This is a genomic window from Embleya sp. NPDC020886 (assembly GCF_044333915.1).
GTDB lineage: Bacteria > Actinomycetota > Actinomycetes > Streptomycetales > Streptomycetaceae > Embleya.
Genome location: NZ_JBIRRX010000004.1, coordinates 712,283 through 769,459, shown reverse-complemented (window position 1 = coordinate 769,459; position 57,177 = coordinate 712,283). Strand labels below are relative to the sequence as shown.

The following is a 57,177-nucleotide window of genomic DNA, read 5'->3' as shown; positions in this document are numbered from 1 at the left end:
CCTCGGCGAGGCCGACGGCTTCGAAGACCTGGGCGCCGCGGTAGGAGGCGACGGTGGAGATGCCCATCTTGGACATCACCTTGAGCACGCCCTTGCCCAGTGCCTTGATCAGGTTGCGGATGGCCTGTTCGGGCGCGATGTCGGTGAGGAAGACGCCGTCGCGGACGAGGTCCTCGACGGATTCCATCGCCAGGTAGGGGTTGACCGCGGCGGCGCCGTAGCCGATCAGGAGCGCGATGTGGTGCACTTCGCGCACGTCGCCGGCTTCGACGATCAATCCGACCTGGGTGCGGGTCTTGGTGCGGATCAGGTGGTGGTGGACGGCGGAGGTGAGCAGCAGCGAGGGGATCGGCGCGTGTTCGGCGTCCGAGTGGCGGTCGGACAGGACCACGATGCGGGCGCCGTCGGCGATCGCGCCGGTGGTCTCGGTGCGGATCTCCTCGAGTCGCTTGGCCAGTGCGGCGCCGCCGCCGTCGACGGGGTAGAGCCCGGAGATGGTGACGGCCTTGAGGCCGGGCTGGTCGCCGTCGAGGTTGATGTGGATGAGCTTGGCGAGCTCGTCGTTGTCGAGTACCGGGAAGGGCAGCACGACGTTGCGGCAGTCGGCGGGCTGGGCGTCGAGCAGGTTGCCCTCGGGGCCGACGAAGCTGCCGAGCGAGGTGACGAGTTCTTCCCGGATCGCGTCCAGCGGCGGGTTGGTGACCTGCGCGAAGAGCTGGACGAAGTAGTCGAAGAGCAGCCGGGGCTTGGCGGAGAGCGCGGCGATCGGGCTGTCGGTGCCCATCGAGCCGAGCGGTTCGCCGCCGGCGCGGGCCATCGGCGCCAGGATGACGCGCAGTTCTTCCTCGGTGTAGCCGAAGGTCTGCTGGCGGCGCGAGACGGAGGCGTGCGTGTGCACGACGTGTTCGCGCTCGGGCAGGTCCTCCAGGTTGATCAGGCCGCCGTGCAGCCATTCCTGGTAGGGGTGTTCGGCGGCGAGCGCGGTCTTGATCTCGTCGTCCTCGACGATCCGCCGGGCCTCGGTGTCGACCAGGAACATCCGGCCGGGCTGGAGCCGGCCCTTGCGCACGATCCGGGCGGGGTCGATGTCCAGGACGCCGACCTCGGAGGAGAGCACGACCAGGCCGTCGTCGGTGACCCAGTAGCGCGAGGGGCGCAGGCCGTTGCGGTCCAGGACCGCGCCGATCAGGGTGCCGTCGGTGAAGGTGACGCAGGCCGGTCCGTCCCACGGTTCCATCACGGTGGCGTGGAACTTGTAGAAGGCGCGCCGGGCGGCGTCCATCGTGGCGTGGTTCTCCCACGCCTCGGGGATCATCATCAGCACGGCGTGCGGTAGCGGCCGACCGCCCAGGTGGAGCAGTTCCAGGACCTCGTCGAAGGACGCCGAGTCGGACGCGTCGGGCGTGCAGATGGGGTACAGCCGGCTCAGGTCGCCGGGGATGAGGTCGGTGGCGAGCATCGACTCGCGTGCGGCCATCCAGTTGCGGTTGCCCTTGACGGTGTTGATCTCGCCGTTGTGCGCGATGAAGCGGTACGGGTGGGCGAGGGGCCAGGCCGGGAAGGTGTTGGTGGAGAACCGCGAGTGCACGAGGCCGATCGCGGATGCCAGGCGCCGGTCGGACAGGTCCGGGAAGAACGGCTCCAGTTGCCCGGTGGTGAGCATGCCCTTGTAGACGAGGGTGCGCGCGGACAGGGAGGCGAAGTAGACCTCGACCTCGCGTTCGGCGCGCTTGCGCAGCGCGAAGGCGAGCCGGTCCAGGGTGATCCCGGTGACGCTCTCGTCGACGCCGGCCACGAACAGTTGGGCGAAGCGCGGCATGGTCTCGGCGGCCATCGAGCCGACCAGGCCGGGCGTGGTGGGCACCTCGCGCCAGCCGAGCACGCGCAGGTTCTCTTCGGCGGCGATGCGCTCGATGGAGGACTTGGCGCGGCCCGCGTGTACGTCGTCGTCGGGCAGGAAGGCGATGCCGACCGCGTAGCCGCCCGCGGCGGGCAGCGCGAAGTCGACGCTTTCGCGCAGGAACGCGTCCGGGACCTGGATCAGGATGCCCGCGCCGTCGCCGGTGTCGGCTTCGGCACCGGTGGCGCCCCGGTGTTCCATGTTCCGCAGGACGGTCAGTGCCTGGTCGACGATGTCGTGGCTGGGCTCGCCGGTGAGCGTGGCCACGAATCCGACACCACAGGCGTCGTGTTCGTTACGGGGGTCGTACAACCCCTGTGCCGCGGGAAGCGCGGAGAAGAGGGGGCCCGGAGTTGCGGGCATGGCAGGAGGCATGGGCGCTCCCGTCGTCGTCGTGGCGTGTGGTGCGCAACAGGGACGACGTTGGCCCTCTGCGATTTCGTGCAGGTTACATGATCGGTACGTGCATCCGGAACCCGGGACAAACCCGTCTCACCATACGGTCGCCAAGTGAATCGAGCGGGCTTTCGAACGCTGCGCCGCGCCGGCCGCCCTGGCATGTCAGCGGGCTCATTCCCGACCATCTCGGTACCGAAACAGGCTGTCCGACCCGTGGGATTCGATCGTTTCCGGGTCGGGTCGCCGCGCTACGGTCGTGTTACGTATGCCTCACTCGTCACACCTGTTGCCCGATCAGCAGACCGAGCAGGTAGGTCAGCCCGCCCGCGGCGGCGCCGAGGAGCAACTGGCGGGTGCCGCTGAACCACCACGGTCGGGCGGTCACCCGCGAGACCGCGGCGCCGGCGCCGAACAGGCCGAGCGCGGTCAGCGCCAGGGCGGGCAGCAGCGTGCCGGCGCCGAGCAGGTAGGGCAGCAGCGGCAGCAGCGCGCCGAGCGCGAAGAAGGCGAACGAGGAGCCGGCGGCGACCCACGGCGAGGGCAGGTCGTGCGGGTCGACGCCCAGTTCCTCGCGGGCGTGGATCTCCAGGGCCAGTTCGGGGTCGCGGGAGAGTTGCCGGGCCACCTCGACGGCGAGGTCCTCGTCCAAGCCGCGGGCGATGTAGAGCTCGGCGAGTTCGCGTTGCTCGGCTTCGGGGCTGCGGCACAGTTCGCGGCGCTCCACCTCGACCTCGGCGCGGGCCAGCTCGGCCTGCGAGGCGACCGAGGTGTACTCCCCCGCCGCCATCGAGAAGGCGCCGCCGGCCAGTCCGGCCAGTCCGGTGACCACCACGGTCTTGGTCGTGGCGTCGCTGCCGACGACGCCGGCGATCAGCGCGAAGTTGGAGACCAGCCCGTCCATGGCGCCGAACACGGCCGGGCGCAGCCAGCCACCGCCGATGTCGCGGTGGGTGTGGTCGATACCGTCCTGGTGCCCGAGCGCCGGGGCCGTGTCGGGGGCCTCGGCGGCTGTCTGGGTGGTCTTCAAGGTCGTTCGGCCCTCTCGTCACGCTGGGACCTGGACGCTACCGGTCGCACCCGCGGTACCGCCGGCCAGGAAAGGCTGCCCGAACCCGAAGAGGCCGCCCCAAACCCGCGGGTGGCGGGTCGGGGGCGGCCTCCGGTCGACTCGGGGTCAGCCCTTGTCGGCGGGCTTGCGCGCGGCCGAGGGGGTGCGCTCGGCGTCGGCGTCGGCATCCGCGTCGGGCTCGTCCGCGGCACGGACCACGTCCGGGGCCGCATCCGCCGCCACGACCGCGTCGCTGTCGGTGTCGGCGTCCACCGGATCCGTCGCGCTCTCGGCGTCCTCCGGCTCCCGCGTGGCCTTCGCGTCCTTGGCGACCTTCGTGTCCGCGTCCTTGGCGACCTTCGTGTCCGTGTCCTTGGCGACCGCTTCCTTCGCGTCCGCGACCTCCGCGTCCGCCTCGTCGGCGTCGTACGGCTCGTCGGCGTCGTCCGGCTCCCGGTAGTGGCCCTGCAGCGTGGCCGGTTCCTCGCGGCCGGGGTGCGTGCGGGCCGAGATCCAGATGTAGGCGATCGCGCCGACGAAGACGAGGATCGCGGTCCAGTTGTTCAGCCGCATGCCCAGCACGTGCTCGGCGTCGTCGACGCGCATGTACTCGATCCAGAACCGGCCCACCGTGTAGCCCGCGACGTAGAGCGCGAAGGCCCGGCCGTGGCCCAGCTTGAATCGGCGGTCGGCCCAGATCACCAGGGCCGCGACGCCGATGCACCACAACGACTCGTACAGGAACGTCGGGTGGAAGGTGCCGGCCTGACCGGGGTCGATCACGTTGTGGTCGCCGTCGATCTTCACCGCCCACGGCACGTCGGTCTCGCGGCCGTAGAGCTCCTGGTTGAACCAGTTGCCCCAGCGGCCCACGGCCTGGGCGAGCACGATGCCCGGCGCGAGCGCGTCGGCCAGCGCGGGCAGCGGGATGCCCCGGCGCCGGCAGCCGATCCAGGCGCCCACCGCGCCGAGCGCGATCGCACCCCAGATGCCGAGCCCGCCCTTCCAGACGGCGAACGCCTGCATGGGGTCGCCGTCGTCGCCGAAGTACGGCCCCGGCGTGGTGATGACGTGGTAGATGCGGCCTCCGACGAGGCCGAAGGGCACCATCCACACGGCGATGTCGCCGACCGTGCCGGCACGACCGCCTCGGGCGACCCAGCGGCGCTCGCCGAGCCAGATCGCGAGGACGACACCGAGGATGATGCACAGCGCGTAGCCGCGCAGCGGGATCGGACCGAGGTCGATCTGGCCGCGGGAGGGGCTGGGAATGAATGCGAGGTCCATGGCGGGTACGACGCTACCGGGTGCGGGGGCGAACGTGTGCCGGCGGGCGGCGACGAACGGGCGCGGCACCGGGGAATCGGTGCCGCGCCCGGGTGCTCCGAAGCGGAGGGTGACTACTTGATCGCTGCCAGGATCTGGGCGCGCACCTCGTCGGGGGTGGCCAGGCCGCGGCCCTTGACGATCAGGTCGATGGTCTTGCCGTTGATGCCCGCGGTCGGTGTGCCGGTGACGGGGGTGTCGCCGATCTTGGCGTTCTGGAACGCGTCCTCGACCTTGTTGACCCACCCGGCCACGCTCAGGTCGTTGACGCAGGCGTCGAAGGTGGGCGAGCGCAGGCCGTCCACCTTGCCCGCGAGGTCGATCAGGTAGGAGCGGTTGCCGAACTTGTCGTCCAGCTCGTCGGGCTGGTTCGCGAAGAGCGTGTCGTGGTACGGCGCGAACTTGCCCGCGTTCTGCGCGCAGCCGGCGGCGTTGGCCGCGTACTTGGAGCCGTTGCCGCCGAGCTTGCCGTCCAGGAACGAGGCGATGTGGTAGTCGATCTTGATGGTGCCGGCGTCGGCCATCTGCCGCAGGGTGGGGCCGAGCGACTTCTCCACCTCGTGGCAGATCGGGCAGCGGAAGTCCTCGTACATGATCAACGAGGGGGCGTTCGGGTTGCTGCCGACGGAGATGCCCAGACCGTCCGCGGACAGGTTCACGGGGGCGCTGTACGGCTTGGCGAGCGCGTCCTTCCAGGGCCCCTTCTTCTTGTTGGTCTTGGACATGCCCACGACCACGCCGATGATGGCGACCACCGCGAGGACGGCCACCACCGCACCGGCGATGATCAGCACCCGCCGGCGCTTGTCGAGCGCCTGTTGGCGCGCGCGCTCCTGGGCCATGCGCTCGCGCGCGGTGCGCTTGCCTTCGGAATTCTTCGAGCTCACGTGATCTCAGGGCCTTTCAGTTCCCGGGTTCCGGGGTTCCGGTTCGCGTCCCCGCGGTACTCGTCCGCGTCGGTGTCCCGCTCGTCCTCGGCCGCCTCGGCCGCGTCGTCCTCGTCCGCGTCGTCCTCGTCCGCGTGGTCCTCGTCCGTGTCGTACGGCGGTTCCTCGGGGAACAGCCAGGCGTCCGCGGACAGGCGGGTGCGCGGGAAGACGATCAGCCAGATGGCGAGCAGCAGGAAGCCGCAGTCCCGCAGGATCTCCTCGAGGTAGGCGGTCTTGTCCGGCTCGACCGGACCGCCGCCGCCGAAGCAGCCGCAGTCGATCGCCAGGCCGCGCGCCCACGCCTGGGCGATGCCCGCGATGAACACGATCAGGAGCAGCGCGGACAAGGACGCGACCAGTCGGGTGCCGATCCCGACCACCAGGAGCAGGGCCAGGCCCAGTTCCAGGTAGGGCAGGGCGTAGCCGACCGGCTCGACCAGACCGTCGGGCAGTACGTCGTAGCCCCGGACCGCGTACGCGGCCTGGTCGGGGTCGAGCGCCTTCTCCCAGCCGGCGTAGGCCCAGACGAAGGCCAGGCCCAGTCGGGCGGCGAGGCCGATCCAGGGGGCGACTTTGCGCAGGCTCGCGAGCGGGCCGGCGGTCGCGGCGCCGTCGGGGGTGGCCGTCGCGGTCACCGTCGGCCCACCGGCTCGATCGTCTTGCCTTCCAAGGTCTGACCTCCGTCACGACGGGTGAGGTACGGGGACCCCGGTCCGTGGTCCCCCGCACCCCGGACCGGCACATGTGCTGTCTAACCGGCGGAAGGCACCTTAGGTTCCTGTCCGAGAGCCGCCTTACCACTCCCGGGGTTCTCCAGGCGTCGGTCGAGCAGTTCACGAAGGTTGTCGGGCGAACGCATGGCCGAGTTCCCGCTGTCCAGAATTTTTCCGTCCACCGCCACGGCGGGCGTGGCAAAGACGCCGGAGCTTTCGAACGCGCTCTCGGCGGCGGCCACCCACGCGGCGTTGGCGTCGGTGTTCACGCACGCGTCGAACGCCTCGCCGCGCAGGCCGGGGACCTGGCCGGCCAGGTCGAGCAACCGGGCGGCGGTGTAGCCGTCCTCGGATTCCTCGGGCTGGTTCTTGAACAACATCGCGTGGTAGCCGGCGTACTTGCCCGCGTCCACCGAGCAGCGGGCGGCGTTCGCGGCCTTGACCGAGCCGGTGCCGCCGAGCTTGCCGTCCAGGAAGGAGGCGATGTGGTAGTCGATGCTGATCTTTCCGGCCTCGGCGTAGTCGGCCAGGAGCGGGCCGAAGTCGGTCTCGAAGCGTTTGCAGAACGGGCAGCGGAAGTCCTCGAACACGGTGACGGTGACCGGTGCCGAGGAGCTGCCGACCCGGATCGTGCCGTCCGCCTGGGCGACGGCGGGCAACGTGGCCAAGTCGACGTCGCGGACGGGGGCCTTGGCCGTGTTCGACCGCTTCGCGTCGCCGGAGTCGTCGTCCTTGTCGTCGTGGCCGACGGTGAACACGACGCCCAGGACGGCGGCCAGCACCGCGACCACGAGCACGCCGACGACGGCCAGGATGACGGGTGTTCGGTTGGCCGCGGGTTTGGCGCTCAACGCTGGTTCCTCCGATGGGGGTGGGGGTGGGATGGTGCGGGCATGACAACGGCCGCCGCGACGGTGCTGCGGCGGCCGCTGATGAGCCGATGTACATTTTGGCGCGTTTTTACACAGGGCGCCGATCGGGCGCGGGTGTCAGCGCTTGCGGACGCCCTCGGCCAGGTCCGCGGCCAGGGCGCGGACGGCGTCCAGGCCGGCCTGTTCGTTCGGCGCGTCCAGCAGGGCGCGGACGAACGCGGAGCCGACGATGACGCCGTCGGCGTAGGCCGCGACCTCGGCCGCCTGGGTCGCGTTGGAGACGCCCAGGCCGACGCAGACCGGCAGGTCGGTGGTCTTGCGGGTGCGCGCGACCAGGTCGCCGGCCGCCGAGCTCACCGAGGCCCGGGCTCCGGTGACGCCCATGACGGACGCGGCGTAGACGAAGCCGCCGCAGTGTCGGGTGGTGTAGGCGATGCGTTCGTCCGAGGAGGACAGCGCGACCAGGAAGATCCGGTCCAGGTGGTGCCGGTCGGTGGCGGCGATCCACTCGTGCGCCTCGTCCGGGATCAGGTCGGGGGTGATCACCCCGCTGCCGCCGGCCGCGGCCAGTTCGCTCGCGAACCGCTCGACGCCGTAGCGCTCGATCGGGTTCCAGTACGACATCACCAGGGTCGCGGCGCCGGTTTCGGCGACGGCGCGCACGTTGTCGATCACGTGGTGGGTGTTGGTGCCGTGGGCGAGCGCGTGTTCGACGGCGCGCTGGATGACGGGGCCGTCCATCTGCGGGTCGCTGTAGGGCAGGCCGACCTCGATGATGTCGCAGCCGCCCTCGACCATCGCCCGCATCGCGGCGGCGGAGCCCTCGGCGGAGGGGTAGCCCGCCGGGAGGTAGCCGACCAGTGCGGCGCGGTTCTCGGCGCGGGCGGTGGCCAGCACCTCGGTGAGCCTGGTGGTGGTGCCGGTGCCGGTCACGACTGCTCCGCTTCCGCGTCGAGGAGATCGAAGTACTTGGCGGCGGTGTGCATGTCCTTGTCACCGCGCCCGGAGAGGTTCACCAGGATGGTCGCGTCCGGGCCGAGTTCGCGCCCGACCTCGATCGCGCCGGCCAGGGCGTGCGCCGATTCGATCGCCGGGATGATGCCCTCGGTGCGGCACAGCAGCCGGAACGCCTCCATCGCGGGGGCGTCGTCGATCGGCCGGTAGGTGGCCCGGCCGGTCTGGTGCAGCCACGCGTGCTCGGGGCCCACCGCCGGGTAGTCCAGGCCGGCGGAGATCGAGTGGGACTCCATGGTCTGCCCGTATTCGTCCTGGAGCAGGTAGGTGCGGGCGCCGTGCAGGACGCCGATCGAGCCGCCGGTGATCGAGGCGGCGTGCCGCCCGGTCTCCACGCCGTCGCCGCCCGCCTCGAAGCCGTACAGCCGCACGCCCTCGTCCGGAATGAACGCGTGGAAGGCGCCGATCGCGTTGGAGCCGCCGCCCACGCACGCGCAGACCGCGTCCGGCAGCTTGCCGGTCAGGTCGAGCACCTGCTGCCGGGCCTCCACGGAGATGACCTTGACGAAGTCGCGGACCATCGCCGGGAAGGGGTGTGCGCCGGCCGCGGTGCCGAGCAGGTAGTGGGTGTTGTCGACGTTGGCGACCCAGTCGCGCAGCGCCTCGTTGATCGCGTCCTTGAGGGTGCGCGAGCCGATCGCCACCGGGATCACCTCGGCGCCGAGCACGCGCATCCGGGCCACGTTCAGGGCCTGGCGCTGGGTGTCGAGTTCGCCCATGTAGACGACGCACTCCAGGCCGAGCAGCGCGCACGCGGTCGCGGTGGCCACGCCGTGCTGGCCGGCGCCGGTCTCCGCGATCACCCGGGTCTTGCCCATGCGCTTGGTCAGGATGGCCTGGCCGAGCACGTTGTTGATCTTGTGCGAGCCGGTGTGGTTGAGGTCTTCGCGCTTGAGGATGATCCGCGCGCCGCCGGCGTGTTCGGCGAAGCGGGGGGCCTCGGTGATGATGCTCGGGCGCCCGGCGTAGTCGCGCAGCAGGCCGGCGAACTCGGCCTGGAACTGCGGGTCGTCCTTGGCCTTTTCGTAGGCGGCGGTCAACTCGTCGAGGGCGGCGATCAGCGCCTCGGGCAGGAAGCGCCCGCCGAAGACGCCGAAGTGGCCGGAGGGATCCGGTAGTTGGGCAGTGCTGGACATGCGAGGTCCTTGTCGGTGTGGCATGCCGTGCGGACGGCACGTTGCTGACGGATGGGTCAGGAAACGTGTCCGCGCCATCGGCTGCCCGGCACCTGGCCGGGCTCACAACCGATCACGTAGCGCACCCGACGCCCGCGCGCCCGGCGGGCGGGCGCGCGGCAGCCTCGGGGCTTGCAGCCCCTGGCCAGTCGCGGGTCCATGCTCATCGCCTGCTCGTGTCCTCAGCCGCGCCCGTGCCGGATCGCCGGGTGGGCGCCCGCGGCGACCAGGTCGGCGACCGAGCTGCGCGGGTCGCGACCGGTGACCAGGGACTCGCCCACCAGGACGGCGTCGGCGCCGTTGTTGGCGTAGGCGATCAGGTCGTGCGGACCGCGCACGCCGGATTCGGCGATGCGCACGCACGAGTCCGGGATCAGCGGGGCGATCCGGGCGAAGTTGTTGCGGTCCACCTCGAGGGTCTTGAGGTTGCGCGCGTTGACCCCGATCACGGTGGCGCCGGCGTCGAGCGCGCGGGCGGTCTCCTCCTCGTCGTGGACCTCCACGATCGTGGTGAGACCGATCGAGCGGGACCGCTCGATCAGCGAGATCAGCGCGTTCTGCTCCAGCGCGGCGACGATCAGCAGGGCCACGTCCGCGCCGTGCGCGCGGGCCTCCCAGAGCTGGTAGCTGGTGACCATGAAGTCCTTGCGCAGGACCGGGATGTCGACCGCGGCGCGCACCGCGTCCAGGTCGTCGAGCGAGCCGCCGAATCGGCGCTGCTCGGTGAGCACGCTGATCACCGAGGCGCCGCCGGACTCGTAGTCGGCGGCCAGACCGGCCGGGTCGGCGATCGCGGCGAGCGCGCCCTTGGAGGGGCTGGAGCGCTTGACCTCGGCGATGACGGCGATGCCGTCGCCGCGCAGGATGCTCTCCGCGTCGCGGGGCGCCGGCGCCTGGGCCGCGAGTTCCTTGATCTCGTCAAGGGAAACGCGGGCCTGTCGTTCTGCGAGGTCGGCGTTGACACCGTCGATGATCTCGTCGAGAACCGTCACGCCCTACATCCCCTCGTTTGTCCGGAGAACCTGCTCCCCCGGCTCTCCGATGGTATAGGCCGATTCGAACAGACCCGTCCACGCCGCACCGCCGAAGAGGTGGGGGCAGCATACGGCGTCGCACGGTGGGTCCGTGCGCGGCGTCCGGCCGACGGATCCGCCGGCCGTCACTGTCCGTCAGGGCGCGAGCGACGCGCCGAACGGCAGGTCCCGGACGACCCAGAAGAGCACCACGACCGCGAGCAGCGCCCACAACGCGCGGGGATCGGCCAACCCCCGACGCGGCTCGCCGCGCGCGGTACGCACCGTCCAGCGCAGCCACAACAGGCCGATCAGCGGAAACAGCGCGACCGCGAGCGCGTTGTAGCCCAGCGCGGCGGACAGGTCGAGGTGGGTGAGCGCGTGCACGCAGCGCAATCCGCCGCAGCCGGGGCAGGCCAGGCCGGTGAGCACCAGGTAGGGGCACGGCGGATAGTGGCCGCTCTCGCGCGGATCCACCAGTCCCACATAGGCGGTCGCACCGGCGAGCAGGGCCAGGCTCGTGGCGGGCAGAGCGAGATTGCGCAGCCGGAAGCCGGTGCCGGACGCGGGACGGGCCGGGGTGGTCATCGGCCCATTGTGCCGTCGGAGAGCACCGTCAGAGGTCACCCAGCGTGTCTTTCCAACCGAGAAGGAAAACGCCGACCATCCAGGTGGTCCAGAAGATCACGCCGAGCAGGACGGTGCCGATGGTCCAGTTGCGGGCCCGCAACGAGGCGAGCCGGGCACCGGCCACGTCGCCGCGGTGCCAACGCTCGTTGACGCTGGTCGCCGCGAGCAACGCGGGCACGCCCGCGAGGAAGCAGCAGAAGACGGTGGCCAGCACCGCCCACGCGAGGTAGTTGTCCGGTGGTCCCGGTGGCGGACCGGCGGGCGGCGGTGTGGTCGGCGGCCCGTAGGGCATGGCGTGCCCGAACGGCCGAGGCGGCGCGTTCCACTCCCGCCCCGGCCCCTCACCGCCCCCGGGAGCCCCCGGAAACCCATAGGCCACGTTTCCCCCTCGGCGTCACACCCACCAGTCCGCCCACCCTAGAGGTCAGCGACGCGCGGGGGCGGCGCCCATCCCGCCCATCCGCATGCCCGCGCCGGCGATGCAGCCCACGAGGACCACGGCCGCCCCGGCCCAGAACAACATCACGCTGGCCGCGATCATCGCGACGCCGGAGATCGTGCAGCCGATCAGCGCCAGTATGGTCACGGTCCAGGCGGCGGGGGTGCTGCCGTGGTTTCCGGCTTGCGACGACATCGCTTACTCCTTCGGCTTCACAATTCACACGCGAGGGCGCGGCTGCCGGGACACCGTTTCGGGCGCCGCGATCACAACCGCGCGATTCTTATTGTCACCCGTCGGGAGCAGTGCTCAGCGCGTGGGGTCCTCGCCCCGGTCCAACGCGTTCCACAGGTCGGCGTTGGTGGCCGGGCCACGCTTGGCGGCGACCACCTTGCCCGCCGGGGCCTCGTAGCGGTTGGACATACCGGGCCAGCGCCGGCCCCGAAGCACCACGAGCAGGCCCGCGAGCAGGATCACCACGCCACCCACGACCGCGAACCACGGCCAGATCGTGTGGCTCACGTCCACCGCGCGAACCCCCTCGACGGCCGCCTTGCCCGCCGCCTCGGAGTTCACCGCCGACGTGTCGCCCGCGCCCCGCACGGCCAGCACCACGACGCCGAGCCCGGCCAGGGTCACCAGCACGCCGATCACGGTCCGGCCGAACGTGCGGGTCGCGAGCACCGCGAGGCCGCCGGCGAGGCCCAGCAGCGCGAACGCGGACAGGGCCTTGTTGATCGTGTTGCCGCTCGCCTGCACCGCGATCCGCGCCCCGTGCACCGGCGCGGTGCCCTCGGCCCAGGTGCGACCGGCCACCGAGAGCACCAGGGCGGCGCCGGCCAGCGCGAGCAGGACCGTGACGGTCAACTCGCGGCGGGCGGCCTTGCGCTCGCGCAGCGCCGCGTCCTCGACCGCCGCGGTCGCGACCGCCGCCGGCTGCTCTTCGGCGGCGCTCGCCGCGCCGGTGGTGGTCGCCGGTTCGGCGTCGGCCCGGTCGTGCGTCTCGGTGCCGGCACCCGCCGCGCCGGCCTCGGTCCTCGCGTTGCTCATGGCACCAGCATGACCCACGCCGCGCGACGGCTGGACCCCGGGCGGGCGTTCGCGGCCCTACCCGGCCGTGACGTCGTGCGCCGGCGCGAGGGTCGCCGCGATGGCCACCGCGCGCAGCACCGCCGCCGCCTTGTTGCGGCATTCGACGTCCTCGGCCTCGGGCGAGGAGTCGGCGACCACACCCGCGCCGGCCTGGACGTAGGCCACGCCGTCGCGGATCAACGCGGTGCGGATCGCGATCGCGGTGTCCAGGTCGCCGGCGAAGTCGACGTAGCCCACACAACCGCCGTACAGGCCGCGCCTGGTGGGCTCGAAGTTCTCGATGATCTCCATCGCGCGCGGCTTGGGCGCGCCCGACAGGGTGCCCGCCGGGAAGCACGCGGCGAACACGTCCAACGCGGTGCGCCCCGGGGCCAACTCGCCCACCACGGTGGACACGATGTGCATCACGTGGCTGTACCGCTCGACCGACATGAAGTCGATCACCTCGACCGTGCCCGGCGCGCAGACCCGACCCAGGTCGTTGCGGCCCAGGTCGACGAGCATCAGGTGTTCGGCGCGTTCCTTGGGGTCGGCGAGCAACTCCTCGGCCAGGTCGGCGTCCTCGGCCGGGGTGGCGCCGCGCGGGCGGGTGCCCGCGATCGGGTGCAACATCGCGCGCCCGTCCTCGACCTTGACCAGCGCCTCGGGGCTGGAGCCGACCACGTCGAAGCCGCCCTCGGCGCCGCCGTCCGGCCCCGGCAGCCGGAACAGGTACATGTACGGGCTGGGGTTGGTCGCCCGCAGGATCCGGTACACGTCCAACGCGCCGGCCTCGGTGGGCATCTCGAAGCGCTGGGACAGCACGATCTGGAACGCCTCGCCGGCCCGGATCTCCTCCTTGGCCGCCTCCACCGCCTTGCGATACGCGACCGAGCCCCACGGGCCGACCGCCTCGGCCACCGCGCCGCGCTCGAACGCCGCCGCGGCCAGGCCGGTCGGCCGGGCCAGGTCGGCGGTCATCGCGTCCAGGCGGGCCACCGCCGCGTGGTACGCCTCGTCGACCCCGGACTCGCGGTTGTCGTGGTTGATCGCGTTGGCGATCAACAACACGCTGCCGTCCACGTGGTCGAGCACCGCCAGGTCGGTGGCCAGGAACATCATCAGCTCGGGCACGTGCAGGTCGTCCACGGTCGACTCCGGCAACCGCTCCAGCCGGCGCACCACGTCGTAGCCGAGGTAGCCGACCATCCCGCCGGTCAGCGGCGGCAGTTCCAGGCCCGGGACGCCGTGCGGGGTGTGCAACGCGGCCACGGTGGCCCGCAGTACCTCCAGCGGATCGCCCTCCACCGGCACGCCCACCGGCGGGGTGCCCAGCCAGCGGGCCCGGCCGGCCGCCTCGGTGAGCACCGCCGCGCTGTGCACGCCCACGAACGAATAGCGCGACCACGAGCGGCCGTTCTCGGCGGATTCCAGCAGGAAGGTGCCGGGCCGCTCGGCGGCGAGCTTGCGGTACAGACCCACGGGGGTGTCGCCGTCGGCCAGGAAGCGCCGGGTGACGGGGATGACCCGCCGGTCGCGCGCGAGCGTCCGGAAGGTGTCGAGGTCGGGGGTGACGGTTCCGGTGGTCATGGCGTGCGCAATCTCCCGGGCGGCGAGGTCGGGCCGAGTCGGGTGCCCGCGGGCCCCGGGTCGGCGGCGGTCAGTCGGAGACGGGCAGGACGTCCGCGTCGAAGCAGGTGCGGTCGCCGGTGTGGCACGCGGCGCCGGTCTGCTCGACCCGCACGAGCACGGCGTCGCCGTCGCAGTCGAGCGCGACCGAGAGCACCTTCTGCACATGGCCGGAGGTGTCGCCCTTGACCCAGTATTCCTGCCGGCTGCGGCTCCAGTAGGTGCAGCGGCCGGTGGTCAGCGTGCGGTGCAGCGCCTCGTCGTCCATCCAGCCGACCATCAACACCTCGCCGGTGTCGCCGGCCTGGGCGACGGCGGCGATCAACCCGTCGGGGTCGCGCTTGAGACGCGCGGCGATGGTCGGGTCGAGGTCGGAGGGCCGCGCGGGCGGGTGGGTGGCACCGGTCATGCGCGCATTGTCGCAGACCGGTGCGGGCCCACCGCGGCGGTGTTCACAGGCCGGTACGGGCCGTACGCAGGGTGTCGATCGCGGCCTCGTCGCCCTCGATCCCGACCCGGGCCTGCTCCTTGCGGCCGAACAGGTACAGGAGCAGCTCGGCCGGGTGGCCGCTCAGCGTGACCACGGGCGTGCCCTTGTGCACGATCTGCGCCGGTTCCCCGGTCGCGGTGTCGGTGCGGCGCAGCGCCACGCCCACCGGGACCCCGCGCAGCGCCATCCGCGAGGCGCCCTTGGCGCGCTTCCACAGGATCTCGGTGAGTTCGGGGTCCAGTTCGCGCGGCTCGGCGCCGCCGGGCTGGGCCCGGCGCACGTCCTCCAGGTGGATGAAGTACTCCATCGTGTTGGCCGCCGCGTCCACGCCGGGGATGCCGAACACGGACAACCTCGGCGGGCCGTCCGCGACCAGCCGCACGCTCTGCTCGTACGGCTTGGCCGCCTGGCGCAGCCGGACCTTCTCGGTGTAGCCGGCGAGCGGCGCGAGCATGATGCCCGGCGCCGAGTCGGGGCGGTGCTCGCGGACCACCAGGTGGGCCGCGAGGTCGCGGGTGGTCCAGCCCGCGCACAGGGTCGGCGCGTCCGGGCCCAGCACGCGCAGCAGTTCGGCGAGTGCGGCGCGTTCGGTGCGAGCGTGGGAAGTGGGCATGTGCAGATCCTTTTGCCCGCACCGGGCGCGGTCAAGGGGACGGGCGGGTCAGGGCGAGGCCGCCACCGGAGCGGAGTCCTTGGGATGGTCGCTCTTCTGCTGGGCGCTGAGCCAGCGCAGCGCGTCCGGCAGCACCGCCTGCCAGGTCTTGAAGTTGTGTCCGCCGGTGGGCAGCAGCAGCGTGTCCACCTTCAGCGGCGGCTTGGCCAGCCGCTGGAACTCCTTGGTCTCGGGCAGGTTGGGCTCGCCGCTCTCGCTGCTGGTGAGCAGCAGGTTGACCGGCGGCATCGGCATGTTCTTCAGCCGCCACATCAGGTCGTTCTGGTTGCGGTACGCCTTGCTGCCGCCGTACAGGTCGCCGGTGTCGCCGTCCAGCGGCGCGCCGTAGTCGGCGGACAGCGCGACGCCCGCGCCGATCCGGTCCGAGTTGAGCATGGCCAGCTTGATCGAGCAGTAGCCGCCGGTGGAGTCGCCGAGCATGGCCCAGTTGCGGGCGCCGGGCGCGACCCGGTACGCCTGGTTGATCGCCTCGGGCAGGTCCTGGCTGAAGAACATGCCCACCTGCGGTCCGCCGGGTACGTCGGTGCACTCGGTGTCGCGGTCGGCGCCGACGCTCGGTTTCATCATCACGTAGATGGTCGGCTGGACCCGTCCCGCGGCTATCTCGTTCGCGGCGAACTTGGGCAGTTCCAGGCGGGTGACCAGGTTGCGCTCGTTGCCCGGGTAGCCGGTGAGCACGACCACGACCGGGAAGCGCCGGTCCTTGTACTGGGCCTGGAAGTACTGCGGCGGCAGGTAGACCAGCGCCGGGGTGCCCATCCCGCTGCGCCGGCCGGCCACGTCGATCCGCATGATCTGGCCCGCGGCCTGGGCGTTCTTGCCCTGCGGGACGTCTATCGTCTCGGTCCCGTTCTCCTTGACCAGCTTGGGCACGTCGCCGGGGCCGGCGGCGGTGCCGAAGTTCACCACGGGCTTGCCGGTGTGCCCGAGCAGGTCGTCCCAGGTCGTGTAGAAGACGAAGTAGCGGTTGCCGATCACCGCCACGGTGGCCATCAGCAGCACCTGCGTGCTCAACAGGATGCCGACCCGGCCCAGGATCGGCAGCACTGCCTGGCGGGACAACTTGGGCCAGAAGAACACGGCGGCGACGACCGCCGCGAACGCGACGACGCCGAGCAGGAGTATCAGTTTGAGGCTGGTGAGGCCCACAGCGGCGTCCTCGGTCTATGGATCATGGTCAGGGCATGCCCATAAGACGCGGCCGACCCGGGCTTTGGTTGCGTGGGTCGGGCCTGCGCCGGCAGGACCGGCGGGAGTGCCCGAAACAGGGTGACATGCGGGAAAGATCCGCTCCAAGCCGAGCCACGCGGCCGATCGGGGGCGAATTCGGGGGCCGGACGGGAATCGGGACCGTCCGAGGCGCCTTGTACTTTCATTGGACAACCATCCTGGGACAGCCCTGGGACAACCCTGTTGGCCGGCCCCGTGTTCGCGACGGCCGGATTCCCGTGAAAGTGAGCCCCGTGGCGGACAAGGTCGTGCTGCGACAAGGACTGCGCGTACTCGGCGTGGGGATCCGCGAGGAGCCCAGGATCTTCGCCGCCGCGGTGGGCGCGAGCGCGGTGTACGGCGTGATGACGGTCGGCTCGGCGCTGGTGCTCGGCCGGGTCACCGACGAGGTGATCATCCCGGCCTTCCGGGACGGGCACACCACGGCCGGCGCGCTGGTCGGCGCCTTCGCGGCGGTGTTCGGGATCGCGCTGCTCAAGGCGTTCGGGGTGATCGGCCGCCGGTTGTGGGCGGGCGTGATGCAGTACCGCCTCCAGGCCACCTACCGGCGTCGGGTGACCCGGCAATACCTGCGCCTGCCGCTCGCGTGGCACCATCGCCACCCGACCGGGACGCTGCTGTCCAACGCGAACGCCGACGTCGAGGCGGCCTGGAACCCGATCGCGCCGCTGCCGATGGCCACCGGCGTGGTGGTGATGTTGTTCGTCGCGGCGATCTCGATGGTGCTCACCGACTGGGCGCTGGCGCTGGTGGGCTTCGTGATCTTCCCGGCGATCGCCCTGCTCAACGTGGTCTACCAGCGCAAGCAGGGGCCGCTGGCGATGCGCGCGCAGGAGTTGCGCGCCGACGTCGCCGAGATCGCGCACGAGAGCTTCGACGGCGCGCTGGTGGTCAAGACACTGGGTCGCGAGACCGAGGAGACCACCCGCTTCGCCGCCGCCTCGCGCGAGTTGGCCGACGCGAACATCGCGGTGGGCCGGGTCCGGGCGCTGTTCGACCCGATGTTGGAGGCGCTGCCCAGCTTCGGTGTGCTGCTGGTTCTGGTGGTCGGCACGGTCCGGGTCTCGAACGGCGACCTGGCGCCCGGCGACCTGGTGCAGGTGGCCTACCTGTTCACCCTGTTGGCCTTCCCGGTGCGGGCGATCGGGTGGCTGCTGGGCGACATGCCGCGCTCGGTGGTGGGCTTCGACCGGGTCAAGGGGGTGCTGGAGGCCGAGGGCGAGCACGCCTACGGCACGATCGAGGGCGGCGACGCCTCGGCCGGTCCGGCCCGCCTGGAGGCCCGCGCGGTGCGCTTCGGCTACACCGACGGCACCGACGTGCTGCACGACGTGGCCTTCGACGTCGAACCCGGGCGCACCATCGCCGTGGTCGGCCCGACCGGCTCCGGCAAGTCCACGCTGGTGTCGCTGCTGGTGCGCCTGGTCGATCCGCTCGACGGCGGGGTGCTGCTGGACGGCACCGACCTGCGCGAGTATCGGCGCGGCGGGATCGCGGCCACCGCCGCGTTGGTCCCGCAACAGGCGTTCCTGTTCGACGACACCGTGCGCGACAACATCACCCTGGGCCTGGATCTGGACGACGCGGCGGTGCACGAGGCGCTGCGGATCGCCCAGGCCGACTTCGTGACCGCGCTGCCCGAGGGCCTGGACACCCGGGTGGGCGAGCGCGGGACCACGCTGTCCGGCGGGCAGCGCCAACGGATCGCGCTGGCCCGGGCGTTGGTGCGCCGGCCGCGCCTGCTGGTCCTGGACGACGCGACGTCGGCGGTGGACCCGCGGGTGGAGGCGGCCATCCTGCACGGGCTGCGCGACGCGGGGCCGGCGACGGTGGTCGTGGTCGCCTACCGCAAGGCCACCATCGCGCTCGCCGACGAGGTGGTCTACGTCGAGGGCGGCCGGGTGCTCGATCGCGGCCCCCATCACGAGTTGCTGGACCGCTCGGTGGGCTACCGCCGGTTGGTCAACGCCTACGAGCGGGCCGCGCGCGAGGGCGCGGACGAGGACATCGACGTCAGCGAGGCCGAGGAGGCCACGGCTTCATGAGTATCGCCACCGTCGTGCGCAAGGCACCCGAACCGGGCCCCGGGCCCGGTTCGCGAATAGGCGCCGATCCCGATTCCGACCGGCCCGCCGAGTCCGGCCTGAGCGTGCTGCGCCGCGGCCTGCGGATGACGCCGGAGTTCACCGAGGGCCTGATCGTCACGCTGCTGCTGGCCGTGGTCGGCACGGCCGGGCGCATCGTGGTGCCGCTGGCCGTGCAGCAGACCATCGACCGGGGGCTGCGCGCCGACGCCGGTCCCGACCTGACCGTGGTGCGCACGATGGCCGCGGTCGCGGCGCTCGCGGTGGTGGTCACCGCGGTGTCCGCCTACGCGATGAACGTGCGGTTGTACCGCACCAGCGAGCGCGGCCTGTCCACCCTGCGGGTGGCCGCCTTCCGACACATCCACGACCTGTCCACCCTGCACCAGCAGTCCGAGAAGCGCGGTTCGCTGGTCTCGCGGGTGACCGGCGACGTGGACACGATCAGCCGGTTCATCCAGTTCGGCGGGCTGCTGCTGATCGTCAGCGTCGGGCAGATCGCGCTGGTGACGGTGCTGATGTTCGTCTACTCGTGGCAGCTCACGCTGTTGGTGTGGGTGTGCTTCGCGCCGCTGTACTTCTTCATGCGGGCGGTGCAGAAGCGGATCGCCGCGGCCTACTCGCACGTTCGGGTGGCCATGGGTCGCATGCTCGGCGCCATCGCGGAGCCGGTCGTGGGCGCCGCGATCGTGCGTGCGCACGGCATCGAGGAGCGCACCGCGCATCGCATCGACGAGTCGGTGAACGCGCATCGGGACGCGCAGAGCCGTGCCCAGTTGTTCGTCGCGCTGACCTTCCCGATGGGCGAGTTCGTGGTCGGCCTGGCCAACGGGCTGGTGGTCGTGGTGGGTGTGTGGCTGGGCATCGACGGGCAGCTCAGCGTCGGCGAACTGGTCGCCTTCCTGTTCCTGGTCACGCTGTTCGTGGGGCCGGTGCAGATGGGCGTGGAGATCCTCAACGAGGCGCAGAACGCGCTCGCCGGCTGGCGCCGGGTCCTGGAAGTGCTGGACGCGGAGCCGGACATCGCCGATCCGGGCGAGGCGGGCGAGGTGCTCGCGCGCGGGCCGGTCGAGGTGGCGTTCGAGCACGTCTCGTACGGCTATCCGGGTGGGCCGCGGATCCTGCACGACGTGGACGTGCGGCTCGCGCCGCGGACCCGGGTCGCGGTGGTCGGCGAGACCGGCTCGGGCAAGACCACGTTCGCCAAGCTGCTGACCCGGCTGGTGGACCCGGACGAGGGTCGGGTGCTGCTGGACGGCGTCGAACTGCCCCGGGTGCGCTTCTCGTCGCTGCGCGCGCGGGTGGTGATGGTGCCGCAGGAGGGCTTCCTGTTCGACGCCACGCTGCGCGAGAACGTGCGGTACGGCCGACCGGACGCGGACGACGCGGCGATTCGCACCGCGTTCGTCGACCTCGGGTTGGCGGACTGGCTGGGCGGGCTGGCCGCGGGCCTGGACACTCCCGTGGGCCAGCGCGGCGAGTCGTTGTCGGCGGGTGAGCGGCAGTTGGTCGCGCTGGTGCGGGCCTACATCGCCGACCCGGACCTGCTGGTCCTGGACGAGGCGACGTCGGCCGTCGACCCGGCCACCGAGGTGCGGATCGGGCGGGCCCTGGACGGGCTGACCCGGGGCCGCACCGCGGTGTTCATCGCGCACCGGATGTCCACCGCCGAATCGGCCGACGAGGTGCTGGTGTTCGACGCCGGCAAGCTCGTCGAACGCGGCCCGCACGCGCGCCTGGTCGGGGCCGGCGGGATCTATACCCGGCTGCACGCGTCGTGGACGGCCCAGCAGAAGACGGCGCCGCACCCGCGCTGACCCGGGTGCGGCGGCCGGCTCGTGGTCGAACGCCGGACGGGCTGCCTCGAACAGCCCGTCCGGCGTCGACCCCGCTCCCGGCGTTCGCGGGCGACGCCCTGTCCGGGTGCGGGCGTCCGCGCTATTTCAGCGGTGCCGTCAGCTTCTTGGTCTCGTCCGTGTAGGACACCAGGCACTGCACCTCGCGGTCACCGCTGCCCCAGCCGGATTCCTTGGGATAGATGTACAACCAGGTCAACAGATCGGCCTGTGGTTGGCGGGCGATCACCGGCTCGGCGATCGGCTTGCACACCCCGGACGCCTTGGTGTCCATCTCCGCGTCGCCGGGCCAGGTGCCGTCCGGCAGTGCGACGTTCTTGATGTGCTGGCCGTCGTGCGGGCTCGTGCAGGCGACCTTGTTCACGTCCGTGCTGCCCGTGGCGAACGAGATGCAGTCGCCCGGGCTGAGCGGGACCTTCTTGACCGCGACGCTGCCGTTGGAGTTGGTCGCCGCGGGAGTGACCGGGGCGTCCGTGCTCGGCGGCTCGCTCGTCGGCGGCTCGGGCTCGTCGGTGGTCGGTTCCGGGTCGGTGGTCGGCGGTGCGCTGGTGCGCTCGGGCGTGGTGCTCGCCGGACCGGCCCGGTCGCCCTTCTTGTCGTCCCCGCCCAGGCTCACCACCAGGGCGATCACGCCGCCGGCGATGGCCAGGGCGACGACCACCACGATCGCGACCACCCGCCCGTTGCCCCGGCCGCCGCCGGGCGGACCGCCGGGGCCGCCCGGACCGTAGGGAGGGCCGCCGCCGTAGGGGGGACCGCCGCCGTAGGGAGGGCCGCCCCCTCCGTACGGCGGGCCCCCGCCGTAGGGCGGACCGCCGATCGTCGGGCCGTCGTAGGGCGGCGGCGGGTTCGCCGGGGGCGGGCCCGCGGGGCCGCCGGGGCCGCCCGGATAGCCACCCGCGCCGCCGCCGTACCCTCCCCCGCCGTAGCCGCCGCCTTGATTGCCGCCGGGATATCCGCCGGGAGTGCTCATCAGGTCGGTCCCTCCCCCCACGGGCCGAACGCCCGGGTCAGCGCAGTGGCTTGGTGAGTGTCTGCCCCGACTTGTACTTCACGATGCAGGTCACCTTGCGGCGGCCGATGTCCCACCCGGGCTGCTTGGGGTAGGTGTAGGTGAAGGTGAACTGCGACGCGTCGGACCGGCCGCCGACCGCCGTGTTCATCGCCGGGGTGCACTTGGTCTCGGTCTGCTCGGTGATCGAGGCTTCACCCGGGTAGGTGCTGCCGCTCAGCTCGTAGGTCATGACGACCTCGCCGTTGTGCGTGGTGGTGCAGGACTTCTTGTCGATGGTGCCCGAGACGGTGTCCAGGGTGACGCAGTCGCCCTTGGACAGGTCCACGTACTGGACCTCGGAGGGCAGGTCCGGGTTCGCCGTACCGGCCGAGGTGGTGCGCGGCGTGGTCGGCCGGGTGGTGGTCGGCCGCGACGTGGGCGGCGCGCTCGCGCTGTTCGTCGGCGCGGAACTGGGCGAGCCACTCACGCTGTTCGTGGGCGAGGCGGTCTTGTCCTTCTTGTCGTCGCCGCCCAGCACCACCACCAGCGTGGCGATGATGCCGCCGACCACGACGATCGCGGCGATCACCACGGCGATCAGCGGGCCCTTGCCGGAGCCGCCCTGGTTGGGCCCCGGCGGCATGCCGCCGCCGTAGCCTCCGCCGCCGTAGTTGCCGGGGTACTGCGGCCCGCCGCCGGCCCCCGGGTATTGCGGGGAGCCACCGTACGGGTTCTGCGGCGGCGGGTACTGGCCGCCGCCCTGCGGGTATTGCTGACCGCCCTGCGGGTACTGCTGCCCCGGGTACGGCTGATTGCTCGGATAACCCTGGCCTGGCTGCTGCCCGTAGCCGGGGTAGCCACCCTGTCCGGGTGATGGCGGCGTCGTCATGTGCCTAGCCTGCCCGATCGGGTGAACCCCGCGCTCGACCGGGCCCGACTCCTTGACTGCGAGTCAGATGATCGTTGTGGGACCGGAATCCTTCCGTGACCCGATTTCACTTCGACGACGGGTGCGGCCGGGCCCGAAACGGTCGGGTCACCACGGTCACGAGCACCCCCGCGAGCATCGCACCGCCGCCGCCGGCGAACACCACCGGGGCGCCGTGGGCCGAGGCGACGAAGCCGCCGACGGGATACAGCAGCGGGATCAGGCCGACCCCGGTCAACATCTGGATCGCGGTCACCCGGCCCAGCGCGCCGGGCGCGCAGATGCTCTGCACCAGGGCGTTCCCGCAACCGCCGACCACACCGGTGGCGATGCCCAGCACCGCAGCGGCGGCCACCGCGATCCCGATCCCGGGCGCGTAGCCCAGGCCGACCAGGCCGGTCGCCATCACCAGCATGCCCACCGGCAACACCAGCCCCGGGCGCGGCACTCGGCCCACGATCGTCAGCGCCAGCGCGCCGATCGCCGCGCCGATCCCCCACGCGCCCAGCACCAGGCCCATCCCGCCCGGCCCCCAACCGGTGTCGTCGGCGAGCAGCACGATGCCGATGTTCATCGGGATGGCGAAGCCCGCCTCCATCAGCGCGGTGATCACCAGGAGCGGGCGCAACACCGGATGCCGGGCCACGTAGCGCAGCCCCGCCCGCAGCCCCAACTCCGGCTCCTCGGTGCCGGCTTCGGCCTCCGGCGCGGCCCCCGGGCGAAGCCGCCACAACAAGACGAGGGAGAGCCCGAACAAGGCCGCGTCGAGCAGGAAGGCGGTCTCGGCATCGCCCCACGCCAACACCGCGCCGCCGATCGGCGCGGACACCACGGTGGCCACCCGCTGGGACAACGAGCGCATCCCCTGCACCCGGACCAGTTGGGTGCGCGTGGTCAGCCGCACCGGCAACGCGCCGACGGCGGGCATGAACAAGGCGTCCACCGCGCCGAACACCAGCGCGATCGCCACCAGGAGCCAGACGGCCGGGCTGCTCGCCCACACCGCGAACGCGGCCACCAGCATCACCACACAGCGCACCAGGTCGCTGCCGATCACCACCCGGCGCGGCCCCACCCGGTCCGCGATCGCGCCGCCGGGCAACATCAGCAGCGCCCGCGGCAGCGACCCGGCGGCCAGCACCAGGCCGGTCTGGGTGGCGTCGCCGCTGCGCACCGCGGTCCAGGACAGCGCCAGGAACCAGATCTGATCACCGATCAGGGACGCGGTGTAGGCGCCGAGCCAGGCCAGTACGCGCGGGTCGCGATGAGCGAGCCGCCCGGGCCCGGCGGCGGTGCTCGTGATGGCCATGGACGTCCCCGTTCGGTGTGTGCGGTGTGTGCGGTCGCGGCGCGCGGGAGCTGCCGAGCGGCGGCGGGTGCTTCAGAGGCGGAACGGGAAGCCGCGGTAGTAGACCTCCACGTGCTCGGCGCCGGGCGTCTCCCGACCCCGGTAGCCGTCCACGAGCGCCTCGACGGCGCCCGCCAGTTCGCGCAGTTCGGCGGCGGTCAGCCGGAGCGTGGGCGCACCGCTGAAGGCGGCGCCCGCCCACTCCGCGCCCCACGACTGCATCTCGTCCAGGAAGTGCCGGTAACGGTCCTCGGATTGCGAACCCAGCACCCGCACGATGCTCGCGGAGAGATCCCGACCGACCCGGTCCTCGGCGAAGTCGCCGAGCGAGAAGGTGAGGTCCTCGACCACCTTCCACCAGCGCTCGCGCCCGTCCCGGGCGTGCTCGGGGTCCTCGACCACGAAGCCGTGTCCGGCCAGCGTGCGCACGTGGTAGCTGACCAGCGCCGGGGTCTCCTCGACCCGCTTGGCCAGCATCGACGCGGTGGCCGGACCGCCGGCGTGCAATATCCGCAGCAGGGTGATCCGCAGCGGGTGGGTGAACACCTTGAGGGTCTGTACGTCCTTGATCATCCGGCGTGCCGGCTGCTCGCTCATGACCCCACCATAGATCCGAAAATGTTCTTTCGCAATAAGTCTTTCGCAAAAATTCCTTCGTATCCGCCCACGAAAAAGCCGGCCACACCTGCGGCCGGCTTCCTCGAAATGTTCGCGTGCTCAGCGGATCGGCTGCCCCGCCGCCCGCAACACGTCCTTGACCTGGGGAATCCGCAACATGCCGAAGTGGAACACGCTGGCCGCGAGCACCGCGTCCGCGCCTGCCCGCACCGCCGGCGCGAAGTGCTCCAACGCACCCGCGCCACCGGAGGCGATCACCGGGATGCCCACCTCGGCCCGGACCAGTCGGATCAGCTCCAGGTCGTAGCCGTCCTTGGTACCGTCCGCGTCCATCGAGTTGAGCAGGATCTCGCCCGCGCCCAACCCGGCCGCCCGGGCGGCCCACTCGACCGCGTCGATGCCGGTGCCGGTGCGCCCGCCGTGCGTGGTCACCTCGAAGCCCGGCGTGCCGTCCCGGCGGCGCCGCGCGTCCACCGAGAGCACCAGCACCTGCGAACCGAACCGGTCCGCGATCTCGGCGATCAGCTCCGGCCGACCGATGGCCGCGGTGTTCACGCCCACCTTGTCCGCGCCCGCGCGCAGCAGCTTGTCCACGTCCTCGACCGCACGCACGCCGCCGCCGACGGTGAGCGGGATGAACACCTGCTCGGCGGTGCGCCGCACCACGTCGTAGGTGGTCTCCCGGTTGCCCGAGGACGCGGTGATGTCGAGGAAGACCAGTTCGTCCGCACCCTCGGCGTCGTACACCCGGGCCATCTCGACCGGGTCGCCCGCGTCCCGCAGGTTCTGGAAGTTGACGCCCTTGACCACCCGGCCGGCGTCCACGTCCAGGCACGGGATCACCCGTACGGCCAGCGTCACGAGGCCCTCCCCCGGTACGCGTCCACCTCGACCTCGACCAGCATCCGCGAGTCGATCAGCCCGGCCACCACGACCATGGTCGCGGCGGGCGGGGTCTCGGCGAACAACTCGCCGTGCGCGCGGCCCACGTCGTCCGCGTCGCGGGCGTGCGTGATGAACATCCGGGTGCGCACCACGTCCGCCGGGCCCAGCCCGAAGTGCGCCAGCGCGTCCAACGCGATCCGAAACGCCGCGAGCGTCTGGTGGTGCGGGTCGCCCTCGTGCGCGAGGTTGCCCTCCACGATCGCGGTGCAGCCCGACACGTGCACGTATTCGCCGACCGCGACGGCACGGGAGTAGCCGAAGGACTCCTCCCACCGCCCGCCGGACGAATATCGCTCGATACTGCCCGAGTTGTCGCTTCCCGTCACCGGGACACCGCCTCCAACGCCTCTTCGAGGGTGAACGCCTGGGCGTACAGCGCCTTGCCGACGATCGAGCCTTCCACACCCAGCGGCACCAGTTCGGCGATGGCCCGCAGATCCGCCAGCGAGGAGACCCCGCCCGAGGCCACCACCGGGCGGTCCGTGGCCGCGCACACGTCCTTGAGCAGCTGCAGGTTCGGGCCGGTCAGGGTGCCGTCCTTGTTCACGTCGGTGACCACGTAGCGGGCGCAGCCGTCCGCGTCCAGGCGGGCCAGCGTCTCGAACAGCTCGCCGCCCTCGCGGGTCCAGCCGCGCCCGGCCAGCGTGGTGCCGCGCACGTCCAGGCCGACCGCGATCCGGTCCCCGTGCCGGGCGATCGCCGAGCGCACCCAGTCCGGCGTCTCCAGCGCGGCGGTGCCCAGGTTGACCCGCCGGCAGCCGGTGGACAGCGCCGTCTCCAGGGACGCGTCGTCGCGGATGCCGCCGGACAGCTCGACCTTGACGTCGAGCCGGCCGACCACGTCGGCGAGCAGTTCGCGGTTGCTGCCCTTGCCGAACGCGGCGTCCAGGTCGACCAGGTGGATCCACTCGGCGCCGGCGCTCTGCCAGGCCAGCGCGGCGGCCAACGGGTCGCCGTAGGAGGTCTCCGACCCGGCCTCGCCCTTGACCAGGCGGACGGCCTGGCCGTCGGCGACGTCGACGGCGGGCAGCAGTTCGAGGCGGTGGGTCTGGGTCATGACGGTTCGGATCCTCAACAGTTCGTACGGGACACGACAGGAGACAGCGAAACTGCGGGTCTGCGGGACTACAGGGTCGCGAGCCAATTGCGCAGCAACTGGGCACCGGCCTCGCCGGACTTCTCCGGATGGAACTGGGTGGCGCTGAGCGCGCCGTTCTCGACCGCGGCCACGAACGGCGTGCCGTGCGTGGTCCAGGTGACGTCCGGCGGGATGTGCGGGCCGTCCTGGACCACCGGCATCTCCCACGTGCGCACCGCGTAGGAGTGCACGAAGTAGTACCGCGTATCGGCGTCGGCACCCCGGAACAACACACTGTCCGCGGGCGCCTCGACGGTGTTCCAGCCCATGTGCGGCACCACCGGCGCGACCAGCCGCTCGACCGTGCCGGGCCACTGCGCGCAGCCCTCGGTGGCCACGCCGTGCTCGACGCCGCGCGCGAACAGGATCTGCATGCCGACACAGATGCCCAGCACCGGCCGGCCGCCGGCGAGCCGCTTGTCCACGATGGTGTCGCCGCGGACCGCCTTGAGGCCCTCCATGCACGCGGCGAACGCGCCGACGCCGGGCACCAGGAGTCCGTCGGCGTTCAGCGCGGCCTTGTGGTCGGCGCTGATCTCGACGTCGGCGCCGGCGTGCGCGAGCGCCCGCTCGGCCGAACGCACGTTCCCGAAGCCGTAGTCGAGGACGATGACCTTCTTGGGCACGTGCCTATCCGATCTTCAGGACGCCGGCCGCGATCGAGAAGAACGCGCCGATGGCGAGCAGGGCGATCACACTCTTGGGCAGTCCCTGCTTGACGAACGAGATGCACCCGCCGACCAGGAACAGTCCGAACACGATCAGAACCATCGCCCCGGTGCTCACAGCGCGCCCTTCGTGGAGGGGATCACGCCGGCCCGGCGCGGGTCGAGCACACACGCGTCGGACAACGCCCGGGCCAACGCCTTGAACTGGGCCTCGACGATGTGGTGCGCGTTGCGCCCGTAGGGCACGTGCACGTGCAGGCAGATCTGCGCCTGGGCGACGAACGACTCCAGGATGTGCCGGGTCAGCGTGGTGTCGTAGTCCGGACCGATCATCGGCGCGATGTTCTCCGGTTCGGAGTGCACCAGGTACGGCCGGCCCGACAGGTCCACGGTGACCTGCGCGAGCGCCTCGTCCAGCGGCACGGACGCGTCGGCGAACCGGCGGATGCCCTTCTTGTCGCCGAGCGCCTGGCGAAACGCGGCGCCGAGCGCGAGCGCGGTGTCCTCGATCGTGTGGTGCGCGTCGATGTGCAGGTCGCCGCGGGTCTTGACGGTCAGGTCGAACAGGCCGTGCTTGCCGAGCTGGTCGAGCATGTGGTCGAAGAAGCCGACGCCGGTCGCGACGTCGACCTTCCCCGAGCCGTCCAGGTCGATCTCGACCTCGACGGAGGTTTCCTTCGTGGCGCGTTCGACGCGACCGGTTCTTGCCATGACGGTGATTCCGACTTTCTCTCAGTCCTTCGGACGCGCGCTCTTGAGCACGTGCCGCATCGCGTCCAGGAAGGCCGTGTTCTCGGCGTCCGTGCCGGCGGTCACGCGCAGCATGCCGGGGACCCCGTTGTCGCGGACCAGGACCCCGTGTTCGAGGATCGCGGCCCAGATCGCGTGCGGGTCCTCGAACCGGCCGAACTGGACGAAGTTGGCGTCCGAGTCGGTCACCTCGCAGCCCAGCGCGCGCAGTTCGGCGACCAGCCGGTCGCGCTGCTCCTTGAGCTCGCGGACGTAGCCGAGCAGGGTGTCCTCGAACTCCAGGCAGGCCAGCGCGGTGGCCTGGTTGACCGCCGAGAGGTGGTACGGCAGGCGCACCAGTTGCACCGCGTCCACCACGGCCGCGTCCGCCGCCAGGTAGCCCAGGCGCAGCCCGGCCGCGCCGAACGCCTTGGACATCGTGCGCGTCACCACCAGGTGCGGCCGGCCGGCGAGCAGCGGCAGCAGCGAGTCGGTGTGCGCGAACTCGACGTATGCCTCGTCCACCACCACGATCGAGGGCCGGGCGGCCTGCGCGGCGTCGTAGACCCGCTCCACCACCTCGCGGGCCAGCGCGGTGCCGGTCGGGTTGTTCGGCGAGCACAGGAACACCACGTGGGGCCGGTGCTCGGCGATCCGGGCCAGCGCCTCGTCCAAGTCGATCCGGTAGTCCGCGTCCCGGGTGCCGGAGATCCACTCGGTGTTGGTGCCGCGCGCGATCAGCGCGTGCATCGAGTAGGACGGGTCGAAGCCCAGCGCGCTGCGCCCGGGCCCGCCGAACGCCTGCAGGAGCTGCTGGATCACCTCGTTGGAGCCGTTGGCCGCCCACACCTGGTGCAGGCCCAGCGGGTGGCCGCCGGTCCGGGACAGGTAGGCGGCCAGCGCGGTGCGCAGTTCGACCACGTCGCGGTCCGGGTAGCGGTTCAGCTCGCGGGCTGCGACGGCGACCCGCTCGGCGATCCGGGCCACCAGGGCGTCCGGGAGCGGATACGGGTTCTCGTTCGTGTTCAACCGGACCGGGACGGCCAACTGCGGTGCGCCGTAGGGCGACTGGCCGCGCAGTTCGTCCCGGATCGGCAGCTCGGCCAGGCCGGTCATCGGTTCTCCTCCCAGGCCGCGAGACCGGCCAGCTCGCCGGTCGCGAACCGGGCCCGCACCGCTTCGCCGTGCGCGGGCAGGTCCTCCGCGTCGGCGAGCACGCTCACGTGCTCGGCGACCTCGGCCAGCGCCGCGCGCGAGTAGTCCACGACGTGGATGCCGCGCAGGAAGGACTGCACCGACAGCCCCGAGGAGTGGCACGCGCAACCGCCGGTGGGCAGCACGTGGTTGGACCCGGCGCAGTAGTCGCCGAGCGAGACCGGCGCGAACGCGCCGACGAAGATCGCGCCCGCGTTGTGCACGCGCGCGGCGACCCCGGCCGCGTCCGCGGTCTGGATCTCCAGGTGTTCGGCGCCGTAGGCGTCCACCACCAGCAGGCCGTCGGGCACCGAGTCGACCAGCACGATGCCGGACTGCCGGCCGGCCAGCGCCTCGGTGACCCGCTCGCGGTGCCGGGTGGCGTCCACCCGGGTCTTGAGCTCCTCGACCACCGCGTCGGCCAGCGACTCGGAGTCGGTGACCAGGATCGACGCGGCCAGCGTGTCGTGCTCGGCCTGGCTGATCAGGTCGGCCGCGATGTGCCCGGCGTCCGCGGTGTCGTCGGCGAGCACGGCGATCTCGGTGGGGCCGGCCTCGGCGTCGATGCCGATCCGGCCCTTGAGCAGCCGCTTGGCGGCGGCGACGTAGATGTTGCCGGGGCCGGTGACCAGGCGCACCGGCGCACACGAGCCCGCGCCATAGGCGAACATCGCGACCGCCTGGGCGCCGCCGACCGCGTACACCTCGTCCACCCCGAGCAGCGCGCACGCGGCCAGGATGGTCGGGTGCGGCAGCCCGCCGAAGTCGGCCTGCGGGGGTGAGGCGACCGCCATCGAGGCGACCCCGGCCTCCTGCGCGGGGACCACGTTCATGATCACCGACGAGGGGTAGACGGCGTTGCCGCCCGGTACGTACAGCCCCACCCGCTCGACCGGGACCCACCGCTCGGTGACCGTGCCGCCGGGCACGACCTGCACGGTGACGTCGCGCCGGCGCTGCTCGCGGTGCACGAGGCGGGCCCGGCGGATGGACTCCTCCAGGGCCGCGCGCACCTTGGGCGCGAGCGTGTCCAGGGCCTCGGCGATCGCCTCGGCGGGCACCCGGATGTCGGTCAGTCGTACCCCGTCGAAGCGCTCGGTGATCTCGATCAGCGCCTCGACGCCGCGATGACGCACGTCCTCGCAGATCGGGCGCACCTTCTCCAGGGCCACCTCGACGTCGAGTTCGGCTCGGGGCAACACGTCGCGCAGTGCGGCGGGGCTGTCCAGGACAGCCCGCGAGGCGGGACCGCGCAGGTCGATACGGGAGATCACCTGCCCCAGTGTAGAGACGGCCGGCGGGACACCGTCCTTGCGTGTCGGACAGTGAGACACGCGATCATGGGCGGGACGCAGCGGCCTTCCAGTGTCGGGGGAGCACGGATGAGCACACCGCCGGGGCATCTGAGCGCCACCGAGATCCGCGTGTGGCAGGCGTACCGCAGGGGTGAACGGCTGGATCTGAGCACGGGCGTGCCGGCGGACGACGATCCGCGGCTGGGCGCCGGCTGGGGGCCCGACCGCACGATCCGGGCCCAGGTGCTCGCGCAGGTGCTGCTCCAGCCGCCCGAGGCCGAACCCGGGCACAGCACCGCGCTGCGGATCACCGGTGCCCGGGTCGTGGGCCCGCTGGAGTTGGGGAGCGCGCGGCTGGACGTGTACCTGTCGATGATCGGTTGCCGCTTCGAGGACGAGATCCTGCTGAACGTGGCCTCGATCCGGACCGTCAACCTGCGCGGCTGCGTGCTCACCGCGCTGCACGGCCGCAACATGCGGGTGGACGGCGACCTGGTGCTGCACGGTTGCGAGGTGGCGAACGGGGTGCGGATCCCGGACGCGCGGATAGACAACGACCTGCGGTTGGACGACTGCGTGATCGGGCCGGACCGGCACGGCGGCGCGCTGCACGCCAAGGGCCTCCAGGTCGGCGCGGACTCGTCGCTGGACAACACCGTCTTCGCCGGGCAGGTGACGCTGTACGGCGGCCGTTTCGGTGGACGGGTGACGCTGTACGGCTCGACGGTGGAGCGCCCGGGGCAGTTGGCGATGGACCTCGGCCGGATCACCGTCGAGCACTCGCTGCACCTGAGCGTGGGATTCACCGCGACCGGCTCGATCCGGCTGAACGACGCGCGCCTGGGTGGCGGTCTCGTGCTCAGTCGGGCGGTGGTGTGCGCGAATCCGGGCGAGCAGCTCACCATGTGGCGGGTGGTCGCGGAGGGCCTGCACATGGCGTTGGCCCGTCCCCCGCGCGGGCGGATCGTGTTGGCGGGCGCGACCATCGGCACGCTGACCGACGCGCCGGACACCTGGCCCGCGCCCGGCGATCTGGTGCTCGCCGGCACCCGGTACACGACGCTGCGCTCCGAGGGACCGATCACCGTGGACCGGCGAATCGACTGGGTCGAGCGCGGGACCGCGGAGTACACCCCGCAGCCGTACGACCAACTCGCCGGCGCCTATCGCGCGGCGGGCGAGGACGATCAGGCGCGCACCGTGCTGCTGGCCAAGCAGCGCCGCCGGCGCGCCGGACTGGGCCCGGCCGGTCGATTGTGGGGCCACGTGCAGGATCTGGCGATCGGCTACGGCTACCGCCCGGCACGGGCGTTCGGCTGGTTGGTCGCGCTGATCGCGGTCGGCACGGCGGTGTTCGCGGTCGACCCGCCCGCGCCGCTGAAGCCCGGCGAGGCACCGCACTGGAACCCGTTCTGGTACACCCTGGACCTTCTCCTGCCGGTGGTCACCCTCGGTCAGGACAGTGCCTGGAAGCCGACCGGCGCCGGCCAATGGCTCGCCTACACCCTGATCCTGCTCGGCTGGGTGCTCGCGGGCGCCGCCGCGGCGGGAGCGGGCCGGGTGCTCAATCGCGCGTGAGCCGCGGGCAATGATCGACGCGCTCCGACGGTCAGGGCCTACTCTTGGTCACCGTGACCGACCGGCTTCCGCTCTTCCCGCTCAACTCGGTGCTCTACCCGGGTCTGGTGCTGCCCCTGCACATCTTCGAGGAGCGGTACCGCGCACTGGTCCGGGACCTGGAGGTGCTGCCCCAGGCGGAGCAGCGCTTCGGCGTGGTGGCGCTGCGCACCGGGCGCGAGGTGGGCGACATCCAGGGCGATCCGCTGGAGATCCTGCACCCGGTGGGCTGTACCGCCGAGATCGCCACGATCAAGACGCACGAGGACGGGCGCTACGACCTGGTGGCCACCGGGGCGACCCGGTTCCGGCTGCTGTCGGTCGACGATTCGGGTCCCTACCTGTACGCCGAGGTGGAATACCTGGAGGACCCGGTCGGCGAGCGGGCCGACGTGCTCGGTCTGGCCGCCACCCGGGCGTTCGCCGAGTATCAGCGCCGGTTGCTCTCGGCCCAGCAGCGCACCCCGATGAGCCTGCCCGAGTTGCCCGACGATCCGGTGGTGCTGTCCTACCTGGTGGCCGCCGCGGTGGTGCTGGACCCGCACGACAAGCAACGCCTGCTGGAGGCCGAGGACGCGACCGTCCGGCTGACCGCGGAGGTCGAGCTGCTGCGCCGCGAGGCGGCCCTCCTGGACCACCTGCCGTCGCTGCCCGCCGTCGAGCTGTTGCGACAGAGCATCGAACCCAACTGACCGGCGATCGAGGGCGCGAGATGGCGAAGAGCAGCAAGGGCAGCAAGGGCGGGCAGGGCACCCCGGCGACCGTCGCACTCACCCGCGAAGGGTTCGAGTTCACCGTGCACGCGTACACCCACGCCCCGGACGCGGCCTCGTACGGCGAGGAGGCCGTCGCGGCGCTCGGGGTCCCGGCCGAGCGGGTCTTCAAGACCCTGCTGGCGGACGTGGACGGCACCCTCACCGTCGCGGTCGTCCCGGTCGCGGGCAGACTCGACCTGAAGGCCCTGGCGGCGGCGGTCGGCGGCAAACGCGCGGCGATGGCCGACCCCGCCGCGGCCGAACGAGCCACCGGCTACGTCCTGGGCGGCATCAGCCCGCTCGGCCAAAAACGCCGGCACCCCACGGTGGTGGACGAATCCGCCCTGACCCACCCCACGATCTACATCTCGGCCGGGCGCCGCGGCCTCGAAATCGAGCTCCCGCCGACCACGCTCACCCACCTGACCCAGGCCGGCACCGCCTCCATCGCCCGCGCCTGACCCCGGCCGCCCCGCGCCCCCGGCAGCGGTCTCACCGCTCCTCGGGCCCCCGCTTCGTCAGATCGACCGGTGTCGAAGGCAGGGCCGACGAACCGGCCGGGGGCGAATCCGCCGGCGGCGCCCCCGCCTCGGGCGACCCCGCCTGCAACGGCCCCGACCGCGCCCACGGAAACGCCTCCCCCGGTCCCCATCCCTGCGGCCCCGCCGCCGGCTCCCGGTCCGGCGGGGCGAATCCGGCGGACAGGCCGAGGAAGATCACCATCGACGCGATCGGCCACAGCAGCAGCACGCCCTTGGCCTTGAGCTCCAGCGGCTGATCGAACCGCTTGCCCAGCCCGATCCGACGGACCTGCTCGATGATCCCGTCCGGCCCCAACTGCACGCCGACCCGGAACGCCAGGTACGACCCGGCCAGCCCGCCGACGGTGAGCGCGAGCGCGGTCGCCACCCCCTGCCGCCGAAAGCGCCAGAACGCGGGCGGCGCCAGCACGATGCCGGCGACCACACCGCACACCGCGAACCACCCGTCCAGCGCGATCGAGGTCTCGGTCTCGGGCGAGGTCTGGAAGACCCCCTCCTTGGTCGCGAGCAGCGGTACGCGCGGCGTCACCTGCTCCCAGATCAGCCCCACGATCGCACCCACGACCAGGCACGCCGCGACCACGACCGCGAAGGCCAGCACGTCGGCGCGGTAGCGCTGCCACAGCGTGGGAGGCGCATCGGGCCCGGGCGCGAAGCCCACGTGCGCGCCCTCGGGCGAGGGGTAGGGGTCGAAATCCCCGGCAGACGTCATCTGGTCAGCGTCCCATGTGCGAATCGAGCCGGCGGCGTGACCCCGCACGGCAGGGTGAGTCGAGGCGAGGCGAAGCCGAGGACGAAGACAACGGCGAGGACGGGAACGAAGCCGACGACATCGACTAGGCCCGGGTGCTGCGCCGGAAGGACCACGTGGCCAACGAGAGCATCACCACGCCGACCCCCGCGCAGACCGCGAGGTTGGCCCCCACCGCCGCCCAGTCCGGATCGCCGTAGCTCGCGATGAACGCGTCCACCCCGTACGAGGACGGCAACAGGTCCCGGGCCAGCACGATCAACTCGGGCATCCGGTCCTGTGGCAGCACGCCCAGCAACAGCGCGGCCGACATGCCCAGTTGGCCCAGCAGCGTGGCCAATTCGGGCCGCGGCGCCAGCAGCCCGAGGACCGCCCCGATGCCCGCCAGGGCCGCGCCGGACAGCGGCACGACCAGGAGCAGCACCCACAGGTTGGCCAACGGCAGTTGGAACATCAGCGCGCCGATCACGGCGGTCGCGACCGTGCCCGGCAGCGTGAACGACGCGTATGCCGCGGCGATGCCCAGCACCACCGCGGCCGGACGCACCGGCAGCGTCAGGTAGTAGTCGAGCGCGTTGGCCGCGCGCAGGTTGCCGAAGTGCTGCGCGAGCAGGTTGAGCGCGACGAAGGCGACCACGAGCACGGCGGAGCCGGCCACCACCGCCTCGCGCGCGCTGTCGCTGCCGGTGTCCACCACGCCGCGCATCAGGATCATGATTCCGACCGACTGGAACACCGCGACGAACAGCAGCGGGACCCGGGAGACCCGCACCCGGGAGAGCTGCGCGCGGTACACGGTCAGCAGCCCGGCGCCGAGCGACGTGGCCGGCGCGGGTACCACCGGCGCGGCCGGCCGCGCCGGCGCGGTCTCGATGCTCGCTGCACTCACTGGGGTCGACACCCTCATCCCTTGACCAGTCCCTGATGACGCCCGCCGAGCGCGAGGTAGACGTCCTCCAGGCTCGGCGTGGACAGCGTGAAGTCGTCGAGCGCCTCGAACGCGGGCCCCGAGGTGACGCCGGCGAGCAGTTCGCGGGCCACCCCCGGCTCCATCCGGGTGCTCCAGCGCCGGCCGGTGCGCACCGCGGTCTGCGCGAGCATGCTCACCGCCGGGTCGTCCATCGGCGGGTCGGCCCGCCAGACCAGGTCGAGGCGGACCTCGTCGCCGACCATGGCCTTGAGTCCACCGGGCGTGTCGCACGCGATCACCCGGCCCTCGTCGAGCACGGCGACCCGGTCCAGCACGGTCTCCGCCTCGATCACGTTGTGCGTCACCAGCAGCACGGTGGCGCCCTGTTCGGCCCGGCGGCGATCCACCGCGGCCCACACCGCGCGACGCGCGACCGGGTCCATGCCGGTGGTCGGCTCGTCCAGGACCAGCACCGGGCGGGCGCCGACCAGCGCGGTGGCCACGCAGGCGAGGCGGCGCTGGCCGCCGGAGAGCTTCTTCAGCGGCCGGTCCGCGATCGTGCCCAGTTCGAGTTCGTCCAGCACCGCGTCCCGCTCGGCCCGGGCCCGGGCGGCGTCCAGGGCGCGCAGCCGGGCGGTGGTCTCGATCGCCAGCGCGACGGTCAACTCGTCCAGCGCGCCGGACTCCTGCCCGAGGTAGGCGACCAGGCGGGCGGCGATCTCCGGCCGGCGCACCAGGTCGTGGCCGAGCAGGTCGATGCTGCCGGTGTCCGGCCGGAGCAGGCCGGTGAGTTGCCGGACCAGGGTGGACTTGCCCGCGCCGTTGGGGCCGAGCAGGCCGAAGATCTCGCCGCGACGCACGTCCAGGTCGATCGCGTCGTTCGCGGTCACCACGTGCCGGTCCCGCCGGCGCCCGGTGCGGTACGTCCTGGTCAGTCCGCGCACCGTGAAACACGGATCGGCCGACATGGGCTCGCCGGGGATGGTCACGCTCCGCTCGTCCGTTCCGGGCAGCTTGTACATCCGACCCCGCGCGTCGTCCTGAAGGTGGTGGAGACGGCGTGCGACCCGCACCTCGCGCCGAGTGGTCCGCCGGCCGAGTGGGGTGACACACAGTCGGGACGACTCTACGCGGTCGCGTCGCCCACCCGGCCGCCCGCCTCCTCGGCGAGCAGGACCCGGGCCCGCTGCCACTGTTCGCGCGGGATCACCGCACGCCAGTCGATCGCCGCGAACGCGGCCTCGCGCGCCGGGTCCAACCGTCGCGTCGCCCGGGCTGCGGCGAGCCTGAGCAGCGCGAGCGGCCGGGTGGGCAGGCCCACCCGGGCGGTCTCCCGCTTGAGGTTGGGCCACCACACGGTGGCCGCGTCGGTCATCTCGTTCTCCGCCGCGCCCAGCCGGTGGAAGGCGGCGAGCCGGCCGATCGCGCGGGCGATCACCCACTGCACGAGCGCGGCAAGGCCGAACAGCACGAGCAGCGCGATGCCCGCCGGCGGGAACAGGAACAGCAGCGGCACCCCCGCCACGAGCAGCGGGTACTTGAGCAGGAACAGGAACTCCAACCGGCCCAGCACCACCTTGCCCACCAGATAGCGCACCAGCAGGGCCGCCTGGCGCGGGGTCAACCGGGTGTCCACGTCCGGGTCGAAGGCGGTCGCGCCGCTGCCGGCGGAACGTTCCGCCGCCGCCCGGGAGGCGCTGCGAAACCGTTGGCCGCGGCGCACCGCGCCGAATCCGACCTTGCCGATCCTGGTCCATTTGGACATCGCGCGTCCTCCGTACGGTCCGCCGCCTGACCCGCACGTTAGCGCCCCGCGCGGGCTGCGGGGCACGGCCGGCGCGAACCGCACGCGTGGGTGGGCTCGGCTTGCTCGGGTACGGTACGGGTTTGACCACAAGCCCCCTAGGAGGCTCTCGACGTGGACGTGTGGCACATACTTCGCCCGCTGATCGTGCTCGTCTCGGTGATCGCCTTCACGGGTCTGGTGACCTGGGGAATGGCTCGCCTGGCCCGCGAAGTACAGACCCGCAAGCCGCTGACAGGACCCCTCTGGTCGATGATGCGGCGTGGCCGCGCCTCGATCGTGACGACGCTCGGCACCTCGGTCCTGCTGCTCGCGGAACCCGCCGCCGGCCTGCCCGAACGCAGTCGCGGGATGATCCGGCACATCCTGGTGCTCTCGGTGATCGCCGCGTGCGCGTGGCTGATCGTGCACGCGGTCACGCTGCTGGTGAACACCTCGTTCGAGCGCTACGCCGCGAACGCGACCGACACCGGCCGGGTACGCCGGATACAGACCCAGATCGCACTGATCCGACGCACCGCGGTGGCGATCGTCGGCATCATCACCTTCGCCGCGATGATCATGACCTTCCCGGGCATGAAGACCATCGGCACCAGTCTGTTGGCCTCCGCCGGTCTGCTCGGCGTGGTGGCCGGTCTGGCCGCGCAGAGCGCGCTGGCCAACCTGTTCGCGGGACTGCAGATCGCCTTCAGCGACATGGTCCGGATCGGCGACTCGGTCGTGGTCAACCAGGAGATGGGCACGATCGAGGAGATCACCCTGACCTACCTGGTGGTGAACACGTGGGACCAGCGTCGGATCGTGATGCCGGTCTCGTACTTCACCTCCCGACCGTTCGAGAACTGGTCGCGCACCGACATCCGGATGACCGGCACCGTCTTCCTGCACCTGGACCACTCCGCGCCGGTCGCCGAGCTGCGCGAGGAACTGCACCGCATCCTCAAGGACACCGGCCTGTGGGACGGCCAGGGCTGGAGCCTGTACGTCACCGACACCACCCCGACCACGATCCTGGTCCGCGCCGTGGTGACCGCGCGCGACTCCGACGACCTGTGGACGCTGCGCTGCGAGGTGCGCGAGAAGCTGCTCGACTACCTGCGCTGCGAACATCCGTACGCGCTGCCCCGGATCGCCACCGCGCCCGCTCCCCTGGGCAACGAGGCGGTCGGCCCGTACAGCGGCAACGGGCGCTTCGCCAAGGCCCAGCCGGTCGCCCAGGTGCCCGCGCAGACCGGCCCGCGCCGGTACGTGGACCTGGCCAAGAAGCCTCAGTCGTTGGCCGCCGCGGCGGCCGCGGCCGAGTCGATCTCGCTGAGGAAGTCCGAGGCGATCGCCCAGGCCCGCGAGGCGGCCTCGCGGTCGTAGTCCGGCAGGTCCGGGTCGGTGAACACGTGGCCGGCGCCGCGGTAGCGGTGGATCTCCACATCCGCCCCCGCCCGGCGCATGGCCAGGTACCAGGTGCCGAGCCAGTCCTCGGTCTCGAACGGGTCCGGCTCGGCCACGTGCAACTGCACCGGCACCTCGGTCGCGGCGTCCTCGCGCAGGTCCGAGGTGCCGTGGAACATCAGCAGCCCGGCCGCCGCGGGGTCCGCGAACACGGCGTTCTGGGCGATCGAGGCGCCGAGCGAGAAGCCCGCGTAGACCAGACCCGGACCGAGCCCGGCGGCGACCCGCACGGCCCGCCGGATCAGCTCGTCCGCGCCGATCTCGTCCTTGATCTCCATGCCCACCTCGATCGACTCGGTCACGCGCCCGTCGTACAGGTCGGGCACGGTCACCTCGTGCCCGTCCGCGCGCAGCCGCTCGGCGGCGGCGTGCACGGCGGGCCGCAACCCGTAGGCGGAGTGGAACAGCACGATGCGGGCCACGTGGGGGTCCTTCCGAGGACGGGAGCGACAGGGGTCGAAGGATCGGACAAAGGATCAACCGTATCGCCCGCCGCCGCGGGTCAGCGCACGCTGCGCAGGTCCAGGCGGCGCAGGACCCGGTCGGCGGCGGACGGGTCCACCCCGCGCCGCCCCCGGGCCGCGATCACCTCGCGGCGCGCGGCGGCGGTCATCTCGGCCTCGATCTCGTGCAGCAGCTTGATCCGTCGTGAGCGCTCGATCACCGCGTCCGCGAGTTCCTCGGGCATGCCCTCCGGCTTCAGCTCGGCGAGCAGCGCCTTCTGCCGGGCCCGCAGTCGCTGCACCATCTCGTCCGGGAGATCGCGCTCCTCCTCCAGCTCGCGCAGCCGCACCAGCGCCGCCTTGGTCGCCGCGACCGCGATCCGGCGCTCCTCGTGGCTCTCCGCGTCGTCCGTCTCGGAGACTCCCAGCCGGCGCACCAGCCACGGCAGGGTGACCCCCTGGAGGAGCAGGGTCACCACGATCACGCAGAACGCGATCGCGATCAGCCGCTGCCGCTCGGGGAAGGCGTCGCCGTCGTCGGTGGACAGCGGCAGCGCGAGCGCCAGCGCGATGGTCACCACGCCGCGCATCCCGGCCCACCACACCACCACGGTCTCGCGCGGGTCCGGGGTCTGCGTCTCGCCGCTGGTCGGCAGGCGGTTGTGCAGCCGTCGGGCCAGCGCGGCGACCGGGAACAGCCACAGGCCCCGCACCACGATCAGCACCAGGACCACCGCGCCGGCCTCCAGGAACAGCCGCCCCCGGTCGCCGTGCAGGTCGTGGAAGATCTCCCACATCTCCAGGCCGATCACCCCGAACGCGACGCCGGTGACCACCAGGTCGATGACCTCCCAGAACGAGCGCCCGGTCAGCCGGCCGACCACGTTGTCCGCGTCCTCGGCGACCGAACCCAGATAGAACGCCGTGGTCAGCACCGCGAGCACGCCCGAGCCGTGCAGTTCGTCGGCGACCACGTAGGCCAGGAACGGCACCAGCAGGGTGAGCAGGGTCTGCAGCGTGGGTTCGTCCAGCCGGCCGAGCAACATCCGGCCGGCCAGGCCGACGGCGAAGCCGATCCCGACGCCGACCACGGCGGACAGCGCCAACACGCCCAGCGCCCGGGTCGGCGAGAACGTCCCGCCGACCACCGCCGCGACCGCGACCTGGTAGAGCACGAGCGAGGTGACGTCGTTGAAGAGCCCCTCGCCCTCCAGGATCGACACCAGCCGGCGCGGCAACCGCAGGCTCCCGGCGACCGCCGTGGCCGCCACCGGGTCCGGCGGCGCCACCAGCGCGCCCAGCGCGACCGCGCCCGCGAGCGGCAGCCCGGGCACCATCGCGTTCGCCACGGCCGCCACCGCCGCCGTGGTCACCAGCACCAGGGCGACCGCGAGCAGCAGGATCGGCCGGGCGTTCGCGGCGAACTCGCGCCAGCTCGAACGTTGCGCCGCCGCGTAGAGCAGAGGCGGCAACAACAGCGGCAACAGCAGGTCGGGATCGATCCGCAGGTTCGGCACGAACGACAACCAGCCGAGCAGCACGCCGTAGAGCGTCAACAACACCGGGAAGGGCAACCGCAGCCGACCGGCCAGCGGCACGACCACGACGGTGCCGAACATCAACAGGAACAACAGCGTGAGCTGCCCCACTGCGCCCCCAGACCGATCGACCGCGATTCGATCTTGGAGCGTTCCCCGAAACGCCGCCGAATCACCGACCGGCGGGCAAAGGTGTCACTTGTCGGTGACCCGCTCCAGGGTGGCCCTCAGGTCGGCCGGATAGCCGCTCTCGTACTGCACCCAGGTGCCGTCGCCGGGGTGCTCGAAGGCCAGGCTCACCGCGTGCAGCCACTGCCGCTCCAGGCCCAGCCGCTTGGACAGCGTCGGGTCCGCGCCATAGGTCAGGTCGCCCACGCACGGGTGCCGCAGGGCCGCCATGTGCACCCGGATCTGGTGTGTGCGGCCGGTCTCCAGCTTGATCGACAGCAGACTCGCGGCGCGGAACGCCTCGATCGTGTCGTAGTGCGTGATGCTGGGCTTGCCGCCCATCACCACGGCCCACTTGTAGTCGTGGGTGGGGTGCCGGTCGATCGGCGCGTCGATGGTGCCGGTGTGCGGGTCCGGGTGGCCCTGGACCAGCGCGTGGTAGCGCTTGTCCACGGTGCGGTCCCGGAACTGCTGCTTGAGCAGCGTGTAGGCGCGCTCGGACTTGGCCACCACCATCAGCCCGGAGGTGCCCACGTCCAGCCGGTGCACGACGCCCTGGCGCTCGGCCGCGCCGGAGGTGGAGATGCGGTAGCCGGCCGCCGCGAGGCCGCCGACCACGGTGGTGCCGGTCCAGCCGGGGCTGGGGTGCGCGGCGACGCCGACCGGCTTGTCGATCACCACGATGTGGTCGTCGTCGTGCACGATCCGCATGCCGGGCACGGGTTCGGCGACCAGTTGCACGGGCCTGGGTACGCCCGGCATCTCGACCTCGATCCAGGCGCCACCGTTGACACGGTCGGACTTGCCCGCCGCCCGGCCGTCGAGCTGCACCTTCCCGGCGGCGGCCAGCTCGGCCGCCTTGGTGCGCGAGAAGCCGAACATCCGCGAGAGCGCGGCATCGACCCGCTCGCCTTCGAGGCCATCGGGAACGGGAAGAGTACGGATTTCGGGCGAGCCGGGATTGACAGTCACGAGATACGAGTATGCCCGGCATCCGGGCCGGACTCGACGGCCTGGTCTTCGGCGGCCTGCTCGGCGGCCCGCGCGGACTCGCTCCGCACCGGCTCGACGACCGCCTTGGTGGCGCCGTTCGACACGGGCGCGGGGACCCGGTCGGTCGCCGCCGTGTCCCGGGCCGGGCCCTCGCCGTCCTCCGGCGCCTCGGGCGCGGTCTCCTCCTCGCCCGCCTCGTCCTCGTCGTCGCCCTCGCGGGTGCCGTCGGGCTGCAGGCCCAGGAAGGACAGCAGCACGATCAGGCAGCCGCCGACCACGATGGCCGAGTCGGCCAGGTTGAAGATGGCGAAGTGCTTGGGCGCGATGAAGTCCACCACGTGGCCCTCGAACACGCTGGGGGCCCGGAAGATCCGGTCGGTGAGGTTGCCGAACGCGCCGCCGAGCAGCAGGCCGAGCGCGATCGCCCAGGGCAGGCTGTTCAGCTTGCGGGCGAGCCGCAGGATCACCACGACCACGGCGGCGGCGATCACCGTGAGCACGATGGTCAGTCCCTGCCCCATGCCGAACGCCGCGCCCGCGTTGCGGGTGGCCCGGAACTGGAGCCAGTCGCCGAGGATGTCGATCGGCGCGTGGTACTCCAGCTTGGCCACCACGATCAGCTTGCTGATCAGGTCGAGGGCGTAGGCGAAGGCCGCGACGCCGAGCAGGACGGCGATGTATCGACGAGTGCGCGAACCGGCGGGCGCGGTCGGCTCCTCGCCGCCCGCCCCGCTCTCGGTCGCCTCGGTGTCCGACTCCCCGACGGGGGCCTGCGACTCCGCGTCATCGCGTGGTTCCGCTCCGGTGCCGATGGCTCGCTCCAGTCCTTCGACGCGCCGCCGGCCGTCTCGACGGTTACCGGCGTTCCTCGCGCTGTTTGCAGGTCACACACAGGGTCGCACGCGGGAACGCCTGCAGGCGCGCCTTGCCGATGGCCGAACCGCACGACTCGCAGGCCCCGTACGTGCCGTCGGCGAGACGACGCAGCGCCTTCTCCGACTGGAGCAGCATGCCACGCGCGTTGTTGGTCAGGGACATCTCGTGCTCGCGCTCGAAGTTCTTGGTCCCCGTGTCCGCCTGATCGTCGCCCGCGCCCTCGCCCGAGTCGCGCAACAGATCGGCGATGCCGTTCTCGGAGACGGCGATCTCGGCCCGCAGCTCGTGCGCGGTCTCGATCAGCCCCTCGCGCACCTCGCGCAGTTCCGCGGTGTCCCACGGGTCCTCGCCGGGCCGGACCACGTAGACCGCCGGCGCATGGAACCCGTCGGGCGGCGTGGCCAGCGTGGCCGTGGCGGCGGTAGTCACGTGTGCAGGTGCCTTCACGGTGCGTCCCGTTCCTCCCCGTACCGTGGCGCGCGGCGTCGTCGTCGCGGTCGCACGACGCGTCCGCCCGCCACTGGCCTTCTCTGTATCCGTCATGGTCACGGCCCCCTTGTTTCGCTTAGGGATGGGTCGCCCCGGACAACCGGACGCGCCGTCCCGTCACTGATTGCGCCGGGGCGGCGACGTAAATCGGTTGTGCCCAGACGCAACCACGCTTATCCCTCTTCTACGTGTCCCGTTCGTTACCGGTTCCCGAGCGGATCGTTATGCACCTGGGCGCGGGACAAGTCGGCGGCACGTCGACCCGTGGGGGTCGTACAATCCGCAGAGCGAGACGGTGTCGATGGGGACGAGTAGCGCCGCACGCAGCCACCAGCGATCCGGGGACGGTGCGAGCCCGGGGGTGTGCGCGACGTGAAGATCACCCCGGAGCCGCCGGAGGAAAGGCCGATGCGATCTTGCATCGGCCCGTAGAACCGGCCCTCGCACACACGAGTGGGTTGTGCCCGCCCTCGGCGGCGCGCGGCCAAGAAGGGTGGTACCGCGGGACCGGCGCACGGCGGTCTCGTCCCTTCGGTAGGCACGCATCACAGCCCGCGGAAGGAAGCCACATGTACCGCCCGGTACCGGCGCAGGTCGACCTGCCCGCCATGGAGCACGAGGTTCTCGCGTTCTGGCGGGACAACGACATCTTCGAGCGCTCCCTCGCCCAGAACGCCGACGGTCCGAGCTGGATCTTCTACGAGGGCCCCCCGACCGCCAACGGCATGCCGGGCGCGCACCACATCGAAGCCCGTGTGTTCAAGGACGTATTCCCGCGCTACCGCACCATGCGCGGCTACAACGTGCCGCGCAAGGCCGGGTGGGACTGCCACGGCCTGCCGGTCGAGCTGGCCGTGGAGAAGCAGCTCGGCTTCGCCGGCAAGCCGGACATCGAGCGGTACGGAATCGCCGAGTTCAACGCGAAGTGCCGCGAGTCGGTGATGACCCATGTGGGTGCCTTCGAGGACCTGACCACCCGGATGGGCTACTGGGTCGACCTGTCCAAGGCGTACCGGACGATGGACCCCGAGTACGTCGAGTCGGTGTGGTGGTCGCTCAAGCAGATCTTCGACAAGGGTCTGCTGACCCAGGACTACCGGGTCGCGCCGTGGTGTCCGCGCTGCGGCACCGGGTTGTCCGACCACGAACTCGCGCAGGGCTACGAGACGGTCGTGGACCCCTCGGTCTACGTGCGCTTCCCGCTCACCTCCGGGCCGCTGGCCGGACAGGCCGCGCTGCTGGTGTGGACGACCACACCGTGGACGCTGGTGTCCAACACCGCCGCCGCGGTGCACCCGGACGTGACCTACGTGGTGGCCACCGACGGCACGGAGCGGCTGGTGGTCGCCGAACCGCTGGTGGCCAAGGCGCTCGGCGAGGGCTGGGTGGCCACCGGCGAGCGGTTCACCGGTCGGGAGATGGAACGCTGGGCCTACCGGCGTCCGTTCGACCTGCTGCCGCTGGAGGACGCGAACTTCGTCGTGCTCGCCGAGTACGTCACCACCGAGGACGGCTCCGGTGTCGTGCACCAGGCGCCCGCGTTCGGTGAGGACGACCTCAAGACCTGCCGGGCGTACGACCTGCCGGTGGTCAACCCGGTGCGTCCGGACGGCACCTTCGAGCCGGACCTGCCGCTGGTGGGCGGGCAGTTCTTCAAGAAGGCCGACGAGGCGCTGGTCGCCGACCTGCGCGAACGCGGGCTGCTGTTCCGCCATCTGGAGTACGAGCACAGCTATCCGCACTGCTGGCGCTGCCACACCGCGCTGCTCTACTACGCGCAGCCGTCCTGGTACATCCGCACCACCGCGGTCAAGGACGCGCTGCTGCGCGAGAACGAGCGCACCAACTGGCACCCGGACACGGTCAAGTGGGGCCGCTACGGCGACTGGTTGAACAACAACATCGACTGGGCGCTGTCCCGGAACCGCTACTGGGGCACGCCGCTGCCGATCTGGCGCTGCGACGAGAATCACCTCACCTGCGTCGGTTCGTTGGGCGAATTGTCCGAACTGACCGGCCGGGACCTGTCCGGGCTGGACCCGCACCGGCCGTTCATCGACGAGGTGGTCTTCGACTGCCCGGCCAAGGCCGGCGACGGCACCGGGTGCGGCGGGCGGGCGACCCGGGTGCCGGAGGTGATCGACGCCTGGTACGACTCGGGTTCGATGCCGTTCGCCCAGTTCGGCTATCCCTATCGCAACCGCGAGTTGTTCGAGCGGTCCTACCCGGCGCAGTTCATCTCCGAGGCGATCGACCAGACCCGCGGCTGGTTCTACACGCTGATGGCGATCGGCACGCTGGTCTTCGACAAGTCGTCCTACGAGAACGTGGTGTGCCTGGGGCACATCCTGGCCGAGGACGGCCGCAAGATGTCCAAGCACCTGGGCAACACCCTGGAGCCCATCCCGCTGATGGACCGGCACGGCGCGGACGCGGTGCGCTGGTTCATGGCCGCCGGCGGCTCGCCCTGGTCGGCCCGCCGGGTCGGGCACGGCACCATCCAGGAGGTGGTCCGCAAGACCCTGCTCACCTACTGGAACACGGTCAGCTTCCAGGCCCTGTACGCGCGCACCGGCAACTGGACGCCGAGCGCGAGCGACCCGGCACCGGCCGAGCGTCCGCTGCTGGACCGGTGGTTGCTCTCCGAGCTGAACACCCTCGTGGGCGACGTGGACGCGGCCCTGGAGGCATACGACACGCAGCGCGCGGGCAAGGCGCTCACCGCGTTCGTGGACGACCTGTCGAACTGGTACGTGCGCCGATCCCGGCGCCGGTTCTGGAACGCGGAGCCGGCCGCCCTGGCCACGCTGCACGAGGCGTTGGAGACGGTCACCCGGTTGATGGCACCGCTGGTGCCGTTCATCACCGAGCGGGTCTGGCAGGACGTGGTCCGCCCGGTCACCGCCGACGCGCCCGAGTCGGTGCACATGGCCGCGTGGCCGACGGCGGATCCGGCGCTGGTGCACCCGGAGTTGGGCCGGCAGATGACGCTGGTGCGGCGCCTGGTCGAGTTGGGCCGGGCCACCCGCGCGGACTCCGGGGTCAAGACCCGGCAGCCGCTGGGCCGCGCGCTGATCGGCGCGGCGGGCTGGGACGAGTTGTCCGGCGAACTGCGCGAGCAGATCGCCGAGGAGCTCAACGTGGTCTCCGTCGCGGCGCTGTCCGAGGCGGGCGGCGACCTGGTCGAGTACAGCGCGAAGGGCAACTTCCGGGCGCTGGGCAAGCGGTTCGCCAAGCGCACCCCGATCGTGGCCGCGGCGATCGCCGGCGCGGACGCGGCGACGCTGTCCGCGTCGTTGCGCGCGTCGGGCACCGCGGTGGTCGTGGTGGAGGGCGAGGAGGTCGAGGTGGCGGCCGAGGAGGTCATCGTCACCGAAACCCCGCGCGAGGGTTGGACGGTGGCCGGTCAGGACGGCGCCACCGTCGCGCTCGACCTGACCATCACCCCCGAACTGCGGCTCGCGGGTCTGGCCCGCGACGTGGTCCGGCTGATCCAGGAGGCGCGCAAGAACACCGGCCTGGAGGTGTCCGACCGGATCCTGGTGTGGTGGGCCGCCGACGAGTCGGAGGAGACCACGTCGGCGCTGCTCGCGCACGGCGTCCAGGTCGCCGACGAGGTGCTGGCGACCCAATTCACCCAGGGCTCCCCGGAGGACGAGGAGTTGTTCGAGCACGGCGACCCGGCGCTGGGTCTGCGGTTCTGGCTGCGCAAGGTGTAACCGGCGGGCGGGACGGCCCCGGCCGTCCCGCCCGAATCACCCGAAGTCACCCGAAACACCCCGAAACCCGAGAAGCGCCCGTCCCCCCGAAGGGGGCGGGCGCTTCTCGGATGTGCCGACCGACGCTCAGTGGCCGGTCAGTTGTCGGGGTCCTCGTCGATCAGGAACCCGCGCATCGGCGAGGGCTGCTGCATCTGCTGCGGCTGCTGCGGCTGCGGACGCACCGGCGACATCTGCTGCGTCATCGCCGGGCTCATCTGCTGCCCGATCGACGGCGTCATGGCCGGCGACATCGACGACGGCTGGGACATCGACGGCGACATCGACTGGCCCATCGACTGCGACATCGGTACCGGCGCCGACGACATGGCCGGCGGCAACGAGGCCGTGGCCGGAGTACGCGGCGGCGCGAGCGAGTCGTCGGCCTGCGACTCCAGCTGACGAAGCTGGCTCTCCAGGTACGACTTCAGGCGCGTGCGGTACTCACGTTCGAACGCACGCAGGTCGTCGACCTTGCGCTCGAGCGTGGCGCGGGCGCTCTCCAGAGAGCCCATCGCGACGCGGTGCTTCTCCTGCGCGTCCCGCTCCAGGGCGTCCGCCTTGGAACGCGCGTCGCGCTCCATGCCCTCGGCGCGGGTGCGTGCCTCGCCCACTATCTTGTTCGCCTCGGAGCGGGCCTCGGCGATCGCCTGGTCCGCCGTCTGCTGCGCCAGCGCGAGCACCCGAGCGGCGCTGTCGCCACCGGGGTTGCCCATCTGTTGTTGCTGCTGCTGCGGTCCACCCGGACCGAGCTGCGGCGGGCCGCCCTGCAACTGGTGCTGCTGCAGCTGCTGTTGGTGCTGCGGCGGACCCTGGAGCTGGTGCTGACCACTCATGTTCGGGTTGCCCATGCCGGGGCCGCCCTGCATCTGGTGCTGACCGCTCTGCAGTTGGTGCTGCTGACCGGGAAGCTGGTGCTGGCCGCTCATGCCGGGGCCGCCCTGCAACTGGTGCTGCGGCGGGCCCTGGAGCTGGTGCTGACCACTCATGCCGGGACCGAGCTGCTGCGGGCCCCCCATGGGGTGCTGCTGCGGTCCACCGGGACCGAGCTGCTGCGGGCCGCCCTGCATCTGGTGCTGGCCGCCCTGCATCCCCTGCGGGCCACCCATCTGGGGCGGCGGGGGAACGGGGGTCGGCCCGGATATGGCTGCCGGGACGGGTGCGTCGGGGCGTTCGCGCTCCTTGCGCTGCTGAGCCTGCTGCTGACTCTGCGCGGCGGCACGGGTCGCCGCCGCGAGTTTCGCCCGCAGGTCCTCATTTTCCCGGAGAAGTCGGGTCAGTTCGCCCTCGACTTCATCGAGGAACGCATCGACCTCGTCCTCGTCATAGCCCTCACGGAGACGGACGGTCGTGAACTGCTTGTTACGCACGTCTTCGGGGGTCAACGGCATCTCTTCACCTCAGCGTGATCGTCGGCATCGGACAGACGGTACCGCTTACAGCCTGCCCACGACGGAGATCAGGATGTAGACGATGATCATCAGTACGAAGAAGGACAGGTCGAGTGCTACACCCCCGAGGCGCAGCGGAGGAATGAACCTGCGCAGCAACTTCAACGGTGGATCGGTGATGGAGTACGTGGCCTCCAGCAATACCACCATGGCCCCGCGCGGCTCGTACGACCGCGCGAACTGGAACACGTAGTCCATCACCAAGCGGAAGAACAACACGATCAAAAAGCAGTAGAGCACGATGCGGATGATCTCCAGCGCGATGCTCATTTACCTGCCCCCTCGTGTGCCGTCCCTCTGGTCAGGACCGCACCTAGCCTCAGTTTTCGCACACCTCAGCTCTGATTGAAGAACCCGCCCTCGGCGATGCGGGCCTTGTCCTCGGCTGTCACATCGACGTTAGCAGGCGACAGGAGGAAGACTTTTTGGGTGACCCGCTCGATGCTGCCGTGCAGGCCGAACACGAGACCCGCGGCGAAGTCCACCAGGCGCTTGGCGTCGGTGTCCTCCATTTCCGTCAGGTTCATGATCACGGGCGTGCTCTCGCGAAAGTGCTCGCCGATCGTGCGGGCTTCGTTGTAGGTACGCGGGTGCAGCGTCGTGATGCGGTAGGGCTCACGTTCGCTGACGACTTTGTGTACGGTCACCGGTGTGCTGCTCTCGGGACGGCGTTCGGGCATGGCGGACACTGTTGCGCGGTGTTCTTCAAGGCGGCCTTCGTCGCGAAGGGCCCCCGCTTCGCGAAGGGCAGTAGCTCCACGAACGAGATCCTCGCGACGTTCCCGCGATTCCCCACGCGGTTCGCGTACTTCACGTGGCTCCTCACGACGCTCGTCCCGCCGCTCCTCGCGGCGATCGGTGCGCTCGACCCGGTCGCGGCCGTCCTGGCCGATGTCGTCCTCATCGTAATCGTCATACTCGTAGACATCGTCCTCCACGAGGCCGAGGTAGACCGCCATCTTGCGCATTGCGCCGGCCATGTTCCGCTTCCTCCGGTCTCACGGTGGATCGGCTGAGGTCACCGTGGGTCGTGCGATCCACTTCACGGCGACGCTACCGGAGGGAAGGCCGGACTCCGAGCACCGCAGTACCGATGCGTACATGTGTCGCCCCGGCCTCGATGGCCGCTTCGAGGTCGTTGCTCATCCCCGCGGAAACCATGTTTGCAGTCGGATGGGCTTCGCGTAGGCGGGTTGCGATTTCTCGCAACCCGGCGAACGCGCGGGCGGGTTCGACACCGAGCGGAGCCACCGCCATCACCCCGCCGAGAATCAGGTTCGGCGCACCGGCGACCACGTCGGCGAGTTCGTCCAGATCGGCGGCAAAAACCCCACCGCGGGCCGGGTCTTCATCCAGGCTGACCTGCAACAGCGCGGTGATCGTGCGCTGTTGCCGCTCGGCTGCGGCGGACAACGAACGGGCCAGCCTGACTCGGTCGAGCGAGTGCACCACATCGGCGTAACCGGCCACCGATTTGGCCTTGTTGGTCTGGAGTTGACCGACGTAGTGCCAGGTGAGGTCGAGGTCCTCGGTGGCCTTCGCCTTGGGCGCCGCCTCCTGGTCGCGATTCTCGCCCACGTCGCGAACGCCGAGTCCCGCGAGCAGTCGCACGTCGCTCGCCGGATACGTCTTCGTCACCACCACGAGGGTGACGTCCGCGCGCGGGCGACCGGCACTCGCGCACGCGGCGCCGATCCGGTCCTCGACGGCGGCCAGGTTGGCGGCGAGTTCGGCACCTCGACGGGCGCCGTCCGCGGTCGGCTGAGCGTGCGTTTCCATTCGTCCATCGTCGCCGACGAGGGGCGGACCCGCCCGGGCGGGGTCAGCTCTCCGCGAGCCACACGTAGCCGGCGATCCGACCCGTGCGCCGGTCCCGGCGGTAGGAGAAATGGTCGCTCGACTCGCGGGTGCAGATGTGCGATTTCTCACCCGACACAACCCCCTGCGCGGCGAGTTGCGCCCACACTCCGGCCGGGATATCGAGCCCCGGAGTGCCCTCGCGGGTGCGTGCGCGGGCCGCCGGGACAACTGCGGACACTTCGTCGCACATCGCCTGGGGAACCTCGTAACAGGCGCCACAGACGGCGGGCCCGGTCCGGGCGAGGATCCGCGCCGGGTCGGCGCCGAGCTTGCACATCGCCTCGACGGCGGCCGGCACGATGCCCGCGGCCAGCCCCGGTCGGCCGGCATGCGCGGCGGCCACCACGCCGGCCTGCGGATCGGCGAGCAGTACCGGGGTGCAGTCGGCGACCAGAACCGCGAGCGCCAGCCCCGCGGTCGCGGTGACCAGGGCATCGGTGGCGGGCAACGGCTCGGCGGACGCGGCGTCGACGACGGTGACGGTGTCGCCGTGCACCTGGTTCATCCACACCACCCGTTCGGGTGCCAGACCCAACGCCTCGGCGGTGCGCGCGCGGTTCGCGGCGACCACGCCCGGGTCGTCACCCACATGGTCGCCGAGGTTCAACTCGTCATACGGCGCGACGCCCGTGCCGCCCCACCGGTCGGTGAAGGCGAAACGGGCGCCGCCGGAGGCGGCCCTTCGCGTGAACACGTCGGGCCCACTCCCTGTGTCGAAATTCTTGTGTCGATTTATCGAGAGTGTCGTAGCACTCGCGTGTTTTGCCGCGAATGTCACGACTTCACGGTGCTACGACTTCATGAAGGGCGGGATGTCCAGATCCAGGTCGTCCTTGATCGGCTCCGGCACCAACGGCGTGCGCGGGCTCGGGGGAACCGGCGTCTGGTAGGTGGTCGGCGGCGGGGTCGGCTCGTGCAGCACGCCCGGACCCTGGTTCTGGGTCGGCCGCCCCACCGGCTCCGGCCGCGACGCCTGGGTCGTGGTCGCGGGCTTGCCCAATTCGCTCTTGGACGGCGGCTGCCCGCCGTCGAAGCCGGCCGCGATCACGGTGACCCGCACCTCGTCGCCGAGGGCGTCGTCGATCACCGCGCCGAAGATGATGTTGGCCTCGGGGTGCGCGGCCTCGCTGACCAGTTGCGCGGCCTCGTTGATCTCGAACAGGCCGAGGTCGGAGCCGCCGGAGATGGAGAGCAGCACGCCGCGGGCGCCGTCGATGGACGCCTCCAGGAGCGGGCTGGAGATGGCCATCTCGGCCGCCGCCACCGCCCGGTCGTCCCCGCGCGCCGAACCGATCCCCATCAGCGCCGAACCCGCCTCGGACATCACCGACTTGACGTCGGCGAAGTCCAGGTTGATCAGGCCGGGCGTGGTGATCAGATCGGTGATGCCCTGCACACCGGACAGCAGCACCTGGTCGGCCGAGCGGAACGCGTCCAGGACGCTGACCTGCCGGTCGGAGATGGACAGCAGTCGGTCGTTGGGGATGACGATCAGGGTGTCGACCTCGTCGCGCAGTTGCGCGATGCCGTCCTCGGCCTGGTTCGCGCGACGCCGTCCCTCGAAGGTGAACGGGCGCGTGACCACACCGATGGTGAGCGCGCCGAGCGAGCGGGCGATGTTGGCCACCACGGGGGCGCCACCGGTGCCGGTGCCGCCGCCCTCGCCCGCCGTGACGAAGACCATGTCGGCCCCCTTGAGGACCTCCTCGATCTCCTCGCGGTGGTCTTCGGCGGCCTTGCGGCCGACGTCGGGGTTCGCGCCGGCGCCGAGGCCGCGGGTCAATTCCCGGCCGACGTCGAGCTTGACGTCGGCATCGCTCATGAGGAGGGCTTGGGCGTCGGTGTTGATCGCGATGAACTCGACGCCCTTGAGACCGACCTCGATCATCCGGTTGATGGCGTTGACACCGCCACCGCCGATACCGACCACCTTGATGACTGCGAGGTAGTTCTGGGGTGCTGCCACGTCGAAGGCCTCTCGCCTCGAGTTCCGGTCGGCGTGCCGTGGTTCCGGCATGCCGACATTTGCCGACTTGGGGAGGTCGGGACGCGATTTCCGCGAGCCACCAAAACCCTCACCCTCAGGTATAGAGTTACACCGATTCGCATCGAACGCCGCCGATGCGAACGGTGCGGATTACTGCTTTGTCAACCTGGGGGCTAGGCCGACACTAGGTCCCCATCGGACACGGTTCAACGAACACGCCGAACCTGTCCCTATTGTTTTATCGCAGTGCCGGGGTGCTTCCGCTCCTCGTCACGGCGTGATCGGGGTCGAAACCGCCGCGGCGGGTGCGACCGGGGGTAACGGCTGGGCGGGCGCGGGCGGCGCCACCGAGGGAAACGGTTGGGTCCGGGTCACCGGCGCGTCGGGCGCGCTGACGTCGTAGAACTTCGCCGGTCGTGGCAACAGCGCCGCGAGTACGAGAGCCTTGCGGTCGGACGCTTCGGCTCCGCCCCACACCACGGTCTCGCCCTTGTCCAGCACGAGCACGATGTCGTCCCGGGTTCGCGCGGTGATGTCGCGCACACGTTGGGCGACCGGCGGTGGCAATGCCGTGACCACCTGGACCACCCCCCGTAGTGTTTCCCGACTCACCGTGTCGGCGTCGGTCTCGACCACCGGCACCCCCACCGGTGCGGCGTCCACCGTACCGAACCGTACGCCGTCCTTGTCGAACTCCGCGTAGCGGCCCGCGGCCGGCACGACCAGCGCGGTCACCCGTTCGCGCACCGAGATCCGCACGGTGTGCGGCCAGTCCCGCTCGACGTGCGCCGAGGCGACCCGCGGGATCGCGGCCACCCGGGCCCGGATCGCGTCGAGGTCGATCCCGGCCAGCGGCTCGCCGATGGGCACCGCCGCGACCCGGGCGACCTGATCCCGGGGCAGCGTGCCCGTTCCGCCGACGGCCACCGTGCGGGTGTCCAGGAGGGGCGAGTGATAGACGATCCCCCACCCGGCCCCGGCGAGCAGCACGAGCAGCACCAGGACGAGGAGCGGGCGCAGATTGGTCCAGCGCCGCCGCGGGCCGCGCCCGGCCTTGGCCGGACGCCCCGGGCGGACCTTGGCCGGACGCCCCGGCGCGCGCTCCCTCGTCTCGGGCAAGAACGCTCCTCGGCCTGCGACTACTGAGGCAATCGCGCGGCGGCGATCGCCTCGTGGACCATCCGGACCAGTTCCTCGTCGGCGTCGCGCCGACCGAACTCGGCCGCCGCCTTGCCCATGTCGTGCAGCCTGCGCGCGTCGGTGAGCACCGGCAGCACAAAGGAGCGGATCCAGTCCGGCGTCAGGTCGGCGTCGTCGACCAGCAGGCCGCCACCGGCCTTGACCACGGGCTGCGCGTTCAGCCGTTGCTCGCCGTTGCCGATCGGCAGCGGTACGTAGGCCGCGGGCAGGCCGACCGCGGCCAGCTCGGCGCAGGTCATCGCGCCCGCCCGGCACAGCACCATGTCGGCCGCCGCGTAGGCCAGGTCCATCCGGTCGAGGTAGGGCACCACGACGTAGGCCGGGCCGCCGGGCGGCGAGCTGATCTTGAGTTCGTTGTTGGGCCCGGCCGCGTGCAGCACCTGGACGCCCTCGGCGAGCAGTTGCTGGGCGGTGGCGGCGAGCGTCTCGTTCAGCCGTCGGGCGCCCTGCGAACCGCCGAAGACCAGCAGCGTGGGCCGCATCGGGTCCAGGCCGAACATCGCGCGGGCCTCGTCGCGCAGCGCGTTGCGGTCCAGCGTGGCGATCGCCCGGCGCAGCGGGATGCCGATGTAGCGGGCCCCGCGCAGTTTGCTGTCCGGCGTGCTCACCGCGACGAATCGGGTGTAGCGGGCGCCGATCTTGTTGGCCAGACCCGGCCGGGCGTTGGCCTCGTGCACCACCGTGGGCACCCCTTGGCGCTTGGCCGCGAGGTAGCCCGGCAGCGCGACGTAGCCGCCGAAGCCGACCAGGCAGGACGCGTTGGTCCGTTCCAGGACCGCCGCGGCCTCGCGGATGGTGCCGCGCAGGCGACCGGGAACGGTCATCAGCTCGGGCGTGGGCTTGCGCGGCAACGGCACGGCCGGGATCAACGCGAGTTCGTAGCCGCGAGCGGGAACGAGCTTGGTCTCCAGGCCCTTGGCCGTGCCGAGCGCCGTGATACCCACGTTGGGGTTCTGGCGGCGCAGCGCGTCCGCCAATGCCAGAGCGGGCTCGATGTGCCCGGCGGTTCCTCCGCCGGCAAGGACGACATGCACCTGATTCACCCATCCCTGCGCGGCAGGATCCGCGCGAACGCTCGACGAACCGCCCCGGGCCCGCGTGCGGCGAGCGCCGCCTCGGCCTTTGGCTCACCTCGGGCGAAGGACAACAGCATGCCCACGGCGAACATGGTCGGAAGCAGGGCGGAACCTCCGTAGGACACCAATGGCAACGGCACTCCGGCGATCGGCAGCAGGCCGAGCACCGCCCCGACGTTGATCATGACCTGGGCCATGATCCACGCGGTCGCGCCACCCGCGGCGAGCCGTACGAACTGGTCTTTCGTGCGACTCGCGACGCGGATACCTGCATAGCCTAGGGCCGCGAAGAGGGTGAGTACGGACAGCGTCCCCACCAGACCCAATTCCTCGCCGATGACGGCGAAGATGAAGTCTGTATGCGCCTCGGGCAAAGTGCCCCATTTGCCGTAGCTTGTCCCGATTCCACTGCCGAACCAGCCGCCCGTGGCGAGCGAATAGATGCCCTGGGCGGCCTGCAGCGTGCTGCCGTTGGGGTCGGAGAACGGGTCCAGGAATCCCGCGAAGCGGGCGGCCCGGTGCGGCTTGAGCACGATCAGCACGGTGGCCAGCACGGACACCACGGCGATCGCCATGGCGAACAACCGGCCGGGCGCGCCGGCGATCCACAACAGCGCGAGCACCAGCACGGTGATGATCATCGCGGTGCCCATGTCACCACCGAGCAGCACCAGGAACAGGATCACCATGGCCCCGGGCAGCAGCGGGACGAACATGTGCCGCCACCGGCCGAGCAGCCGGCGCTTGCGGGTGAGCACGTCGGCCCCCCACAACACCAGGCCCAGCTTGGCGAACTCGGAGGGCTGGATCTGGAACGAGCCGAAGCCGATCCAGTTCCGGTTGCCGTTCACCTCGATGCCCAGACCGGGCACCAGGACCAGGCACAGCGCGCCGACGCAGCCGATCAGGAACGGATAGGCCAACCGGCGATACCAGCGCAGCGGCAGACGTGACGCGATCCACATCAACGGGAAGCCCATCGCGACCGCGATCAACTGCTTGGTGAAGATCGCGTCGAAGGAGCCGTAGATCGTCCGGGAGGTGATCTGCGACGCGGAGAGCACCATCACCAGACCCAGCACGGTCAGCAGCAGGCCCGAGCCGAGCAGCAGGTAGTAGGCGGTGAGCGGGCTGTCCAGGGCCCGGCGCACCTCGCGGCGCGCCGATCCGGGCGCGCGCGCCGGGTCGGCGCGCGGTTTGGGCAACCGCGAACCGCCCCGCGGCCGCCGCTTGTCGGCGGTGGGCGTGGGGCGTGCCTCGCGAGTCTGCGGACCGGCGGCCATCGCTCGCCCGGTCAGCCGGCCGCTGGGTCGAGTCCGCGAACCGCGTCGGCGAAGGCGTCGCCGCGCTTTCCGTAGTTGGCGTACATGTCCATCGACGCGCACGCGGGCGCGAGCAGCACGGTGTCCCCGGGCCGCGCCAGCGCCGCCGCCTCACCCACCACCAGTTCCATGGCCCCAGTGTCGGTCGCGGCGACCTCGACCACGGGGACATCGGGGGCGTGTCGCGCGAGCGCGTCCTTGATCACCGCACGGTCGGCGCCCATCAGCACCACCGCGCGCAGCCGGTTCTTCGCGCCGGAGACCAGGTCGTCGAACGAGGCGCCCTTGGCCAGGCCGCCCGCGATCCACACGATGTCCCGGTAGGCGGCCAGCGAGGCCGCCGCGGCATGGCCGTTGGTGGCCTTGGAGTCGTCCACGTAGTCGACACCGGCCACCGTCGCCACGTGCGCGATCCGGTGCGCGTCCGGCCGGAACGCGCGCAGCCCGTCGCGCACCGCCACCGGCGGCACGCCGTAGGCGCGGGCCAGCGCGGCGGCGGCCAGCGCGTTCGCCACGTTGTGCGGCGCGGGCGGGTTCACATCGCCCACGGTGGCCAACTCGGCGGCCGTGCTGTGCCGATCGGCCACGAACGCCCGGTCGGCGAGCAGATCCTCGACCACCCCGAAGTTGGACAGGCTCGGCGGGCCGAGCCCGAAGCCGACCGCGCGGCAGCCCTCCTCGACCTCGGCCTCGTGCACGAGCTGCTCGGTCTGCGGGTCGGCCAGGTTGTACACGCAGGCGATCTGGCAACCGCCGTAGATTCGGCCCTTGTCCGCCGCGTACGCCTCCGGCGAGCCGTGCCAGTCCAGGTGGTCCGGCGCGATGTTGAGCACCGCCGCGGCCAGCATCCGCGGCGCGCCGGCGTCGTCCTTGGGGCTTTCCTCCCAGGTCGGCAGCCAGTGCAGTTGGAAGCTGGACAACTCCAACGCGAGTACGTCGTAGGCGGGTTCGCCGTCCCCGTCGCGGGCGAGCACCGCGTCCACCACGGGCGTGCCCACGTTGCCGGCCGCCGCGACCCGTTTGCCGGACGCCTCCAGGATCGAGGCGAGCATGCGCACGGTCGTGGTCTTGCCGTTGGTGCCGGTGATCGCCAGCCACGGCGCGGGGTTCTCCCGCGGCCGCAGCCGCCAGGCCAGTTCGACATCCCCCCACACCGGCACACTCGCCGCGCGCGCGGCGGCGAACAGCGGCTTGGTGGGCCGCAGTCCGGGCGAGGCGATCAGTACGTCCACCCGTTCCGGCAGGCTCTCGTCGTCGCCCAGGCGCACCTCGACGCCCACCGCGCGCAGTTCCTCGGCGCGCCGCCGGGCGTTGTCGTCGTCGACGCCGTCGATCGCCACGACGCGCGCGCCCAGGCCGTGCAGCGCCCGGGCCGCGGAGGCACCGGTGACCCCGGTGCCCGCGACACAGAACGACAACTCGGCCCACGGCGCACCGTGATGGGTGAAGGTGCTCAGGTCTGTCTTACTCACGTCTCTTTAAGTTCCCGTAACCCAGCCCGCGTAGAAGATGCCGATCCCGAGAATGGCGCACAGGCCGGCGATGATCCAGAACCGAACCACGATGAGTACTTCGGTCCACCCCTTGAGTTCGAAATGGTGCTGGAGTGGCGCCATTTTGAACACCCGTTTGCCGGTCATCTTGAAGTAGCCCACCTGGATGATCACCGACAGCGAGATGATCAGGAACAGGCCGCCGATGAGCGCGGACAACAGCTCGGTGCGGGTCAGGATGGCCAGCCCGGCGAGCGCGCCGCCGAGTGCGAGCGAACCGGTGTCGCCCATGAAGATCTTGGCCGGTGACGTGTTCCACCACAGGAAGCCGAAACACGAACCCATCATCG

The 57,177-nt window shown here is 71.6% G+C and carries 56 protein-coding genes and 1 pseudogene (2 of these 57 only partly in view); 7 read left to right on the top strand and 50 right to left on the bottom strand.

The genetic code is table 11. The features are described from left to right. The 18 genes from gltB to ACH4U8_RS18330 all read right to left on the bottom strand — a co-directional run. Positions 1-2,263: the 5' portion of a glutamate synthase large subunit gene (gltB, locus tag ACH4U8_RS18415; protein WP_395778777.1), read on the bottom strand. 2,288 nt of this gene lie to the left of the window's left edge; 2,263 of the gene's 4,551 nt are visible here — the first part of the coding sequence; it begins with the start codon at positions 2,261-2,263; the stop codon falls past the left edge of the window. 313 nt (positions 2,264-2,576) lie between these two features. After that, complete coding sequence (locus ACH4U8_RS18410; RefSeq protein ID WP_379992335.1) at positions 2,577-3,326, bottom strand: VIT1/CCC1 transporter family protein; 750 nt, start codon at positions 3,324-3,326, stop codon at positions 2,577-2,579. A gap of 147 nt (positions 3,327-3,473) precedes the next feature. Then, a complete protein-coding gene (gene lgt / locus ACH4U8_RS18405) occupies positions 3,474-4,634 on the bottom strand; it encodes a prolipoprotein diacylglyceryl transferase (protein ID WP_395778775.1) in 1,161 nt (386 codons plus the stop codon). A 113-nt stretch (positions 4,635-4,747) separates the two neighbouring features. Next, positions 4,748-5,560, bottom strand: coding sequence for a thioredoxin domain-containing protein (locus ACH4U8_RS18400; protein ID WP_360305154.1), 813 nt, complete (start codon positions 5,558-5,560; stop codon positions 4,748-4,750). Further along, positions 5,557-6,237, bottom strand: coding sequence for a MauE/DoxX family redox-associated membrane protein (locus ACH4U8_RS18395; protein ID WP_395778773.1), 681 nt, complete (start codon positions 6,235-6,237; stop codon positions 5,557-5,559). Before ACH4U8_RS18395 ends, ACH4U8_RS18400 begins: the two co-directional genes overlap by 4 nt. Positions 6,238-6,353: 116 nt before the next feature. Next, positions 6,354-7,166 (bottom strand): DsbA family protein, encoded by an 813-nt coding sequence (locus tag ACH4U8_RS18390; RefSeq protein ID WP_395778771.1) that lies wholly within the window; start codon positions 7,164-7,166, stop codon positions 6,354-6,356. Positions 7,167-7,304: 138 nt separating this feature from the next. Continuing rightward, positions 7,305-8,120 (bottom strand): tryptophan synthase subunit alpha, encoded by an 816-nt coding sequence (gene trpA / locus ACH4U8_RS18385; protein ID WP_360305148.1) that lies wholly within the window; start codon positions 8,118-8,120, stop codon positions 7,305-7,307. Beyond that, positions 8,117-9,337: a tryptophan synthase subunit beta gene (gene trpB / locus ACH4U8_RS18380; RefSeq protein ID WP_395778769.1), complete on the bottom strand. Its 1,221-nt coding sequence runs from the start codon at positions 9,335-9,337 to the stop codon at positions 8,117-8,119. Before trpB ends, trpA begins: the two co-directional genes overlap by 4 nt. A gap of 56 nt (positions 9,338-9,393) precedes the next feature. After that, positions 9,394-9,543 (bottom strand): tryptophan biosynthesis modulator TrpM, encoded by a 150-nt coding sequence (gene trpM, locus ACH4U8_RS18375; protein WP_391582594.1) that lies wholly within the window; start codon positions 9,541-9,543, stop codon positions 9,394-9,396. 15 nt (positions 9,544-9,558) lie between these two features. Then, positions 9,559-10,368, bottom strand: a complete 810-nt coding sequence (gene trpC / locus ACH4U8_RS18370; protein WP_395778767.1) for an indole-3-glycerol phosphate synthase TrpC — start codon at positions 10,366-10,368, stop codon at positions 9,559-9,561. Between the two features lie 177 nt (positions 10,369-10,545). After that, positions 10,546-10,977, bottom strand: coding sequence for a DUF2752 domain-containing protein (locus tag ACH4U8_RS18365; RefSeq protein WP_395778765.1), 432 nt, complete (start codon positions 10,975-10,977; stop codon positions 10,546-10,548). A gap of 28 nt (positions 10,978-11,005) precedes the next feature. After that, positions 11,006-11,398 carry a CD225/dispanin family protein gene (locus ACH4U8_RS18360; protein WP_360305140.1) on the bottom strand — a complete coding sequence of 131 codons (393 nt, stop codon included), beginning with the start codon at positions 11,396-11,398 and terminating at the stop codon, positions 11,006-11,008. A 45-nt stretch (positions 11,399-11,443) separates the two neighbouring features. After that, positions 11,444-11,653: an HGxxPAAW family protein gene (locus tag ACH4U8_RS18355; protein ID WP_360305139.1), complete on the bottom strand. Its 210-nt coding sequence runs from the start codon at positions 11,651-11,653 to the stop codon at positions 11,444-11,446. 114 nt (positions 11,654-11,767) lie between these two features. Continuing rightward, positions 11,768-12,508, bottom strand: a complete 741-nt coding sequence (locus ACH4U8_RS18350; protein ID WP_395778763.1) for a TIGR02234 family membrane protein — start codon at positions 12,506-12,508, stop codon at positions 11,768-11,770. Between the two features lie 57 nt (positions 12,509-12,565). Beyond that, entirely contained in the window at positions 12,566-14,119 is a 1,554-nt protein-coding gene (locus ACH4U8_RS18345; protein WP_360305135.1) for an anthranilate synthase component I, read from the bottom strand. A gap of 70 nt (positions 14,120-14,189) precedes the next feature. Next, positions 14,190-14,567 carry a phosphoribosyl-AMP cyclohydrolase gene (gene hisI, locus ACH4U8_RS18340; protein ID WP_355537328.1) on the bottom strand — a complete coding sequence of 126 codons (378 nt, stop codon included), beginning with the start codon at positions 14,565-14,567 and terminating at the stop codon, positions 14,190-14,192. Positions 14,568-14,610: 43 nt separating this feature from the next. Then, positions 14,611-15,261 (bottom strand): TIGR03085 family metal-binding protein, encoded by a 651-nt coding sequence (locus ACH4U8_RS18335; protein WP_360305133.1) that lies wholly within the window; start codon positions 15,259-15,261, stop codon positions 14,611-14,613. A 48-nt stretch (positions 15,262-15,309) separates the two neighbouring features. Continuing rightward, complete coding sequence (locus ACH4U8_RS18330; protein WP_360305131.1) at positions 15,310-16,470, bottom strand: alpha/beta hydrolase-fold protein; 1,161 nt, start codon at positions 16,468-16,470, stop codon at positions 15,310-15,312. A gap of 314 nt (positions 16,471-16,784) precedes the next feature. On the opposite strand from ACH4U8_RS18330, the gene ACH4U8_RS18325 reads away from it, so the two are divergent. Both ACH4U8_RS18325 and ACH4U8_RS18320 read left to right on the top strand, forming a co-directional pair. Then, entirely contained in the window at positions 16,785-18,596 is a 1,812-nt protein-coding gene (locus ACH4U8_RS18325) for an ABC transporter ATP-binding protein (RefSeq protein ID WP_395778761.1), read from the top strand. Then, complete coding sequence (locus tag ACH4U8_RS18320) at positions 18,593-20,452, top strand: ABC transporter ATP-binding protein (RefSeq protein WP_360305127.1); 1,860 nt, start codon at positions 18,593-18,595, stop codon at positions 20,450-20,452. Before ACH4U8_RS18325 ends, ACH4U8_RS18320 begins: the two co-directional genes overlap by 4 nt. Before the next feature lie 121 nt (positions 20,453-20,573). Here ACH4U8_RS18320 and ACH4U8_RS18315 read toward each other — a convergent pair whose 3' ends face one another. The 12 genes from ACH4U8_RS18315 to hisD all read right to left on the bottom strand — a co-directional run bounded on the left by ACH4U8_RS18315 (position 20,574) and on the right by hisD (position 30,327). Then, entirely contained in the window at positions 20,574-21,464 is an 891-nt protein-coding gene (locus ACH4U8_RS18315) for a septum formation family protein (protein WP_395778759.1), read from the bottom strand. A 37-nt stretch (positions 21,465-21,501) separates the two neighbouring features. After that, complete coding sequence (locus ACH4U8_RS18310) at positions 21,502-22,374, bottom strand: septum formation family protein (RefSeq protein ID WP_395778757.1); 873 nt, start codon at positions 22,372-22,374, stop codon at positions 21,502-21,504. A 106-nt stretch (positions 22,375-22,480) separates the two neighbouring features. Beyond that, positions 22,481-23,722, bottom strand: coding sequence for an MFS transporter (locus ACH4U8_RS18305; RefSeq protein WP_395778756.1), 1,242 nt, complete (start codon positions 23,720-23,722; stop codon positions 22,481-22,483). A 72-nt stretch (positions 23,723-23,794) separates the two neighbouring features. Continuing rightward, entirely contained in the window at positions 23,795-24,358 is a 564-nt protein-coding gene (locus ACH4U8_RS18300) for a helix-turn-helix domain-containing protein (protein WP_360305119.1), read from the bottom strand. 120 nt (positions 24,359-24,478) lie between these two features. Then, positions 24,479-25,240, bottom strand: coding sequence for an imidazole glycerol phosphate synthase subunit HisF (gene hisF / locus ACH4U8_RS18295; RefSeq protein ID WP_360305117.1), 762 nt, complete (start codon positions 25,238-25,240; stop codon positions 24,479-24,481). Continuing rightward, complete coding sequence (locus ACH4U8_RS18290) at positions 25,237-25,650, bottom strand: RidA family protein (RefSeq protein WP_360305115.1); 414 nt, start codon at positions 25,648-25,650, stop codon at positions 25,237-25,239. The genes hisF and ACH4U8_RS18290 overlap by 4 nt, the downstream gene beginning before the upstream one ends. Further along, entirely contained in the window at positions 25,647-26,381 is a 735-nt protein-coding gene (gene priA, locus ACH4U8_RS18285) for a bifunctional 1-(5-phosphoribosyl)-5-((5-phosphoribosylamino)methylideneamino)imidazole-4-carboxamide isomerase/phosphoribosylanthranilate isomerase PriA (protein ID WP_360305113.1), read from the bottom strand. Before priA ends, ACH4U8_RS18290 begins: the two co-directional genes overlap by 4 nt. A 68-nt stretch (positions 26,382-26,449) precedes the next feature. Continuing rightward, positions 26,450-27,088: an imidazole glycerol phosphate synthase subunit HisH gene (gene hisH, locus ACH4U8_RS18280; protein WP_360305111.1), complete on the bottom strand. Its 639-nt coding sequence runs from the start codon at positions 27,086-27,088 to the stop codon at positions 26,450-26,452. Positions 27,089-27,092: 4 nt separating this feature from the next. Beyond that, positions 27,093-27,233, bottom strand: a complete 141-nt coding sequence (locus ACH4U8_RS18275) for a hypothetical protein (RefSeq protein WP_360305109.1) — start codon at positions 27,231-27,233, stop codon at positions 27,093-27,095. An 11-nt stretch (positions 27,234-27,244) separates the two neighbouring features. Further along, on the bottom strand, positions 27,245-27,841 hold the full coding sequence (hisB, locus tag ACH4U8_RS18270) for an imidazoleglycerol-phosphate dehydratase HisB (RefSeq protein WP_360305107.1): 597 nt from the start codon (positions 27,839-27,841) through the stop codon (positions 27,245-27,247). Between the two features lie 21 nt (positions 27,842-27,862). Then, positions 27,863-28,975 (bottom strand): histidinol-phosphate transaminase, encoded by a 1,113-nt coding sequence (locus tag ACH4U8_RS18265; protein ID WP_395778754.1) that lies wholly within the window; start codon positions 28,973-28,975, stop codon positions 27,863-27,865. Continuing rightward, positions 28,972-30,327 carry a histidinol dehydrogenase gene (gene hisD / locus ACH4U8_RS18260; protein WP_395778752.1) on the bottom strand — a complete coding sequence of 452 codons (1,356 nt, stop codon included), beginning with the start codon at positions 30,325-30,327 and terminating at the stop codon, positions 28,972-28,974. Before hisD ends, ACH4U8_RS18265 begins: the two co-directional genes overlap by 4 nt. Before the next feature lie 108 nt (positions 30,328-30,435). On the opposite strand from hisD, the gene ACH4U8_RS18255 reads away from it, so the two are divergent. From ACH4U8_RS18255 to ybaK, 3 genes are read left to right on the top strand one after another with little or no spacing between them, the layout of a single operon-like run. Next, the gene (locus ACH4U8_RS18255; protein ID WP_395778750.1) at positions 30,436-31,926 is read left to right on the top strand and encodes an oxidoreductase; all 1,491 of its coding nucleotides are present in this window, start codon (positions 30,436-30,438) and stop codon (positions 31,924-31,926) included. A 44-nt stretch (positions 31,927-31,970) separates the two neighbouring features. Then, positions 31,971-32,657, top strand: a complete 687-nt coding sequence (locus ACH4U8_RS18250) for an LON peptidase substrate-binding domain-containing protein (protein ID WP_360305099.1) — start codon at positions 31,971-31,973, stop codon at positions 32,655-32,657. A gap of 20 nt (positions 32,658-32,677) precedes the next feature. Continuing rightward, positions 32,678-33,181, top strand: coding sequence for a Cys-tRNA(Pro) deacylase (gene ybaK, locus ACH4U8_RS18245; protein WP_395778748.1), 504 nt, complete (start codon positions 32,678-32,680; stop codon positions 33,179-33,181). Positions 33,182-33,212: 31 nt separating this feature from the next. Here ybaK and ACH4U8_RS18240 read toward each other — a convergent pair whose 3' ends face one another. The 4 genes from ACH4U8_RS18240 to ACH4U8_RS18225 form a co-directional block, all read right to left on the bottom strand. After that, positions 33,213-33,974 carry a DUF2567 domain-containing protein gene (locus ACH4U8_RS18240; RefSeq protein WP_360305095.1) on the bottom strand — a complete coding sequence of 254 codons (762 nt, stop codon included), beginning with the start codon at positions 33,972-33,974 and terminating at the stop codon, positions 33,213-33,215. A gap of 124 nt (positions 33,975-34,098) precedes the next feature. Next, positions 34,099-34,902, bottom strand: a complete 804-nt coding sequence (locus ACH4U8_RS18235) for an ABC transporter permease (protein WP_360305093.1) — start codon at positions 34,900-34,902, stop codon at positions 34,099-34,101. A gap of 14 nt (positions 34,903-34,916) precedes the next feature. Next, entirely contained in the window at positions 34,917-35,891 is a 975-nt protein-coding gene (locus tag ACH4U8_RS18230; RefSeq protein ID WP_379989750.1) for an ABC transporter ATP-binding protein, read from the bottom strand. Positions 35,892-36,049: 158 nt separating this feature from the next. Further along, positions 36,050-36,688: a hypothetical protein gene (locus tag ACH4U8_RS18225; RefSeq protein ID WP_360305089.1), complete on the bottom strand. Its 639-nt coding sequence runs from the start codon at positions 36,686-36,688 to the stop codon at positions 36,050-36,052. Between the two features lie 153 nt (positions 36,689-36,841). Here ACH4U8_RS18225 and ACH4U8_RS18220 point away from each other — a divergent pair, with 153 nt between their 5' ends. Continuing rightward, positions 36,842-38,092: a mechanosensitive ion channel family protein gene (locus ACH4U8_RS18220; RefSeq protein WP_360305087.1), complete on the top strand. Its 1,251-nt coding sequence runs from the start codon at positions 36,842-36,844 to the stop codon at positions 38,090-38,092. On the opposite strand, the gene ACH4U8_RS18215 is transcribed toward ACH4U8_RS18220, so the two are convergent. The 5 genes and pseudogenes from ACH4U8_RS18215 to ACH4U8_RS18195 form a co-directional block, all read right to left on the bottom strand. Then, on the bottom strand, positions 37,996-38,595 hold the full coding sequence (locus ACH4U8_RS18215; protein WP_395778746.1) for a dienelactone hydrolase family protein: 600 nt from the start codon (positions 38,593-38,595) through the stop codon (positions 37,996-37,998). The two genes, ACH4U8_RS18220 and ACH4U8_RS18215, sit on opposite strands and share 97 nt — an antisense overlap. A gap of 80 nt (positions 38,596-38,675) precedes the next feature. Then, positions 38,676-40,265, bottom strand: a complete 1,590-nt coding sequence (locus ACH4U8_RS18210; protein ID WP_360305081.1) for a Na+/H+ antiporter — start codon at positions 40,263-40,265, stop codon at positions 38,676-38,678. Positions 40,266-40,349: 84 nt separating this feature from the next. Continuing rightward, positions 40,350-41,294 (bottom strand): RluA family pseudouridine synthase, encoded by a 945-nt coding sequence (locus tag ACH4U8_RS18205; RefSeq protein ID WP_360305079.1) that lies wholly within the window; start codon positions 41,292-41,294, stop codon positions 40,350-40,352. Between the two features lie 227 nt (positions 41,295-41,521). Next, positions 41,522-42,139: pseudogene (gene lspA, locus ACH4U8_RS18200) on the bottom strand (signal peptidase II); the annotation flags it as partial. 31 nt (positions 42,140-42,170) lie between these two features. Further along, positions 42,171-42,620 (bottom strand): TraR/DksA family transcriptional regulator, encoded by a 450-nt coding sequence (locus ACH4U8_RS18195; RefSeq protein ID WP_360305077.1) that lies wholly within the window; start codon positions 42,618-42,620, stop codon positions 42,171-42,173. A gap of 629 nt (positions 42,621-43,249) precedes the next feature. Between ACH4U8_RS18195 and ileS the strand changes: the two genes are divergently transcribed. Further along, on the top strand, positions 43,250-46,399 hold the full coding sequence (gene ileS, locus ACH4U8_RS18190; protein WP_395778744.1) for an isoleucine--tRNA ligase: 3,150 nt from the start codon (positions 43,250-43,252) through the stop codon (positions 46,397-46,399). 137 nt (positions 46,400-46,536) lie between these two features. Here ileS and ACH4U8_RS18185 read toward each other — a convergent pair whose 3' ends face one another. The 11 genes from ACH4U8_RS18185 to mraY all read right to left on the bottom strand — a co-directional run. Beyond that, positions 46,537-47,829 (bottom strand): DivIVA domain-containing protein, encoded by a 1,293-nt coding sequence (locus ACH4U8_RS18185; protein ID WP_360305073.1) that lies wholly within the window; start codon positions 47,827-47,829, stop codon positions 46,537-46,539. Positions 47,830-47,874: 45 nt separating this feature from the next. Further along, on the bottom strand, positions 47,875-48,159 hold the full coding sequence (locus ACH4U8_RS18180; RefSeq protein ID WP_020552920.1) for a YggT family protein: 285 nt from the start codon (positions 48,157-48,159) through the stop codon (positions 47,875-47,877). A 65-nt stretch (positions 48,160-48,224) separates the two neighbouring features. Beyond that, positions 48,225-48,869 carry a cell division protein SepF gene (locus tag ACH4U8_RS18175; RefSeq protein ID WP_026218733.1) on the bottom strand — a complete coding sequence of 215 codons (645 nt, stop codon included), beginning with the start codon at positions 48,867-48,869 and terminating at the stop codon, positions 48,225-48,227. Positions 48,870-48,942: 73 nt separating this feature from the next. Then, positions 48,943-49,668: a YggS family pyridoxal phosphate-dependent enzyme gene (locus ACH4U8_RS18170; RefSeq protein ID WP_360305070.1), complete on the bottom strand. Its 726-nt coding sequence runs from the start codon at positions 49,666-49,668 to the stop codon at positions 48,943-48,945. 43 nt (positions 49,669-49,711) lie between these two features. After that, positions 49,712-50,443, bottom strand: coding sequence for a peptidoglycan editing factor PgeF (pgeF, locus tag ACH4U8_RS18165; RefSeq protein WP_395778742.1), 732 nt, complete (start codon positions 50,441-50,443; stop codon positions 49,712-49,714). 96 nt (positions 50,444-50,539) lie between these two features. Further along, on the bottom strand, positions 50,540-51,715 hold the full coding sequence (gene ftsZ, locus ACH4U8_RS18160; RefSeq protein WP_379992165.1) for a cell division protein FtsZ: 1,176 nt from the start codon (positions 51,713-51,715) through the stop codon (positions 50,540-50,542). Between the two features lie 291 nt (positions 51,716-52,006). Continuing rightward, positions 52,007-52,855 (bottom strand): cell division protein FtsQ/DivIB, encoded by an 849-nt coding sequence (locus ACH4U8_RS18155; RefSeq protein WP_395778740.1) that lies wholly within the window; start codon positions 52,853-52,855, stop codon positions 52,007-52,009. Between the two features lie 20 nt (positions 52,856-52,875). Further along, entirely contained in the window at positions 52,876-53,970 is a 1,095-nt protein-coding gene (gene murG, locus ACH4U8_RS18150) for an undecaprenyldiphospho-muramoylpentapeptide beta-N-acetylglucosaminyltransferase (RefSeq protein ID WP_360305467.1), read from the bottom strand. 5 nt (positions 53,971-53,975) lie between these two features. Then, on the bottom strand, positions 53,976-55,295 hold the full coding sequence (ftsW, locus tag ACH4U8_RS18145; protein WP_360305062.1) for a putative lipid II flippase FtsW: 1,320 nt from the start codon (positions 55,293-55,295) through the stop codon (positions 53,976-53,978). 11 nt (positions 55,296-55,306) lie between these two features. Then, complete coding sequence (murD, locus tag ACH4U8_RS18140; RefSeq protein ID WP_379992211.1) at positions 55,307-56,806, bottom strand: UDP-N-acetylmuramoyl-L-alanine--D-glutamate ligase; 1,500 nt, start codon at positions 56,804-56,806, stop codon at positions 55,307-55,309. Positions 56,807-56,812: 6 nt separating this feature from the next. Beyond that, positions 56,813-57,177, bottom strand: the end of a protein-coding gene (mraY, locus tag ACH4U8_RS18135) for a phospho-N-acetylmuramoyl-pentapeptide-transferase (RefSeq protein WP_355537423.1). 694 nt of this gene lie beyond the right edge of the window; 365 of the gene's 1,059 nt are visible here — the last part of the coding sequence; the start codon falls outside the window, past its right edge; the stop codon is at positions 56,813-56,815.

Coding starts and splice junctions, on each gene's coding strand:
- lgt (WP_395778775.1), bottom strand. CDS start 4,634: ATGGACCTCGCATTCATTCCCAGCCCCTCCCGCGGCCAGATCGACCTC.
- trpB (WP_395778769.1), bottom strand. CDS start 9,337: ATGTCCAGCACTGCCCAACTACCGGATCCCTCCGGCCACTTCGGCGTC.
- trpM (WP_391582594.1), bottom strand. CDS start 9,543: ATGAGCATGGACCCGCGACTGGCCAGGGGCTGCAAGCCCCGAGGCTGC.
- ACH4U8_RS18365 (WP_395778765.1), bottom strand. CDS start 10,977: ATGACCACCCCGGCCCGTCCCGCGTCCGGCACCGGCTTCCGGCTGCGC.
- ACH4U8_RS18355 (WP_360305139.1), bottom strand. CDS start 11,653: ATGTCGTCGCAAGCCGGAAACCACGGCAGCACCCCCGCCGCCTGGACC.
- ACH4U8_RS18350 (WP_395778763.1), bottom strand. CDS start 12,508: ATGAGCAACGCGAGGACCGAGGCCGGCGCGGCGGGTGCCGGCACCGAG.
- ACH4U8_RS18345 (WP_360305135.1), bottom strand. CDS start 14,119: ATGACCACCGGAACCGTCACCCCCGACCTCGACACCTTCCGGACGCTC.
- hisI (WP_355537328.1), bottom strand. CDS start 14,567: ATGACCGGTGCCACCCACCCGCCCGCGCGGCCCTCCGACCTCGACCCG.
- ACH4U8_RS18335 (WP_360305133.1), bottom strand. CDS start 15,261: ATGCCCACTTCCCACGCTCGCACCGAACGCGCCGCACTCGCCGAACTG.
- ACH4U8_RS18320 (WP_360305127.1), top strand. CDS start 18,593: ATGAGTATCGCCACCGTCGTGCGCAAGGCACCCGAACCGGGCCCCGGG.
- ACH4U8_RS18315 (WP_395778759.1), bottom strand. CDS start 21,464: ATGAGCACTCCCGGCGGATATCCCGGCGGCAATCAAGGCGGCGGCTAC.
- ACH4U8_RS18310 (WP_395778757.1), bottom strand. CDS start 22,374: ATGACGACGCCGCCATCACCCGGACAGGGTGGCTACCCCGGCTACGGG.
- ACH4U8_RS18305 (WP_395778756.1), bottom strand. CDS start 23,722: ATGGCCATCACGAGCACCGCCGCCGGGCCCGGGCGGCTCGCTCATCGC.
- ACH4U8_RS18300 (WP_360305119.1), bottom strand. CDS start 24,358: ATGAGCGAGCAGCCGGCACGCCGGATGATCAAGGACGTACAGACCCTC.
- priA (WP_360305113.1), bottom strand. CDS start 26,381: ATGACCCAGACCCACCGCCTCGAACTGCTGCCCGCCGTCGACGTCGCC.
- ACH4U8_RS18275 (WP_360305109.1), bottom strand. CDS start 27,233: ATGGTTCTGATCGTGTTCGGACTGTTCCTGGTCGGCGGGTGCATCTCG.
- hisB (WP_360305107.1), bottom strand. CDS start 27,841: ATGGCAAGAACCGGTCGCGTCGAACGCGCCACGAAGGAAACCTCCGTC.
- ACH4U8_RS18265 (WP_395778754.1), bottom strand. CDS start 28,975: ATGACCGGCCTGGCCGAGCTGCCGATCCGGGACGAACTGCGCGGCCAG.
- ACH4U8_RS18255 (WP_395778750.1), top strand. CDS start 30,436: ATGAGCACACCGCCGGGGCATCTGAGCGCCACCGAGATCCGCGTGTGG.
- ybaK (WP_395778748.1), top strand. CDS start 32,678: ATGGCGAAGAGCAGCAAGGGCAGCAAGGGCGGGCAGGGCACCCCGGCG.
- ACH4U8_RS18240 (WP_360305095.1), bottom strand. CDS start 33,974: ATGACGTCTGCCGGGGATTTCGACCCCTACCCCTCGCCCGAGGGCGCG.
- ACH4U8_RS18230 (WP_379989750.1), bottom strand. CDS start 35,891: ATGTCGGCCGATCCGTGTTTCACGGTGCGCGGACTGACCAGGACGTAC.
- ACH4U8_RS18225 (WP_360305089.1), bottom strand. CDS start 36,688: ATGTCCAAATGGACCAGGATCGGCAAGGTCGGATTCGGCGCGGTGCGC.
- ileS (WP_395778744.1), top strand. CDS start 43,250: ATGTACCGCCCGGTACCGGCGCAGGTCGACCTGCCCGCCATGGAGCAC.
- ACH4U8_RS18185 (WP_360305073.1), bottom strand. CDS start 47,829: ATGCCGTTGACCCCCGAAGACGTGCGTAACAAGCAGTTCACGACCGTC.
- ACH4U8_RS18180 (WP_020552920.1), bottom strand. CDS start 48,159: ATGAGCATCGCGCTGGAGATCATCCGCATCGTGCTCTACTGCTTTTTG.
- ACH4U8_RS18175 (WP_026218733.1), bottom strand. CDS start 48,869: ATGGCCGGCGCAATGCGCAAGATGGCGGTCTACCTCGGCCTCGTGGAG.
- ACH4U8_RS18170 (WP_360305070.1), bottom strand. CDS start 49,668: ATGGAAACGCACGCTCAGCCGACCGCGGACGGCGCCCGTCGAGGTGCC.
- ftsW (WP_360305062.1), bottom strand. CDS start 55,295: ATGGCCGCCGGTCCGCAGACTCGCGAGGCACGCCCCACGCCCACCGCC.